The organism is Neisseria subflava (assembly GCF_024205705.1).
GTDB lineage: Bacteria > Pseudomonadota > Gammaproteobacteria > Burkholderiales > Neisseriaceae > Neisseria > Neisseria subflava_D.
Genome location: NZ_CP073115.1, coordinates 172,338 through 230,008, shown reverse-complemented (window position 1 = coordinate 230,008; position 57,671 = coordinate 172,338). Strand labels below are relative to the sequence as shown.

Annotated in this window: 42 protein-coding genes, 2 tRNA genes and 4 pseudogenes (2 of these 48 cut by a window edge); 24 read left to right on the top strand and 24 right to left on the bottom strand. The window is 50.7% G+C overall.

Going from position 1 to position 57,671, the window contains the following annotated elements; translation table 11 throughout:
- The 6 genes from KCG54_RS01090 to KCG54_RS01065 all read right to left on the bottom strand — a co-directional run.
- Window positions 1-9,375, bottom strand: the 5' portion of a protein-coding gene (locus KCG54_RS01090) for a hypothetical protein (protein ID WP_254324390.1). 1,041 nt of this gene lie to the left of the window's left edge; only the first 9,375 of its 10,416 coding nucleotides appear in the window; its start codon is at window positions 9,373-9,375; the stop codon falls past the left edge of the window.
- A gap of 22 nt (window positions 9,376-9,397) precedes the next feature.
- Window positions 9,398-9,880, bottom strand: a complete 483-nt coding sequence (locus KCG54_RS01085; protein ID WP_254324389.1) for a hypothetical protein — start codon at window positions 9,878-9,880, stop codon at window positions 9,398-9,400.
- Window positions 9,881-10,467: 587 nt separating this feature from the next.
- Window positions 10,468-10,543: transfer RNA gene (locus KCG54_RS01080), tRNA-Lys, on the bottom strand.
- A gap of 60 nt (window positions 10,544-10,603) precedes the next feature.
- Window positions 10,604-11,683 carry an iron-sulfur cluster carrier protein ApbC gene (apbC, locus tag KCG54_RS01075; RefSeq protein WP_254324388.1) on the bottom strand — a complete coding sequence of 360 codons (1,080 nt, stop codon included), beginning with the start codon at window positions 11,681-11,683 and terminating at the stop codon, window positions 10,604-10,606.
- Between the two features lie 168 nt (window positions 11,684-11,851).
- Complete coding sequence (gene glyS, locus KCG54_RS01070) at window positions 11,852-13,993, bottom strand: glycine--tRNA ligase subunit beta (protein ID WP_254324387.1); 2,142 nt, start codon at window positions 13,991-13,993, stop codon at window positions 11,852-11,854.
- Window positions 13,994-14,152: 159 nt separating this feature from the next.
- Window positions 14,153-15,247: an FAD-dependent oxidoreductase gene (locus tag KCG54_RS01065; protein ID WP_254324386.1), complete on the bottom strand. Its 1,095-nt coding sequence runs from the start codon at window positions 15,245-15,247 to the stop codon at window positions 14,153-14,155.
- A gap of 322 nt (window positions 15,248-15,569) precedes the next feature.
- Between KCG54_RS01065 and KCG54_RS01060 the strand changes: the two genes are divergently transcribed.
- Window positions 15,570-15,803, top strand: a complete 234-nt coding sequence (locus KCG54_RS01060; RefSeq protein WP_254324385.1) for a cell division protein — start codon at window positions 15,570-15,572, stop codon at window positions 15,801-15,803.
- 159 nt (window positions 15,804-15,962) lie between these two features.
- Here KCG54_RS01060 and glnE read toward each other — a convergent pair whose 3' ends face one another.
- The gene (gene glnE / locus KCG54_RS01055) at window positions 15,963-18,647 is read right to left on the bottom strand and encodes a bifunctional [glutamate--ammonia ligase]-adenylyl-L-tyrosine phosphorylase/[glutamate--ammonia-ligase] adenylyltransferase (protein ID WP_254324384.1); all 2,685 of its coding nucleotides are present in this window, start codon (window positions 18,645-18,647) and stop codon (window positions 15,963-15,965) included.
- A gap of 128 nt (window positions 18,648-18,775) precedes the next feature.
- Between glnE and KCG54_RS01050 the strand changes: the two genes are divergently transcribed.
- The 3 genes from KCG54_RS01050 (at window position 18,776) to coaD (ending at window position 20,522) form a co-directional block, all read left to right on the top strand.
- A complete protein-coding gene (locus KCG54_RS01050) occupies window positions 18,776-19,051 on the top strand; it encodes an oxidative damage protection protein (RefSeq protein WP_003682648.1) in 276 nt (91 codons plus the stop codon).
- A gap of 165 nt (window positions 19,052-19,216) precedes the next feature.
- A complete protein-coding gene (locus tag KCG54_RS01045) occupies window positions 19,217-19,903 on the top strand; it encodes a Bax inhibitor-1 family protein (RefSeq protein ID WP_107723788.1) in 687 nt (228 codons plus the stop codon).
- Window positions 19,904-20,009: 106 nt separating this feature from the next.
- Window positions 20,010-20,522 (top strand): pantetheine-phosphate adenylyltransferase, encoded by a 513-nt coding sequence (gene coaD, locus KCG54_RS01040; protein WP_254324972.1) that lies wholly within the window; start codon window positions 20,010-20,012, stop codon window positions 20,520-20,522.
- Between the two features lie 47 nt (window positions 20,523-20,569).
- On the opposite strand, the gene KCG54_RS01035 is transcribed toward coaD, so the two are convergent.
- Window positions 20,570-21,130, bottom strand: coding sequence for a hypothetical protein (locus tag KCG54_RS01035; protein ID WP_432761021.1), 561 nt, complete (start codon window positions 21,128-21,130; stop codon window positions 20,570-20,572).
- A gap of 204 nt (window positions 21,131-21,334) precedes the next feature.
- Here KCG54_RS01035 and KCG54_RS01030 point away from each other — a divergent pair.
- The 9 genes and pseudogenes from KCG54_RS01030 (at window position 21,335) to KCG54_RS00990 (ending at window position 27,203) form a co-directional block, all read left to right on the top strand.
- Window positions 21,335-21,410 (top strand) — tRNA-Phe (locus tag KCG54_RS01030).
- 308 nt (window positions 21,411-21,718) lie between these two features.
- Window positions 21,719-22,627, top strand: a complete 909-nt coding sequence (locus tag KCG54_RS01025; RefSeq protein WP_254324382.1) for a dialkylrecorsinol condensing enzyme — start codon at window positions 21,719-21,721, stop codon at window positions 22,625-22,627.
- Between the two features lie 34 nt (window positions 22,628-22,661).
- Window positions 22,662-22,907: a GNAT family N-acetyltransferase gene (locus KCG54_RS01020; protein WP_254324381.1), complete on the top strand. Its 246-nt coding sequence runs from the start codon at window positions 22,662-22,664 to the stop codon at window positions 22,905-22,907.
- Window positions 22,908-22,926: 19 nt separating this feature from the next.
- Window positions 22,927-24,093 (top strand): beta-ketoacyl-ACP synthase III, encoded by a 1,167-nt coding sequence (locus KCG54_RS01015; protein WP_254324380.1) that lies wholly within the window; start codon window positions 22,927-22,929, stop codon window positions 24,091-24,093.
- On the top strand, window positions 24,094-24,489 hold the full coding sequence (locus KCG54_RS01010; protein ID WP_049332227.1) for a hypothetical protein: 396 nt from the start codon (window positions 24,094-24,096) through the stop codon (window positions 24,487-24,489). It begins immediately after the preceding gene.
- Window positions 24,490-24,497: 8 nt separating this feature from the next.
- Window positions 24,498-25,172, top strand: a complete 675-nt coding sequence (locus KCG54_RS01005) for a glutathione S-transferase family protein (RefSeq protein WP_070822905.1) — start codon at window positions 24,498-24,500, stop codon at window positions 25,170-25,172.
- A 129-nt stretch (window positions 25,173-25,301) separates the two neighbouring features.
- Window positions 25,302-26,008: pseudogene (gene tsaB / locus KCG54_RS01000) on the top strand (tRNA (adenosine(37)-N6)-threonylcarbamoyltransferase complex dimerization subunit type 1 TsaB).
- The gene (rimI, locus tag KCG54_RS00995) at window positions 26,005-26,448 is read left to right on the top strand and encodes a ribosomal protein S18-alanine N-acetyltransferase (RefSeq protein WP_254324379.1); all 444 of its coding nucleotides are present in this window, start codon (window positions 26,005-26,007) and stop codon (window positions 26,446-26,448) included. Before tsaB ends, rimI begins: the two are co-directional and overlap by 4 nt.
- Window positions 26,442-27,203, top strand: a complete 762-nt coding sequence (locus tag KCG54_RS00990; protein ID WP_254324378.1) for a uracil-DNA glycosylase family protein — start codon at window positions 26,442-26,444, stop codon at window positions 27,201-27,203. The genes rimI and KCG54_RS00990 overlap by 7 nt, the downstream gene beginning before the upstream one ends.
- A 71-nt stretch (window positions 27,204-27,274) precedes the next feature.
- Here the strand turns inward: KCG54_RS00990 and KCG54_RS00985 are convergent, their stop codons facing one another.
- The 4 genes and pseudogenes from KCG54_RS00985 to thiE all read right to left on the bottom strand — a co-directional run bounded on the left by KCG54_RS00985 (window position 27,275) and on the right by thiE (window position 29,323).
- Entirely contained in the window at window positions 27,275-28,063 is a 789-nt protein-coding gene (locus KCG54_RS00985; RefSeq protein WP_254324377.1) for a thiazole synthase, read from the bottom strand.
- A 54-nt stretch (window positions 28,064-28,117) separates the two neighbouring features.
- Window positions 28,118-28,411 carry a YciI family protein gene (locus tag KCG54_RS00980; protein ID WP_039861865.1) on the bottom strand — a complete coding sequence of 98 codons (294 nt, stop codon included), beginning with the start codon at window positions 28,409-28,411 and terminating at the stop codon, window positions 28,118-28,120.
- Window positions 28,412-28,469: 58 nt separating this feature from the next.
- Window positions 28,470-28,664, bottom strand: a complete 195-nt coding sequence (thiS, locus tag KCG54_RS00975; RefSeq protein ID WP_254324376.1) for a sulfur carrier protein ThiS — start codon at window positions 28,662-28,664, stop codon at window positions 28,470-28,472.
- Window positions 28,665-28,706: 42 nt separating this feature from the next.
- Window positions 28,707-29,323, bottom strand: a pseudogene (gene thiE / locus KCG54_RS00970) (thiamine phosphate synthase).
- 192 nt (window positions 29,324-29,515) lie between these two features.
- Between thiE and KCG54_RS00965 the strand changes: the two are divergent.
- The gene (locus tag KCG54_RS00965; protein WP_254324375.1) at window positions 29,516-29,914 is read left to right on the top strand and encodes a hypothetical protein; all 399 of its coding nucleotides are present in this window, start codon (window positions 29,516-29,518) and stop codon (window positions 29,912-29,914) included.
- 20 nt (window positions 29,915-29,934) lie between these two features.
- Here the strand turns inward: KCG54_RS00965 and KCG54_RS00960 are convergent.
- A pseudogene (locus KCG54_RS00960) lies at window positions 29,935-30,464 on the bottom strand (IS1595 family transposase); the annotation flags it as partial.
- Between the two features lie 218 nt (window positions 30,465-30,682).
- On the opposite strand from KCG54_RS00960, the gene KCG54_RS00955 reads away from it, so the two are divergent.
- A complete protein-coding gene (locus KCG54_RS00955; RefSeq protein ID WP_004518970.1) occupies window positions 30,683-30,949 on the top strand; it encodes a SemiSWEET family transporter in 267 nt (88 codons plus the stop codon).
- 148 nt (window positions 30,950-31,097) lie between these two features.
- Here KCG54_RS00955 and mgtE read toward each other — a convergent pair.
- A pseudogene (gene mgtE / locus KCG54_RS00950) lies at window positions 31,098-32,568 on the bottom strand (magnesium transporter).
- A gap of 241 nt (window positions 32,569-32,809) precedes the next feature.
- A complete protein-coding gene (locus tag KCG54_RS00945; protein ID WP_254324374.1) occupies window positions 32,810-33,703 on the bottom strand; it encodes a LysR family transcriptional regulator in 894 nt (297 codons plus the stop codon).
- Between the two features lie 14 nt (window positions 33,704-33,717).
- On the opposite strand from KCG54_RS00945, the gene KCG54_RS00940 reads away from it, so the two are divergent.
- Both KCG54_RS00940 and KCG54_RS00935 read left to right on the top strand, forming a co-directional pair.
- On the top strand, window positions 33,718-34,191 hold the full coding sequence (locus tag KCG54_RS00940) for a CidA/LrgA family protein (protein ID WP_254324373.1): 474 nt from the start codon (window positions 33,718-33,720) through the stop codon (window positions 34,189-34,191).
- Window positions 34,192-34,206: 15 nt separating this feature from the next.
- The gene (locus KCG54_RS00935; protein WP_254324372.1) at window positions 34,207-34,902 is read left to right on the top strand and encodes an LrgB family protein; all 696 of its coding nucleotides are present in this window, start codon (window positions 34,207-34,209) and stop codon (window positions 34,900-34,902) included.
- Window positions 34,903-34,978: 76 nt separating this feature from the next.
- Here the strand turns inward: KCG54_RS00935 and KCG54_RS00930 are convergent, their stop codons facing one another.
- Both KCG54_RS00930 and KCG54_RS00925 read right to left on the bottom strand, forming a co-directional pair.
- Window positions 34,979-35,071, bottom strand: a complete 93-nt coding sequence (locus tag KCG54_RS00930; protein WP_036472778.1) for a methionine/alanine import family NSS transporter small subunit — start codon at window positions 35,069-35,071, stop codon at window positions 34,979-34,981.
- Entirely contained in the window at window positions 35,071-36,606 is a 1,536-nt protein-coding gene (locus KCG54_RS00925) for a sodium-dependent transporter (protein WP_254324371.1), read from the bottom strand. The genes KCG54_RS00930 and KCG54_RS00925 overlap by 1 nt, the downstream gene beginning before the upstream one ends.
- Window positions 36,607-37,385: 779 nt before the next feature.
- Between KCG54_RS00925 and gap the strand changes: the two genes are divergently transcribed.
- The 3 genes from gap (at window position 37,386) to KCG54_RS00910 (ending at window position 41,968) form a co-directional block, all read left to right on the top strand.
- Window positions 37,386-38,414, top strand: coding sequence for a type I glyceraldehyde-3-phosphate dehydrogenase (gap, locus tag KCG54_RS00920; protein ID WP_049335996.1), 1,029 nt, complete (start codon window positions 37,386-37,388; stop codon window positions 38,412-38,414).
- 100 nt (window positions 38,415-38,514) lie between these two features.
- Complete coding sequence (uvrD, locus tag KCG54_RS00915) at window positions 38,515-40,722, top strand: DNA helicase II (protein WP_254324370.1); 2,208 nt, start codon at window positions 38,515-38,517, stop codon at window positions 40,720-40,722.
- Between the two features lie 160 nt (window positions 40,723-40,882).
- Window positions 40,883-41,968, top strand: a complete 1,086-nt coding sequence (locus KCG54_RS00910; RefSeq protein ID WP_254324369.1) for a hypothetical protein — start codon at window positions 40,883-40,885, stop codon at window positions 41,966-41,968.
- 154 nt (window positions 41,969-42,122) lie between these two features.
- Here the strand turns inward: KCG54_RS00910 and KCG54_RS00905 are convergent, their stop codons facing one another.
- From KCG54_RS00905 to polA, 4 genes are all read right to left on the bottom strand, one after another.
- Window positions 42,123-42,503: a putative zinc-binding protein gene (locus KCG54_RS00905; protein ID WP_003748129.1), complete on the bottom strand. Its 381-nt coding sequence runs from the start codon at window positions 42,501-42,503 to the stop codon at window positions 42,123-42,125.
- 273 nt (window positions 42,504-42,776) lie between these two features.
- A complete protein-coding gene (locus tag KCG54_RS00900) occupies window positions 42,777-46,067 on the bottom strand; it encodes a DUF2339 domain-containing protein (protein ID WP_254324368.1) in 3,291 nt (1,096 codons plus the stop codon).
- Between the two features lie 176 nt (window positions 46,068-46,243).
- Entirely contained in the window at window positions 46,244-48,133 is a 1,890-nt protein-coding gene (locus KCG54_RS00895) for a tetratricopeptide repeat protein (RefSeq protein WP_254324367.1), read from the bottom strand.
- 45 nt (window positions 48,134-48,178) lie between these two features.
- Entirely contained in the window at window positions 48,179-50,974 is a 2,796-nt protein-coding gene (polA, locus tag KCG54_RS00890; RefSeq protein WP_254324366.1) for a DNA polymerase I, read from the bottom strand.
- 181 nt (window positions 50,975-51,155) lie between these two features.
- Here polA and KCG54_RS00885 point away from each other — a divergent pair, with 181 nt between their 5' ends.
- From KCG54_RS00885 to KCG54_RS00870, 4 genes are all read left to right on the top strand, one after another.
- On the top strand, window positions 51,156-51,656 hold the full coding sequence (locus KCG54_RS00885; RefSeq protein ID WP_063076785.1) for a hypothetical protein: 501 nt from the start codon (window positions 51,156-51,158) through the stop codon (window positions 51,654-51,656).
- Window positions 51,657-51,709: 53 nt separating this feature from the next.
- Window positions 51,710-52,378: a PspA/IM30 family protein gene (locus KCG54_RS00880; RefSeq protein ID WP_254324365.1), complete on the top strand. Its 669-nt coding sequence runs from the start codon at window positions 51,710-51,712 to the stop codon at window positions 52,376-52,378.
- A 211-nt stretch (window positions 52,379-52,589) separates the two neighbouring features.
- The gene (locus KCG54_RS00875) at window positions 52,590-53,255 is read left to right on the top strand and encodes a YqiJ family protein (protein WP_254324364.1); all 666 of its coding nucleotides are present in this window, start codon (window positions 52,590-52,592) and stop codon (window positions 53,253-53,255) included.
- A gap of 212 nt (window positions 53,256-53,467) precedes the next feature.
- Window positions 53,468-55,180 (top strand): flotillin family protein, encoded by a 1,713-nt coding sequence (locus KCG54_RS00870; protein WP_107867966.1) that lies wholly within the window; start codon window positions 53,468-53,470, stop codon window positions 55,178-55,180.
- 372 nt (window positions 55,181-55,552) lie between these two features.
- Here the strand turns inward: KCG54_RS00870 and KCG54_RS00865 are convergent, their stop codons facing one another.
- The 3 genes in view from KCG54_RS00865 to atpG are tightly spaced (at most 38 nt apart) and all read right to left on the bottom strand, a layout consistent with a single transcriptional unit that may run on beyond the window.
- Window positions 55,553-55,978, bottom strand: coding sequence for a F0F1 ATP synthase subunit epsilon (locus KCG54_RS00865; RefSeq protein WP_049331696.1), 426 nt, complete (start codon window positions 55,976-55,978; stop codon window positions 55,553-55,555).
- A 10-nt stretch (window positions 55,979-55,988) separates the two neighbouring features.
- On the bottom strand, window positions 55,989-57,386 hold the full coding sequence (gene atpD, locus KCG54_RS00860) for a F0F1 ATP synthase subunit beta (RefSeq protein ID WP_063076780.1): 1,398 nt from the start codon (window positions 57,384-57,386) through the stop codon (window positions 55,989-55,991).
- 38 nt (window positions 57,387-57,424) lie between these two features.
- Window positions 57,425-57,671, bottom strand: partial view of a F0F1 ATP synthase subunit gamma gene (gene atpG / locus KCG54_RS00855; protein WP_254324363.1) — the 3' end only. The gene runs 629 nt beyond the window's last position; 247 of the gene's 876 nt are visible here — the last part of the coding sequence; its start codon lies off the right edge, out of view — the gene reads right to left on this strand; the stop codon is at window positions 57,425-57,427.

Sequence of the window (57,671 nt, the reverse complement as noted above, 5' to 3'; positions counted from 1 at the left end):
TGCAATACCACCTACTTTGGTGTTGTTTGGTAAGGTAAACGAGTTACCAGAACCAGAATTCCAAGTTTGACCGCCGTCTGTACTGTATTCCCATTCAGAACCTGATGGAATACCAGACACGTTAACTTTACCATTTTTAGTATAGTTATCGTTACGAGACGCACCAGTATCTTCTGCAAGTGATAGTTCAAGTTTAACAACCTTATTGTTACCTGCCGGTTGAGTCACAACCGCACTTTCGTTGCCTGCAGGGTCTTTCGCTTGAGCCGTCACTGGAGAGCCATCTTTCACTTTGTCTTGTGGAATGGTGGTGCTGCTCTGACCTGCTTCAACATTTGGTAACGTTGTAGGGTTGCTTGAAGTCCAGCTACCATCAGCATTTTTGGTTAAAGTCACTTTTTCAGGGGCGTCCGAACCTTCAGGAGTTACTGTTACTTCTACAGTATCACCTGCTTCTGCATCGCTTGGTACTTTCACAGTGACTGAACCATCTTCTGTAGATGGGGTTACCTCTGGTGCACTCGGTGCAGTCGTATCAGGGTTATTACCCGCATTCGCTGTACCTTCTTCACCTGTGTTACCCGCAGTGTCAGTCGCCTTCGCTTTCACCGGTGAGCCATCTTGTACTTTATCCGCTGGGATAGTTGCTTTGCCGGTTGCTGACTCTACCTTAACATCTGGGTTGTTTGAAGTCCAAGTGCCGTCTGCACCTTTAGTAATGGTTGCAGTTTTCGGTGTGCCTGCTTCATCGGTGTAGCTCACTTCTACAGACTTGGTATCCGCATCTGCAGGAGGAGTCACTTCCACTGAGCCGTTGTCTTTTGCTTCAACAGTCGGTTTAGCCGGTGCAGTCGTATCAGGGTTGTTACCTGCATTAGCTTTGCTTTCTCTACTGCTTACACCCTGACCATCAGCTACATCAGCTCCCACCTCAGAGCCATCTTGTACTTTATCCGCTGGGATAGTTGCTTTACCAGTTGCTGACTCTACCACAACATCTGGGCTGTCCGAAGTCCAAGTACCATCCTCACCTTTCGTTAAGGTTGCAGTTTTCGACTTACCTGCTTCATCGATATAACGTACTTTCATAGACTTAACGTATAGAGCTGCAGGAGGAGTAATTTCTACAGAACCATCTGTTTTTGCAGTTACCTCTGCTGTTTCTAGAGGAAGATAAGCCAGCGGTACTGGGCTTGTATTACCTGCAGGATCTTCCGTATAAATATGTACATTAGCAAATCCTTTAAGCTTATTAGCTGGAATAATAGTAGTATTATTACCTACATCAACACTCGGCACATTCTCTGGTTTATCTGAAATCCAGCTACCGTCCTGTTGTTTAGTCAAAGTAGCTAAAATCTCACCATCATCATAAGCGTTATCCCCAACATTAAAGTTAAAAGTAGCTCGTCTAATTACAACAAAATCTCCAACTTCAGCGTCATTTGGCATTGTTACTCTTACAGAACGATCTTCTAATGCCTCCACTCCCGGTTCTCCTGGCGGAAGATCCGGATTACTAACCGCATGTTCAGTAGCTTCTTCGCCTTTGTTTCCAACATTATCAGTTGCCGAGGCTTTCACTAGGGAGCCATCTTTCACTTTATCTGCTGGAAGTATTATTTTGCCGGTCTCTGAATCTGGCAAGATAACATCTGGATTGGTCAAGAGATCAAATGGTTCAGATGGTATCCAACCCTCATTAGCATCTTTAATAATAGTTACTGTTTGCGGATTACCCTCTTCATCGATGTAGTTCACTTCAACAGATTTAGTATCTTCATCTGCTGGAGGGGTAATTTCAACAGTACCATTAATTTTCGCTTCAATAGTTGGTTTACCAGGTGCAGTTTTATCTGCATTTTCACCCGCTTGAGCTGTTACCGGAACACTGTCGTTACCAGACGGATCTTTCGCCTGTGCAGTTACTTCAGAACCATCTTTCACTTTGTCTTGTGGAATAGTGGTGCTGTCTTTGCCTGCTTCAACGTTTGGCACTGTTTCAGGTTTATCTGATGTCCAGCTGCCGTCTGCCTGTTTGGTCAAGGTCACTTTTTCTGGGGTGTCAGAACCTTCAGGGGTAACTGTCACTTCTACAGTATCACCTGCTTGGGCATCGCCAGGCACTTTCACAGTCACTGAGCCATCGGTAGTTGATGGAGTCACTTCCGGTGCGCTTGGTGCAGTCGTGTCAGGATTATTACCTGCATTCGCTGTACCTTCTTCACCTGCATTACCCGCAGTGTCCGTTGCTTTCGCAGTCACCGGAGAGCCATCTTTCACTTTATCTGCTGGGATGGTTGCTTTGCCAGTCGCTGGGTCTACCGCAACATCCGGATTGTTTGAAGTCCAGTTGCCGTCGTCACCTTTGGTTAAGGTGGCGGTTTTCAGTGTGCCCGCTTCATCGGTGTAGCTCACTTCTACAGACTTGGTATCCGCATCTGCAGGAGGAGTCACTTCCACTGAGCCGTTGTCTTTCGCTTCAACAGTCGGTTTAGCCGGTGCAGTGGTATCTGCTGTTGCTGGGTTGTTGCCCGCATTTACAGTACCTTCTTCACCTGTGTTACCCGCAGTGTCAGTTGCTTTCGCAGTCACCGGAGAGCCATCTTTCACTTTATCCGCTGGAATGGTCGCTTTGCCGGTCGCTGGGTCTACCGCAACATCTGGGTTGTTTGAAGTCCAAGCACCATCTTCACCTTTGGTTAATGTAGCAGTTTTCGGTGTACCCGCTTCATCGGTGTAGCTCACTTCTACAGACTTGGTATCCGCATCTGCCGGAGGTGTCACTTCCACTGAACCGTTGTCTTTTGCTTCAACAGTCGGTTTAGCCGGTGCAGTCGTGTCAGGAGCCGCAGCGTTATTGCCTGCGTTGGCTTTAACTGGGGTGCTTTCGTTACCAGACGGATCTTTTGCCTGTGCAGTTACTTCAGAACCATCTTTCACTTTGTCTTGTGGAATAGTGGTGCTGTCTTTACCTGCTTCAACGTTTGGCACTGTTTCAGGTTTGTCTGAAGTCCAGCTGCCGTCTGCCTGTTTGGTCAAGGTCACTTTTTCTGGGGTATCAGAACCTTCAGGGGTGACTGTTACTTCTACAGTATCACCTGTTTGGGCATCACTTGGCACTTTCACAGTCACTGAGCCATCGGTAGTTGATGGAGTCACTTCCGGTGCGCTTGGTGCAGTCGTGTCAGGATTATTACCTGCATTCGCTGTACCTTCTTCACCTGTGTTACCTGCAGTGTCCGTTGCTTTCGCAGTCACTGGAGAGCCATCTTTCACTTTATCTGCTGGGATGGTTGCTTTGCCGGTCGCTGGGTCTACCGCAACATCTGGGTTGTTTGAAGTCCAGTTGCCGTCTTCACCTTTGGTTAAGGTAGCAGTTTTCGGTGTACCCGCTTCATCTGTGTAGCCCACTTCTACAGACTTGGTATCCGCATCTGCCGGAGGAGTCACTTCCACCGAGCCGTTGTCTTTCGCTTCAACAGTCGGTTTAGCCGGTGCAGTCGTGTCAGGAGCCGCAGCGTTATTGCCTGCGTTGGCTTTAACTGGGGTGCTTTCGTTACCAGACGGATCTTTTGCCTGTGCAGTTACTTCAGAACCATCTTTCACTTTGTCTTGTGGAATAGTGGTGCTGTCTTTACCTGCTTCAACGCTTGGTACTGTTTCAGGTTTATCTGAAGTCCAGCTGCCGTCTGCCTGTTTGGTCAAGGTCACTTTTTCTGGGGTATCAGAACCTTCAGGGGTGACTGTTACTTCTACAGTATCACCTGTTTGGGCATCGCCAGGCACTTTCACAGTCACTGAGCCATCGGTAGTTGATGGAGTCACTTCCGGTGCGCTTGGTGCAGTCGTGTCAGGAGTCGCAGCGTTATTACCTGCGTTGGCTTTAACTGGGGTGCTTTCGTTACCAGATGGATCTTTCGCCTGTGCAGTTACTTCAGAACCATCTTTCACTTTGTCTTGTGGAATAGTGGTGCTGTCTTTGCCTGCTTCAACGCTTGGCACTGTTTCAGGTTTGTCTGATGTCCAGCTGCCGTCTGCCTGTTTGGTCAAGGTCACTTTTTCTGGGGTGTCAGAACCTTCAGGGGTGACGGTCACTTCTACAGTATCACCTGCTTGGGCATCGCCAGGCACTTTCACAGTCACTGAGCCATCAGTGGTAGATGGGGTCACTTCCGGTGCGCTTGGTGCAGTCGTGTCAGGAGCCGCAGCGTTATTGCCTGCGTTGGCTTTAACTGGGGTGCTTTCGTTACCAGACGGATCTTTTGCCTGTGCAGTTACTTCAGAACCATCTTTCACTTTGTCTTGTGGAATAGTGGTGCTGTCTTTACCTGCTTCAACGCTTGGTACTGTTTCAGGTTTATCTGAAGTCCAGCTGCCGTCTGCCTGTTTGGTCAAGGTCACTTTTTCTGGGGTATCAGAACCTTCAGGGGTGACTGTTACTTCTACAGTATCACCTGTTTGGGCATCGCCAGGCACTTTCACAGTCACTGAGCCATCGGTAGTTGATGGAGTCACTTCCGGTGCGCTTGGTGCAGTCGTGTCAGGATTATTACCTGCATTCGCTGTACCTTCTTCACCTGCATTACCCGCAGTGTCCGTTGCTTTCGCAGTCACCGGAGAGCCATCTTTCACTTTATCTGCTGGGATGGTTGCTTTGCCAGTCGCTGGGTCTACCGCAACATCCGGATTGTTTGAAGTCCAGTTGCCGTCGTCACCTTTGGTTAAGGTGGCGGTTTTCAGTGTGCCCGCTTCATCGGTGTAGCTCACTTCTACAGACTTGGTATCCGCATCTGCAGGAGGAGTCACTTCCACTGAGCCGTTGTCTTTCGCTTCAACAGTCGGTTTAGCCGGTGCAGTGGTATCTGCTGTTGCTGGGTTGTTGCCCGCATTTACAGTACCTTCTTCACCTGTGTTACCCGCAGTGTCAGTTGCTTTCGCAGTCACCGGAGAGCCATCTTTCACTTTATCCGCTGGAATGGTCGCTTTGCCGGTCGCTGGGTCTACCGCAACATCTGGGTTGTTTGAAGTCCAAGCACCATCTTCACCTTTGGTTAATGTAGCAGTTTTCGGTGTACCCGCTTCATCGGTGTAGCTCACTTCTACAGACTTGGTATCCGCATCTGCCGGAGGTGTCACTTCCACTGAACCGTTGTCTTTTGCTTCAACAGTCGGTTTAGCCGGTGCAGTCGTGTCAGGAGCCGCAGCGTTATTGCCTGCGTTGGCTTTAACTGGGGTGCTTTCGTTACCAGACGGATCTTTTGCCTGTGCAGTTACTTCAGAACCATCTTTCACTTTGTCTTGTGGAATAGTGGTGCTGTCTTTACCTGCTTCAACGTTTGGCACTGTTTCAGGTTTGTCTGAAGTCCAGCTGCCGTCTGCCTGTTTGGTCAAGGTCACTTTTTCTGGGGTATCAGAACCTTCAGGGGTGACTGTTACTTCTACAGTATCACCTGTTTGGGCATCACTTGGCACTTTCACAGTCACTGAGCCATCGGTAGTTGATGGAGTCACTTCCGGTGCGCTTGGTGCAGTCGTGTCAGGATTATTACCTGCATTCGCTGTACCTTCTTCACCTGTGTTACCTGCAGTGTCCGTTGCTTTCGCAGTCACTGGAGAGCCATCTTTCACTTTATCTGCTGGGATGGTTGCTTTGCCGGTCGCTGGGTCTACCGCAACATCTGGGTTGTTTGAAGTCCAAGCACCATCTTCACCTTTGGTTAATGTAGCAGTTTTCGGTGTACCCGCTTCATCGGTGTAGCTCACTTCTACAGACTTGGTATCCGCATCTGCCGGAGGTGTCACTTCCACTGAACCGTTGTCTTTTGCTTCAACAGTCGGTTTAGCCGGTGCAGTCGTGTCAGGAGCCGCAGCGTTATTGCCTGCGTTGGCTTTAACTGGGGTGCTTTCGTTACCAGACGGATCTTTTGCCTGTGCAGTTACTTCAGAACCATCTTTCACTTTGTCTTGTGGAATAGTGGTGCTGTCTTTACCTGCTTCAACGCTTGGTACTGTTTCAGGTTTATCTGAAGTCCAGCTGCCGTCTGCCTGTTTGGTCAAGGTCACTTTTTCTGGGGTATCAGAACCTTCAGGGGTGACTGTTACTTCTACAGTATCACCTGTTTGGGCATCGCCAGGCACTTTCACAGTCACTGAGCCATCGGTAGTTGATGGAGTCACTTCCGGTGCGCTTGGTGCAGTCGTGTCAGGAGTCGCAGCGTTATTACCTGCGTTGGCTTTAACTGGGGTGCTTTCGTTACCAGATGGATCTTTCGCCTGTGCAGTTACTTCAGAACCATCTTTCACTTTGTCTTGTGGAATAGTGGTGCTGTCTTTACCTGCTTCAACGTTTGGCACTGTTTCAGGTTTGTCTGATGTCCAGCTGCCATCCGGCTGTTTAGTTAAAGTCACTTTTTCTGGGGTATCAGAACCTTCAGGGGTGACTGTTACTTCTACAGTATCACCTGTTTGGGCATCACTTGGCACTTTCACAGTCACTGAGCCATCGGTAGTTGATGGAGTCACTTCCGGTGCGCTTGGTGCAGTCGTGTCAGGATTATTACCTGCATTCGCTGTACCTTCTTCACCTGTGTTACCTGCAGTGTCAGTCGCTTTCGCAGTCACTGGAGAGCCATCTTTCACTTTATCTGCTGGGATGGTTGCTTTGCCAGTCGCTGGGTCTACCGCAACATCCGGATTGTTTGAAGTCCAGTTGTCGTCGTCACCTTTGGTTAAGGTGGCGGTTTTCGGTGTGCCCGCTTCATCGGTGTAGCCCACTTCTACAGACTTGGTATCCGCATCTGCAGGAGGAGTCACTTCCACTGAACCGTTGTCTTTCGCTTCAACTGTCGGTTTAGCCGGTGCAGTCGTATCAGGAGTCGCAGCGTTATTACCTGCGTTGGCTTTAACTGGGGTGCTTTCGTTACCAGATGGATCTTTCGCCTGTGCAGTTACTTCAGAACCATCTTTCACTTTGTCTTGTGGAATAGTGGTGCTGTCTTTACCTGCTTCAACGTTTGGTACTGTTTCAGGTTTGTCTGATGTCCAGCTGCCGTCTGCCTGTTTAGTTAAGGTCACTTTTTCTGGGGTATCAGAACCTTCAGGGGTGACTGTTACTTCTACAGTATCACCTGTTTGGGCATCACTTGGCACTTTCACAGTCACTGAGCCATCGGTAGTTGATGGAGTCACTTCCGGTGCGCTTGGTGCAGTCGTGTCAGGATTATTACCTGCATTCGCTGTACCTTCTTCACCTGTGTTACCTGCAGTGTCAGTCGCTTTCGCAGTCACTGGAGAGCCATCTTTCACTTTATCTGCTGGGATGGTTGCTTTGCCAGTCGCTGGGTCTACCGCAACATCCGGATTGTTTGAAGTCCAGTTGTCGTCGTCACCTTTGGTTAAGGTGGCGGTTTTCGGTGTGCCCGCTTCATCGGTGTAGCCCACTTCTACAGACTTGGTATCCGCATCTGCAGGAGGAGTCACTTCCACTGAACCGTTGTCTTTCGCTTCAACTGTCGGTTTAGCCGGTGCAGTCGTATCAGGAGTCGCAGCGTTATTGCCTGCGTTGGCTTTAACTGGGGTGCTTTCGTTACCAGATGGATCTTTCGCCTGTGCAGTTACTTCAGAACCATCTTTCACTTTGTCTTGTGGAATAGTGGTGCTGTCTTTACCTGCTTCAACGTTTGGTACTGTTTCAGGTTTGTCTGATGTCCAGCTGCCGTCTGCCTGTTTAGTTAAGGTCACTTTTTCTGGGGTGTCAGAACCTTCAGGGGTGACTGTCACTTCTACAGTATCACCTACTTGGGCATCGCCAGGCACTTTCACAGCCACTGAGCCATCGGTAGTAGATGGGGTCACTTCCGGTGCGCTTGGTGCAGTCGTGTCAGGAGTCGCAGCGTTATTACCTGCGTTGGCTTTAACTGGGGTGCTTTCGTTACCAGATGGATCTTTCGCCTGTGCAGTTACTTCAGAACCATCTTTCACTTTGTCTTGTGGAATAGTGGTGCTGTCTTTGCCTGCTTTAACGTTTGGTACGATCGCTGGTTTATCAGAAGTCCAGCTGCCGTCTGCCTGTTTGGTCAAGGTCACTTTTTCTGAGGTGTCAGAACCTTCAGGGGTGACTGTCACTTCTACAGTATCACCTACTTGGGCATCGCCAGGCACTTTCACAGTCACTGAGCCATCAGTGGTAGATGGGGTCACTTCCGGTGCGCTTGGTGCAGTCGTGTCAGGATTATTACCTGCATTCGCTGTACCTTCTTCACCTGTGTTACCTGCAGTGTCAGTTGCTTTCGCAGTCACTGGAGAGCCATCTTTCACTTTATCTGCTGGGATGGTTGCTTTGCCAGTCGCTGGGTCTACCGCAACATCTGGGTTGTTTGAAGTCCAAGTACCATCTTCACCTTTGGTTAAGGTTGCAGTTTTCGGTGTACCTGCTTCATCGGTGTAGCTCACTTCTACAGACTTGGTATCCGCATCTGCAGGAGGTGTCACTTCTACTGAACCGTTGTCTTTCGCTTCAACAGTCGGTTTGGCCGGTGCAGTCGTGTCAGGATTATTACCTGCATTCGCTGTACCTTCTTCACCTGCATTACCCGCAGTGTCCGTTGCTTTCGCAGTCACTGGAGAGCCATCTTTCACTTTATCTGCTGGGATGGTTGCTTTGCCAGTTGCTGGGTCTACCGCAACATCTGGGTTGTTTGAAGTCCAGTTGCCATCTTCACCTTTAGTCAAGGTTGCTGTTTTCGGTGTGCCCGCTTCATCGGTATAGCTCACTTCTACAGACTTGGTATCCGCATCTGCCGGAGGAGTCACTTCTACTGAACCATTGTCTTTCGCTGTCACAGCTGGTTTAGCCGGTGCAGTGGTGTCAGGATTACTAGATCCCTTTCCACCACTTGCAGCTGCAATAATGCCACCTACTGCGGCCACTCCGGCTGCAGCCCACAGCCAATTAGGATTAAATGCCCAAAATGGTGTTGCTACACTGTTACCACCCAATGCCTGAGGGGCAAATACTTGTTCTGCCAACAAGGTAACCGCATCACTTTCAACGCCGCTTTGCGGTACATAGGCATAGTATTGTCCGTTTTCTGCCTTACCCAAAAGCAATTCGGTATTGTTGTTTTCGTAATAGCCTTCCAGTACCAAATCGGATTCTTGATTAATGTCGGTGCCTTCAAACGCAATGTGAAGGTCGTTACCAATACGTTTGGTATCGATAGTTTCAGGAGCGTACTGGGTATTGTCGTCAACCAATTCGTAGTTCACATTCGGTTGCGCTTTGATAATGACTTTTTTATTCGTTGTGTTCAGTTTGACGGTCTCAACGGTTTCGTTGCCACTATTGATTTTTACGCTGATATTCTTTGACATGGATTTTCCCTTTTAAATTTGTTTAGTTGGCCGCACAGGCTGTTTCGTTAATGCGTGAAATTGTGTGGGCTTGATGCTTAAGTTTCTTTAATGCTTCTTGTGCTGTTGCTGCATCAACCTCTTTGATTTGAGGCACTGAAACGTTTGTTGCATCAATTTGATAATAGTGCACTGATTGTTCTGTTAGGCTTCCGTTGAGTCTTGTTGCAGGCTTGGCTGCTACGTAATGCGCTTCGAAAGTTGTAGGTTTGGCGCAAATTTCTGTTTTTGCAAAACCGCCTACTTGGAGAGACGATAGGTATTCGCCATTAACTTTAATATTGACTGCCGTTGGGTTTACGCCCGTATCGACACGATAGAAAACCAATCCGGCTTGATTTACTTGCGGTTTAATTTGAGATGAGTGGTTGTCAAAGTTTGACCATCTGTTGTTACTTAATGTACAGGCAGACAGCACGGATACAGCTAAGGCTGCTGCAACCGTCAGTTTTAAACGTTGCATCATTTACATTCCTCGCAATTAAGCAATTAAATAGAATGGACATAAATCCACCCTCTGTTTTAGATATCATATGCAAATTACTTAACATAAAATTTCAGCTTTACTTTACCATAACCTTCAATCACGCAACTCGCATATACCACTATTATATCTACCATTTGTAATAAAAATAACATGCTTATAAAAACTTTATAAATAGTAACTTGGGTTTTATATTTAATCAGCATTTACAAAAAATTTCATTAGTAAACAAACTTTATTTCACACATTTAACTAATATATTAAAAAAAATATAATTATTTGAAATTTAATGTAATTTAAGAAAATCCAACTAACTGAGAAAAATAATTACCTTATTTATTATTAATATTTTTATAAAGATAATTAAGATTATATTGTAAAGAAACTTTTACAATAGACTTAAAATCTAAATATCCAATTTTCCAATATTTCTCTTAAAACAACAGCATAAAACTATAAACTATGATTTCCTGATAGCCTCATTACTGGCGAAACATCATCTAAAACCATCCCTTGCTTAAACTCCAAACGTAAAAAAACCTGCTTTTTTCAAAGCAGGTTTTCATATTTGGTGGGTCGTGAGCGATTCGAACGCTCGACCAACGGATTAAAAGTCCGCTGCTCTACCGACTGAGCTAACGACCCGATAAGCTGTGTATTATAGAGATGGGTCGCACAGCTGTCAACACCTTTTTTAAACTTTTTTTATTCGACGACGATTTTCGGGAAGCGGCCGCTGAAGTCTTTGCCTTTATCGGCAATGGCCAGCGCGATTTGGAATGCGGCTTCGGTGTAGATGTCGGCGATGGTTTGGTTGTTTTCAAACAAGGCCGAAGATGTGCCGCTGTCCATGGCTTCGCGTACAGGCAGGCTCAAGGGAAGTTGGCCGAGCAACGGTACGTTTAAACGCTCTGCCAGGTTTTTACCGCCTTCTGCGCCAAAGATTGCTTCGGCATGGCCGCAATTGGTGCAAATATGGACAGACATGTTTTCCAAAACACCCAAAATCGGAATATTGACTTTGTTGAACATATCCACGGCTTTGCGTGCATCAATCAGGGCGATGTCTTGCGGCGTGGTGACGACAACGGAGCCGGTCACGGGGATTTTTTGCGACAGGGTCAATTGGATATCGCCGGTACCGGGCGGCAGGTCAATGAAGAGATAATCGACATTGTCCCACTCGCTTTGGAACATAAGCTGTTGCAAGGCTTGGCTGACCATCGGGCCACGCCAAACGATGGCTTGGTCGGTATCGACCAGGAAACCAATGGACATCACTTGAATGCCGCTTTCGGCTTCAACGGGAATGAGTTTTTTGTTTTGTTGATCGGGTTTGCGGTCTTGTACGCCGAGCATGGTGGGCTGGCTTGGGCCGTACAGGTCGGCATCGAGTACGCCGACGCGCGCGCCCATTCTGGCCATTGCGGTGGCAAGGTTGGCTGTGGTCGTTGATTTGCCGACGCCGCCTTTGCCCGATGCAACGGCGATAATGTTTTTCACGCCTTTGATGGTTGCTACGCCGGGTTGAACTTTATGCGTACCGATTTCGGTATCGATACTCAAGTGAATGTGGGTATCGCCGGTATGCGAAATGACGGCTTCTTGGAGGGCGTTAGCAATGTCTACGGCAATATGGGCAACTGGGAACGCGAATTTCAGGCCGATATGCAGGCCGTCTGAATGCTCTTCCAGAAGCGAAACGGCTTTTTCGCTGCCCAAAGTGCGTATTGTGGTGGGAATCAACACGGCATCGAGTGCGGTTCGGATGGCTGGAATATTCATAATCTGCCTCTTGAATGTGGGAAATTGTTTGATGTGCGCGATTTGCCTGCCTGACAAATCTGCTGAATTATACCCTTGAATGAACGCCATGTAAGGGATACGCCCGAAAAACTTCAGGCTGCCTGAATCATCGGGCAGCCTGAAAAGCGGGTCAACTGAAACGCGGCCTTATTCGCTCAAGAGCGCAATGTCGGCAACTGCGTTCATTTGTTCTGCCAAGCGGTTCAGCAGGTTCAGGCGGTTTTGTTTTACGGCGGGATCTTCAGCCATCACCATCACGCCGTCAAAGAAGGCATCGACTTGCGGTTTGACGGAAGCCAGTTCGGATAAGGCGGTCTGGAAATTGCCTTCGGCGACGGCAGCGGAGATTTTTGGCTGCAAACCTTGCGCGGCGGCATACAGGGCTTTTTCTTCGTCCTGTTGCAGCAGGCTTTCATCGACTTCGCCCAGCGCGGCATCGGCTTTTTTCAGCAGGTTTTGCACGCGTTTGTTGGCAGCGGCGAGCGCGGCGGCTTCGGGCAGTTGTTTGAACGCGGCGACGGCTTGCAGCTTGGCATGGAGATTATATAGCTTATGAAACCAACGACTTACTCCCTGTTTACTTTCTTCAGGAGTTTGTTTTGGACCTTTCAAAACTGCTGAGATTACGTCTTGCGAATATTCATTTTGTAAAAGAATTGCTAAACGGGTCTCTATGAAAGAGGCTATGTTGGACAAAAAATGTCGCTGTTCCAAGGAATTTGCCATATCTTTCCAACCACGAGGAAAGGTTTGATATGTTTCATTAATTAACTGACCTAATCCTAATTGATCTCCTTTACACTCAGGTAACATTAGTATCCGTAAAATACCCAATGTGGCACGACGCAAGGCGTAAGGATCTTTATCACCTGTAGGAATTTGTCCGATACCCCAAATACCAACTAAGGTTTCTAGCTTGTCGGCAAGCGCAACAGCGATAGCAATTTTGCTTTCAGGTAGCCTATCTCCTGCAAAACGCGGTTGATAGTGCTGCTCGATGGCTTCGGCGATTTCTTCGGTTTCACCATCCAAACGTGCGTAGTATTTGCCCATCGTGCCTTGCAATTCGGGGAACTCGCCGACCATTTCGGTGACCAAGTCGGCTTTGGCCAAACGTGCGGCGCGCTCGGCTGCGGCGGCATCCGCACCCAGTGCTTTGGCAATGTGGGCGGCGATGCTTTGAAGGCGTTCGATGCGTTCGGCTTGCGAACCGATTTTGTTGTGATAAACCACGTTCGCCAGCTTGGGCAGGCGGCTTTCCAAAGTCGCTTTTTGGTCTTGCTTGTAGAAGAACTCGGCATCAGACAGGCGCGCGCGCAAGACGCGTTCGTTGCCTTGGATGATGTGTGACGGATCTTCGGTTTGCAGGTTGGACACCAGCAGGAAGCGGTTCATCAGCTTGCCGTTTTGGTCGAGCAGTGGGAAGTATTTTTGGTTTTGCTGCATGGTCAGAATCAAGCATTCTTGCGGTACGGCGAGGAAGTGTTCTTCAAAACCGGCTTCCAATACTACAGGCCATTCGACCAATGCGGTCACTTCGTCCAACAAGGCTTCATCGGCGGCAACGGTCGCGTTCAGACGGCCTGCCTGTTTGTTCAAGGCCGTCTGAATGGCGGCTTTGCGTTCGGCAAACGAAGCGACAACTTTGCCTTGCTCACGCATTTGTACGGCGTAGCTGTCGGCATTTTCAATGGCGATTTCGCCGCTGGAGAGGAAGCGGTGACCCAGTGTTTTGTTGCCGCTTTGCAAACCCAAAACGCTGACGTTGACGATGTCGCCACCGTGCAGCACGATCAGGCTGTGTACAGGGCGCACGAAGGTGAATGTGCTGCTGCCCCAACGCATGACTTTCGGAATCGGCAATTTTTTCACTGCGGCATTGATGATGTCTTCCAAAAGCTCGCCCAGCGGTTTGCCGGTTTGGACGTATTCGTAGGCGTACACGTCTTGCTTGCCGTCGTTGATGATGGTCAGGTCTTCGATTTTCGCACCCGCACCGCGCGCAAAACCTTCCAAAGCCTTAGTCGGCACACCGTCTTTCATGGCATTCGCCACGGCCGGGCCTTTTTTCACGATTTTTTGATCGGCTTGAACGGCTTTCACGTTTTTGACTTGAACGGCCAAACGGCGCGGAGAAGCGTAGGCAGTGTATTCGGCTACGCCGTCAATCAGTTGCGCTTTTTCCAAGCCTTCGGCAACGGAAGCGGCAAAATGGTTGCCCAGATTATTGAGGGCTTTTGGCGGGAGTTCTTCAGTGAGAAGCTCGATTAAAAGGGTTTGGGTTGTCATGTGCTTATCGTTAAATAGGTTTGGCATCTGAAACGGCATGATGCGGTTTCAGATGCAAGGTTAATTGAATTGACGGCGATTTTATCATTTTCAGACGGCCTGTGGCTGTCTTTCACAAACAATTTGCCCGATTTTCAAGCCACTTCGTCCGCAACGGCTTCAATTTGCGGCGCGGATATACGGCAAACCGCTGGTTTCGTCGTATTCGGGAATGTCGCTTCCGGCAAACAGCGCACCGGCCAAACGCACGGCCGCGCCGGTAACAGCCGGGGAAATCATAAAGCCGTGGCGGAACAGGCCGTTGACTTCAATCAGGCGGCGTTCGCGGTTGAAACGGATTTCGGGGTTGTGGTGGTTTAAAGTCGGGCGCAGGCCAGTGGCCAGTTCCAAAAGGTTTGCCTCGCCAAATGCCGGATGCACGGCATACAGCGCGGACAAAAGTTCCAAACCGGAACGCACACTTGCCGGCGCTTGGCTTTCGCTTTCAATTTGGGTCGCACCAATCACAAAAATATGGTTTTCCTTCGGCGCGATGTATAAAGGGTAGCGCGGATGCAGCAGGCGCACGGGGCGGGACAGCTCGATTTCGGGTGCATAAACGCGTGCCACTTCGCCGCGAATGCCGCGTAAAACGCTTTCAGACGGCCTGTTCCACGCGCTCTTTGCACCATAACCGCGGCAGTCGATGACCCAATCATATTGAGCCGCCAAATCTTCGACTTCGCGTTCGCACGACCAATGGCACGCCACATTCATTGATTCCAAAGCATCGGCAAGCGCATCCAATACCTGCCGTCCGTCCAACTGCCCTTCCGTCGGCAGATACAGGCCGTCTGAAAACCGCCCTGCCAGTTGCGGCTCGTTTGCTGCGATTTCATCCGCATTCCAACGTATGGTTTCATGTTCCGCCACGCCGCCGCGCTTCAAATGACGGGCAAACTCGGCGGAAAGCGGCTTGTCCTGCGTGTGCCAGACAATCAGGCTGCCGTTTTCCTGCATCATCACCGGCGTGTTCAGACGGCCTAAAATACCGCGCCAAAGCGCGAAACTCTGCCTGCCCAAACGGATGACTTCAGGCGTTGCCTCCACCGCCTCGGAAGAAGGCGCCAGCATGGCGGCGGCAACATAGGCTGCGGCTTGTGCGCCGTTGCATTCGCCTTTTTCAAACAACTCGACCAAAATGCCCTGCTCTGCCAGTTGGAACGCCATCAGACGGCCCGACAGACCGCCACCGAGTACCGCAACCTTAGACATCAGTTTCTCCTTGTTTTTAATATGAAAATGAACTGCATATTTTAGAACTTGTTTTGCTTTATCACAATATCGACACAAAATGAGAACAGTTTTTGCAGATCATGGCTGCCCAAGCCAAGCCGATAACTTATAAACAAACAGACGGAATCCCTCCCTCTGCAAGCAGTTCCCCATCGCCTCAGCCTGCCAATCAGCTTTGATAAAAATATCTTCTTTACATAAAACCGAATATAATGGCATTTCTTGACACATTCATTCACTCAGCATCACTGCATTTATTGAATTGTTTTGATGCATATATTTGATTTTATAAGGAATAACAATGAAAAGCTTGGGCAGTACTTTATTTATCCTCGGCGTATTGGCATTCGGTTTGAATTATATGAACGCGGTACCCAAAGTCTTGGCCTGGATTTACGAATGGGGCGAAGATACCGCCATGTGGATTAAAGCAGGCATTACGGGCGGCGGCGCTTTACTGTGGCTGGCAGGCAATTTCCTTGAAAAACCTGCAGAGGCAGAAGCTGAACCGGAAGAGGAAGAAGAAGAAGAATAAATACCATAAAAGGCCGTCTGAAAAATTTCAGACGGCCTTTTTTATATCTTCGCAAAACAGCGCTTTCTTTATGTTCGAAAGTTTGCCTTTTAAAGCGCGTTTGCTGTGGCGGTAAATTGTGTTGCCGTGCAGGCTTTGACGCTGAATACGTCCGCCTGTTTATCCGAACTTCACTTCTGCCCCGAATACTTCCTGCCACAGTTTTCGCACATTGCCGTAATGGGTCAGCAATTCTTCCGTCACTTCGGTTTTTTTGGCGTCGCGCAGTTTGGTGTTGTGTTGCTGCTGTCGGTAGAAGCGGTAGGCGGTGCGGCTTTGTTCGGCTAGGGTTTTGTCGATGAGGCCGCAGTCGGCAGCGATGTTCAACAGGGCGATGTTTCCGTAATTATCGAGGAGTTGCGGATATTTTCGGGCATGGGCAAGTATCAGATATTGGACGATAAATTCGACATCGACCACGCCGCCGCGCGCGTATTTGATGTTGCTGTCAACCGGCGGATGAGTGGGGAACATTTTTTCGCGCATTTCGATGATTTCGCCTGCTAAAACGGTTTGGTCGCGTTCGGCGGTGAGGATTTCGGTGCGGATGCGGTCGAAGGCCGTCTGAACATCAGGCGTACCGCAGATAAAACGGGCGCGGGTGAGGGACTGGTGTTCCCATGTCCATGCGTTTTCGCGCTGGTATTTTTCGAAGGCGGCGATGCTGTGGGCGAGGAAGCCGGCGTCGCCGTTGGGGCGCAGGCGCAGGTCGGTTTCGTAGAGGCTGCCTGCGCCGGTGGCGGCGGAAAGCCAGTTGGTCAGGCGGCGGGCAAGGCGGCTGTACACGTCGCCTGCGTCGGGATGCGGGTCGTCGTAAAGATAGACCAAGTCGAGGTCGGAGGAATAGCTGAGTTCTTTACCCCCCAGTTTGCCGTAGCCGATGATGGCGAATTGCGGCGTGTCACGGTGTTTTTTGGGCATGTCCGCCCACGCGCACGGCACGGCGGCGGCGAGGATGATGTCGGCAAGGGCGGAGAGCTGGTCAGAAAGTGATTCTACCGTCCACAATCCGGCAAGGTCTTGAACGGCGAGGCGGAAGACTTGGGCGTGTTGGAAATGGCGCAGTGTGTCCATTTGCGCTTCGGTGTCGCCGCCGCAGGCTTTGAGGTCGTTTGAAAGCGAGGCGGCAAGTGCCGGCCAGTCAAACACGGTATCCAAAAGCTGGGCGCTGATGAGTTCGTCCAGCAGAATCGGGTATTTGCTCAGATACGCCGCCACCCATGAGCTTTGGCTCATGATTTGTGCCAGGTGCGCCAAGGTTTGCGGATGTTCGTTGAGGAAGGCGAGATAGGCGGAGCGGCGACTGATGTTTTCGAGGAAGTCAAACAGCCGCATTAATGTATCGGTCGGGTTGGGTTGCTCAGCCGCCGCCTGCACCAACAACGGCACAATCGCGTCAAAACGCGGCTGGGCGTGTGCGGAAAGGTGGCGGTATTTATGGCCGTTGCGGATTTGGTCGAGCCTTGCGGCGATGGTTTCGGCATCGAACCCGTGTTCTTTCAGACGACCTCGCCGCTCTTCTTCGTCGGGTTTGTCCTGCCATGCCCATTGCCATTCGCTGTTGCTTTGCGTTTGTTCTTCGGGTTCACTCAAGATTTCGTTGAACAACTGATTGACCTTGGCGCGGTGGGCGTTGAGGCCGTCTGAAAAGGCGGCGTAGCTGTCGAAGCCCATGCTTTCGGCGAGCAGTTGCTGCTGTTCGGGCGAGGTGGGCAGGGTTTGGGTTTGCTGGTCGTCCCAGTATTGCAGGCGGTGTTCGACGTCGCGCAGGAAGCGGTAGGCGGCAAGCAGGGTTTCGACGTTTTCAGACGGCATGATGCCCAGTTCGGCAAGTTTCTTTAGCGTTTCCTGCGTGCCTTTCAGTTGCAGCGCGCGCATTTGTCCGCCGCGTATCATCTGGAAAATCTGGGCGATAAATTCGACTTCACGGATGCCGCCCGCGCCGAGTTTGATGTTGTCCGCCATGCCTTTTTTGCTGACTTCGCTGCGGATTTGGCGGTGCAGGTTGCGCATCGCCTCATACGCGCTGTAATCCAGATATTTTCGGAACACAAAAGGGCGCACCAGCGATTTGATGTCATTCGGATACGGCGTAACCACGCGGCCTTTGCACCATGCATAGCGTTCCCATTCGCGCCCCTGCGTAATCAAATATTGCTCCAGCGCGGTTTCGCTCAATACCAACGCGCCGGAATCGCCGTCCGGCCGCAGCCGCATATCGACGCGGAACACCTGCCCGTCGGCGGTAATGTCGTTCAACAGCGCAATCAGTTTCTGCCCGACTTTGGTGAAAAACTCCTGATTGCCCCGCTCGCGCCTGCCGTCGGTATCGCCCGATTCGGGATAGACGAAAATCAAATCGATGTCGGAAGACACGTTCAACTCATAGCCGCCCGCCTTGCCCATCGCCACCACGCTCAAATGTTGTGGCGATTTGGTATAACGCCCGATCGGCGTGCCGTACATGTCCCGATAATAAGCGTAGGCGAAATCCAGCGCGGTATTGACGGCAAAATCGGCAAACAGCGTAATCGTGCGGGTTACTTCGTTCAAATCGCTGATGCGGTTGATATCGCGCACGATAATCTGCGACACGACATAACGACGCAACTCGCGCAACTGCCGCGCCAACTCTTCCTCATTTTCTTCCGCGCGGATTTTGTCCCAGTCGGCAAAGGCTTGGAAATCCGCTTCGGTCAACACCTTGTCCAGCATGGGCAGGAAGATTTCGGGCTTGAGTTTGCCTGAATCAAGGTTGCGGGCGAGAAAAAGGGAATAACGGCGGGCAGTATCGAGGCGGTTCATAATCTTTGCCTGAATAAACAGAAAAGACCATCATAGCAAGGTTTCAGGCCGTCTGAAACCCACGCTTTCCCCTATCCGTGCAATCGGCTAAAATACCAACCTTTGCAACCCTACATAAGGAAACCGCCATGACCCGTATGGTTCACTGCGTCAAACTCGGCAAAGAAGCCGAAGGCATGAAATTTCCGCCGCTGCCCAACGAATTGGGCAAACGCATTTTTGAAAACGTTTCCCAAGAAGCATGGATGGCTTGGACCCGTCACCAAACCATGCTCATCAACGAAAACCGCCTAAGCCTTGCCGATCCGCGCGCACGCGAATACCTCGCCCAGCAGATGGAACAATACTTCTTCGGCGACGGCGCAGACGCCGTACAAGGCTATGTTCCGCAAGAGCCTAAATAAGCATTGAAAAAACCAAGGCCGTCTGAAACCCGATTTTCAGACGGCCTTTAAAATTCCCGATTGCCCCGCATATTAGGCAAATAGAACAGATAAATCATACAAACCCATGATTCTCTGTTAAAATCCAAATTTCATTCATTTTCAATCCACATTGGAGCAAACGCCATGCAAAACGACGTTTACGACTATACCTCGCAAGGCTCGGTTGCCAAAAATACCGTCCTGCAAAAAACCTACCGCCTGCTCGGCCTGTCTTTCATTCCTGCCATTGCCGGCGCGTTCTTTTCCGCCAAAACAGGCTTTAACATTTTCGCCATGTTCGGTTCATACTATGTTGCCCTGGCCGCCTTCTTCGGCTTTTTCTACGGCATGACCTTCCTGATTGAGAAAAACCGTTACAGCAACGTCGGCGTAGCCCTGTTGATGATCTTCACTTTCGGCATGGGCCTTGCCATCAGCCCTATGTTGCAATACACCCTGTCTATTAATAACGGCGCGCAAATCGTCGGTACGGCCGCCGCCATGACCGCCGGTGTATTCTTCACCATGTCCGCTATGGCACGCCGCACCACAATGAACATGAACAAACTCGGCAGCTTCCTCGGTGCAGGTGCGATCGTGCTCATGATTGCCGTTGTGGCCAACATCTTCCTCAACATCCCTGCCCTGAGCCTGACCATCGCGGCCGGCTTCGTTGTCTTCAGTTCCCTGATGATTATGTGGCAGGTGCGTGCCGTTATCGACGGCGGTGAAGACAGCCACATCAGCGCGGCGCTGACCATCTTCATCTCCATCTACAACATTTTCAGCAGCCTCTTGAGAATCCTCATCTCTATTAGCGGTGACGACTGATAAAGCCGCAAAGGCCGTCTGAAATTTCAGACGGCCTTTTTGATTTTTGACATCACCGACAAACTCCCCTATCCTGAACGTACACAAATCCTCTTTCCAATCCAAAATGACCACGACCACTCCGCGCCGTGCCGTGTACGCAGGCAGCTTCGACCCTCCCACCCTCGGCCACCTGTGGATGATACAGGAAGCCCAATCCCTCTTTGACGAACTCATCGTCGCCATCGGCACCAACCCCGAAAAGCGCAACACCTACACCATAGAAGAACGCCGCGCCATGCTCGATGCCATTACCCACCCCTTCCCCAACGTCCGCATCAGCGTGTTTGAAAACCGCTTTTTGGTCGATTACGCCCGTGAAGCCAACGCCAATTTCATCGTCCGCGGCATCCGTTCCTCCTCCGACTACGAATACGAACGCTCGATGCGCTACATCAACAGCGACATCGCCCCCGAAATCTCCACCGTCTTCCTGATGCCGCCGCGCGAAATAGCCGAAGTGTCCTCCACCATGGTCAAAGGCTTGGTCGGTCCACAAGGCTGGCGTGATATGATAGGCCGCTACCTCCCCGACCCCGTCTATCAAAAAATCCTGCAAGACCACGAAACAAACACATAAAACAAAGGCCGTCCGAACATTTCAGACGGCCTTTCCATTTTCATTAATTATTGACGGGCAGACATCAACGCCTGCAGGTTTTGATTCAACGTTTCCATGTCCAACCAACTGGCGGCAATAAACAGCATCAGAATCACCGTACCCACACACAGCACGCCGATACCATACAACACATAACCCACCAAAACACGGCCTATCGTCGCATTCCCCATCCACATCAAACCGCGCACCTGCACCACAAACACCCAAGCCTGCCACAGCAGCGCAAACGTAGCCAACGCCGGCACATACATCACCAGCAACAGCGGCAGCAACAACGCCTCAGACACCAAAATAAAGCCCCACAAAGGCAGCCGGGGCGCACCGTAATAATGCAGCACCTTGCGCATCGAGCGGCTCAACACCAACCATTTCACAATCACCAAAATCACCGACAGGCACACCGCCGCCGCGCCACTGCCAAACAAAGGCGACATGCTGGCCGCGTTCACCACACCCAACAGCAGTAACACCGCCGCCATCACCAAAGGCGAATACAAATACGTCTCCGGCGAACGATAGCGCAAACGCAAAACATCCCACATATCACGAACAAACACATACAGCATGGCATAAATCCAAAGCAAAAAAGCCGATTGTATCTTATGCCGTCTGAAAATCAAACCGGCAAACCTAAAAACCGCTAATTAAAACGAAAAATAATTCAATACAAAACAAAATCTTAATTTACCGCCTCAAAAATAAAGCCTACAAATACTTGCACAAGGAAACGAAATTTGGTTTAATTCACATCTCGCAACGAAACACGCGAAGGCCAGATAGCTCAGTTGGTAGAGCAACGGATTGAAAATCCGTGTGTCGGCGGTTCGATTCCGCCTCTGGCCACCACCAACCGCCTTGAAGCGGTTATTTTTTTATCTATACGATTTGCACGCATGTTTTAAGCGCAAATCCCGTTCCAGACCATGCGTCCCGATTTCCACACAAGGCCGTCTGAAAAATTTCAGACGGCCGTTGTTCATGTTGGGTATGGCATAAAAATCCGCTTTACCACCCTTCCGACAGAATACGGCGCTTCCATCCGAATCGGCTGAAACCTACGCGAACATACTGAATATGAATAAAGTTCAAGACAGGTCGGTTTACTATATAATACCGTCCAAACCAACCATAACTTACTCATTGCAGGGAAGATAATGAAAAAAGTGCTGATTGTGCATTACTCGCAAACGGGACAGCTCTCCAGCCTGGCTCGAAATTTTGCCGCGCCGTTGCAAACAGCCGGAATACAGGTCGATTGCATCAATATCGTACCGGAGCAGGCATTTCCGTTTCCATGGCCGTTTTGGCGTTTTTTCGATACCTTTCCGGAAACCGTCCATTTAAAACCTGCCCCGATTCTGCCGCCGCGAATCCCATCCGAAGATTACGATGTGGTGGTCATTGCCTACACCGTTTGGTTCCTCTCTCCTTCGCAACCGATTACCGCCTTTTTGCAACGCGAAGAAACGTGCCGCCTGCTGGACGGCAAACCGGTCATCACGCTTATTGGCTGCCGCAATATGTGGCTGGGCGCGCAGGAAAAAATGAAATCTTTGCTGAAACAAAACGGCGCAAAACTCATCGGCAACATCGTAAAAATCGATGACTGCAACAGCGCGGCAAGTTTCATTACCACGCCAGCATGGATGCTGACCGGCGACAAGCGCTATTTCCGCTCCCTACCCTCCGCCGGCATTGCTGAAGAAGAATTGGCGGATGCGGCGCGGTTTGGTACGAAATTGTGCGATACACTATTGAACCAACAGCCTTTGGACGAAACCCTGTTTCAAAACATGGGCGCGGTGACAGTCAATGAAAAACTGATTTTCAGCGAACATGCCGCCGGCCGTAGCTTCTTCGTCTGGGGCAAGCTTTTGATTGCGGCAGGCCGTATTTCTCCGCTCTTGCGCCGTGCGCTGCTGTGCTTCTACATCGTCTTTTTATTGGCGATGATTTTGGTGGTTTTACCCATCAGTGTAATTTTGAAAAAACTGCTGCATCCGCTGCTCAAAGGCCGTCTGAAAAAGCTGGCGGACTATTATGAACAACCGTCAGGCAGATAATCCATTTCAGACGGCCTCAAACTAGGAATCCATCATGCCCAAAGTTATCCACTACCCCGAACGCCGTCGCTTTCAAATCGACATTGACGGTTTGGAAGCAGGCTATATCAGCTATACCGAACACAACGGCGGCTGGGACGTAAACCATACCGTGGTCTCGCCCAACTTCCGTCATCGCGGCATTGCCAAACTGCTGGTGAGCGCGCTGATGGAATACGCCGAAACACACCACATCCCGTTGACTGCAAGCTGCGACTACGCGGCGCGGTTTATCGGTTGATTATTTTGACAACCACATCATGACATCGAATAACACACTCAAAGACGTTTATCTCAACCGCGTTTCTGCCTTCTTGCCCAATGCCCCTGTCGGCAATGACGAAATGGAAGCCGTCCTCGGCATGGCAGGCGATGTGCCGTCACGCGTGCGCCGTATGATTTTGCGTTCCAACGGCATTTTGTCGCGCCATTACGCCATCGATCCCGAAAGCCGCCGCACGACGCACACCAATGCCGAATTGGCTGCCGAAGCGGTCAACGGCCTGTTTGCCCAAGGCGTTGCAGCAGAAGCCATCGGCAGCCTGGCCTGCGCCACTTCCTATCCCGACCAAACCATACCCGGACACGGTGTGATGGTGCATGGTTTGCTGGATATGCCGCCTTGCGAAGTGTTCAGCATGGCAGGCGTATGCGCGGCAGGTATGGCGGCGATGAAACACGCCTACAACGCCGTGCGTACCGGCGAACACTCACATGCGGTTTCCGTTGCTTCCGAAAACGCCTCGGCGGTCATGCGCGGCGAAGTGTTTCAAAGCGAAACCGACCATAAAAAACTGGAAAACGCGTCCCCCGAAATCGGGTTTGAAAAAGACTTTTTGCGCTGGATGCTGTCTGACGGCGCAGGCGCGGTGTATCTGTCCGACCGCCCCAATTCAGACGGCCTCAGCCTGAAAATCCATTGGGTAGACCTGCTTTCCTACGCCAACGAAATGCCGCCCTGCATGTATGCCGGCGCAGAATTCCGCGACGGCGTATTTGAAGGCTGGAAACACGCCGATGCCGATTACGGCCGCCGCCACAGCCTGATGGCGGTCAAGCAGGATGTCAAACTGCTGAACGAAAACATCGTCCGCTATACGGTGGAAAAACCCCTCTCCCAAATCGCCTCCAAACACGGCATCCGTGCCGAAGAAATCGATTGGTTCCTGCCACACTACTCTTCCGGCTTTTTCCGCGACCGCCTTTCAGACGGCCTGAAAAACATCGGCTTCGACATTCCGCAGGAAAAATGGTTTACCAATCTGAACAGCAAGGGCAACACGGGTTCGGCCTCGATTTACATCATCCTTGAAGAATTTATGCGCACTTTCCCCATCGAACACGGCCAAAAAATCCTGTGTTACGTTCCGGAAAGCGGACGCTTTTCAACATGTTTCATGCTTTTGGAAGCAGTAAAGGCCGTCTGAATGAAGATTGACGACATCCCTCAAGACAACAGCGCCAGCTACCACGGCCACCGCAAAGTCATCTACGGCACCCGCGACGGCCACTACGAAGCGGCCACCAGCAACGGTTGGCAGGACGAAGCCTACGCCACCGAAATGGCAGTGTGCGAACTCGATGCCCAAACTCAGGCCGCGCGCGAAGCCGTCGAAAAAGGCGAATATTCGCCGCTGTACTACCATATGTTCCGCTGCCGTTATGATGAAACCGGCTTGGCCATGGCGGCAGGCGTATGGAAATGGCAGCTGCGTCGGCATTTCCGTCCCGAAGTGTTCGCCAAACTACCGGCCAAAACCCTGCAAAAATACGCCGATGCCTGCCAAATCAGCATAGACGGCCTCAAACAAACCGATATCTAAAGCCCCTCATGATTACCCTGCATTCGCTCGACCAATCCCGCGCCCTGCGCATTGTTTGGCTGCTTGAAATCCTCGGTACGCCCTACCGCCTGCAAACCTACCGCCGCCATCCCGACACTTTGCTCGCCCCTGACGAACTCAAAGCCATTCATCCCTTGGGCAAATCGCCTTTATTGGATGATGACGGCTTTATCTTGGCGGAAAGCGGCGCGATTACCGACTATCTGATTCAAACCTACGGCAACGGCCGTCTGATGCCCGAACGCGGCAGCCGCGAATACTGGCAATATCAACGCTGGCTGCATTACGCCGAAGGTTCGCTGATGCCGTTATTGCTGCTCGGACTGGTGTTCCGCCGGATTGAAAGCGCGCCCATGCCGTTTTTCATCAAACCGATTGCCCGCAAAATCAGCGGCAGCGTCAAAAGCAGCTTTATCCATCCGCAAGCCGCGCTGCATCTTGCCCACATCGACAGCGAGCTGGAAAACCGCGAATGGTTGGTCGGCAACAGCCTCAGCGGTGCCGACATCATGATGAGCTATCCGCTGCAAGCCGCGGCCGACCGCTTCGATTTCGCCGATTACCCCAATATCCGCGCTTATTTGCAACGCATCGAAGCGCATGGAGCCTACCGTCGCGCCGTTGAAAAAGCAGGTTCGCCTTTATTGAAACTCGACAAATAAAACAAGGCCGTCTGAAACGTTTTCAGACGGCCTGAAACCTTGGTTCACTTATCGAATAGCTTTGCCGTAAACGGCGTTTTTACCAACGCGCCGCCCGAATGCTTTGTTCCCCCTCGACGTTCCACTATAATGGCAACCCATATCCTTCTAAAAAATAACACCATGCCAACCGACAATCTCCCGACTCTTGCCATCGACACCAGCACATCCTTTCTGTCCATCGCATTGGAACATCAAGGCGAAATCCGCCTGTTTCACGAAAACGTCGGTACCAAGCAATCCGAACAAATCCTGCCGCAAATCGAACGCCTCTTCAAAGAAGCGGGCATCACAGCCGCCGATTTGGGCTGCATCGTTTATGCACAAGGCCCGGCGCATTTACCGGCCTGCGTATCGGCGCGGCGGTTACACAAGGTTTGGCCACGCCGTTTGACACGCCCATGATCGGTATTCCCTGCCTCGATACCGCCGCTTCATTGCTGCCGCCATCCAGCTGCGTACTGGCAGCCACCGATGCGCGTATGGGCGAAGTATTCTACGCATGGTTTGATACGCAAAACCACATCCGCTTGAGCGATTACACGGTTGGCAAAGCCGCCTCTATTACCGCGCCTGAAGGCAAAACGCCTACCGGCGGTATCGGCAATGCCTTTGCCCTCGCCGACAAACCGCCTTTTGACGGTCAAGCCGATATGCCGACCGCCGCCGACTATCTTAAACTTGCCCGCAGCGGCCGCTATCTTGCTACTGACGCGGCACACGCCGAGCTGCTCTACGTCCGCAACAAAATTGCCCTGACTGCGCAAGAGCAAGCCCAACAAAAGGCCAAACCGTGAACCTGCGCCCTGCCGTACTTGCTGACTGCCCCACCCTTGCCGCCATCGACGCACAAGGCAATCTTTCGCCGTGGACGGCGCAGCAGTTTGAATCGGCGGTTCAACACCATCCCGACAGCGTTTGGCTCAGCCAGGCTGACCACCAAATTACCGGCTTTATCGTGTGGCAAACCGTGTTTGACGAATCCGAGCTGCACCTGATTGCCGTCGCGCCCGAATACCGCCGCCAAGGCATTGCGTCCGTTCTGCTGCAACACTGGCAAAACGCAGCGCAACAGCAAGGCGCAACCCGATTGCTGCTCGAAGTTCGTGCAAGCAATGAAACCGCGCAACAGCTCTACCGCAAACACGGCTTCCAAACCTGCGGCCGCCGCAAAAACTACTACGCCCTGCCCGATGGTGGCAGCGAAGATGCCGTATTGATGGAGAAATCATGTTAAGCAGCCGCTACCTGCACCTGCACGAAGCCTTGGGCTTGGGCCCAATGTGGCTGAACCAAAACGCCAAAATCATCCATGCCGCGCCTCAAGCTGCAACCGCACCCGTCCGCCCCAAAACCATTGCTGCCGATACCGCGCAAGCCGTGCGTACTTTATCCGCAGGCGCCCATCAGGCACGCACTGCCGCCATTGCCACTGCGCAAACGGCCAAACCTGCTGTCCGCGTTCCCAAAGCTGCACCCAAAGCCATTGCCGAAACACCGGCAAAAACAGAAAAAGTCGCACATTCAGACAATCTGCCCCGTCTTGACGTAACCATCAGGCCGTCTGAAATCATGGTGGTCAGCATTTGCCCGTCCACCGAAGACAGCCTGCACGGTACGCTGTTTAGCGGCGACGTCGGCACGCTTCTCGACAACATCCTCGCCGCCATCGGCCTCAAGCCCGAGCAGGCGCATAAAACCGCATGGGTCAAAACCGCACCCGTGTTTACCGCCCTGCCCGATGCCGAACACATCCGCGCCGAGCTTACCGAAATGCAAAACGAGCTGACCACTTCGCAAGCGCGCGCAGTATTGTTCCTCGGCAAAATCTTCGACAGCCCCGACATGATCGGGCTGATGAACGAATTGTGCGCAGAGCGGCCGCATTTCGTCATTCCCCATCCCGCCCGCCTGCTGATGCAGCCGCAACTCAAAGCTCAGGCATGGCAAATCTTAAAGCCATTGAAACAGCTTTTGGCCAAGGCCGTCTGAACATTCTGTTCAATCTGAAATCAGGTTTTTCACCAACAAAAAAGGGCGTGTCCGACACGCCCTAATGTTTTTCAATATTCCGCCGAATGCCAAAAAGGCTGACCCACCGTCGGCGTACTGGCGCGCGCTTTCTCACGCGCCTCCACAGGTTCCGCCTCATAAGCCAGACGGCCCGACTCGACCGCAAGCGCAAAAGCGCGTGCCATATTGACCGGATCGCCGCTACGGGAAACGGCGGTATTCAGCAACACGCCGTCAAAACCCCATTCCATCACTTGTGCCGCCTGCGAAGGCAAACCCAAACCCGCGTCAATAATCAACGGCGTGTCGGGCAGGCGTTCGCGCAGGACTTTCAGCGCATAGGCGTGAACCGCGCCCAAACCCGTGCCAATCGGCGCCGCCCACGGCATCAACGCCTGACAGCCTGCATCGAGCAGTCGGCGACAGGCAATCAGGTCTTCAGTGCAATAAGGCAGCACCTTAAAACCATCTTTAATCAGGATTTTCGCCGCTTCGACGAGCTGGAACACATCCGGCTGCAACGTGTCATCATCGCCGATAAGTTCGAGCTTGATCCAATCGGTCTCAAACACTTCGCGCGCCATTTGCGCAGTGGTTACGGCTTCCTGCACACTTTGGCAGCCTGCGGTATTGGGCAACACAGGCACGCCCATTTCTTCCAACAACGACCAAAAGCCCTGCCCGTGCGCTTCGCCGCCGCTGCCGGCGCGGCGTAACGAAACGGTAATCATAGCCGGTTGCGCGATTTGAACAGACTGCTTGAGGATTTCCGGCGTCGGATATGCAGCCGTACCGAGCAGCAGCCGTGAAGGGAAAGTTTCTCCATATAGGGTAAACATGATGGATTCCTTTGTAATATTATTTTTGAGGCAATAGCCTTCTGAAAAATCGGTTCAGATAGTTTCCAAATAGTTTTCAAGTCCTTCGGCGACCTTAGTCGGAATAAACTCGGTAATCGTGTATTTCGCTACGCCTTCTCGGTGAAATGGGTCTTCTGCAATTAACTTTTCCACCTGTTCCCTGCCTGATGCTTTCATCAGGATAATGCCGCCTGTCCGCGGCTGTTTGCGTCCAGACATCACAAATACACCTGCTTGATAATACCGTTCAAGATACGCAATATGCTCGGACAGGTAGGTTTCAACCGCAGCCAAGTCTTTAATATATTCCAACGATACGATAAACATTTCTTTTCCTTTTCTCAGCATTAAACCAATAGCGCAGCTATACGCGCAGTAAAACCGCTTATCCGCCGACTACGGGGCGCACAATGTCCACTTTGTCGTTTTCATTCAACAGCGTTTCCGCATACGCGCCTTTGGCGACAAAATGGGTATTGACGGCAACGGCAAACGGTTTTTGCGGCGCGGTTTGGGCGATAAGGTCGGCAACAGTTGTGCCGTTTAATGTGATGGCTTCATTGTTCAATATAATCTTCATGATGTTTGCTCCTCTTGTCAGACTTCTTATTTTCAGATGGCCTTATTCATTCCACAAAGCCTGAAACGCTTTAACCACCGCTTCGGGATTTTCCGCTTCGGTCACGGCGCGGACGACGGCGAGGGAGGAAACGCCAGTTGCCAGCACATCTTCAGCGTTGTTCAAATCGATGCCGCCGATGGCGACGACGGGCGTGCCGCCTGCCTGTTTCACGTATTCGCGCAGTTTGTCCAAACCTTGCGGGCGGTGGGCATTTGTTTGGTAGTGGTCGGGAAAATCGCGCCGCTGGCGACGTAGCTAGGGTGCACGGACAAGGCGCGGTCGAGTTCGGCTACGGAGTGCGTACTCAAACCCAAGCGCAAACCGGCGGCTTCAATCGCAGCAAGGTCGGCAGTGTCCATGTCTTCCTGTCCGAGATGTACGCCGTATGCGCCCGCTTCTATCGCCTCGCGCCAGTGGTCGTTGATGAAAAGCTGCGTGCGGCTGCCCTGACAGGCGGCGACACAGCGGGCGATTTCGCATTTCAATTCATCGCCGTGCAGGGTTTTGCAGCGCAGTTGCACCGTGTCGGCACCTGCTTCGACCATGCGCTCCACCCAATCGGCGGTGGGAACGACGGCGTAGAATTTGAGCGGGGATTTTAGGGGCGGGAAGGTCATAACAGCTCCGAAAGGAATAATTCGTTGTTATATTATCAGAAAAGGCCGTCTGAATAATATTTGTTTTCAGACGGCCTGATTAAAAAAATGAATATTGCCCTATTCGGCTTTGACTTTATAAAAATATGAAAATATTGATGATTTTATCCAAATGAGTGCCATATTGGCGTCCCACATTCGGAGACCCAACCCATGAAAAAATTTCTCTTATTAGCCGCCCTTCCCTTCCTGTTTGCCATTTATTCAAATGCCGCCACGCCTAAAGCGGAAGCTCCAAAACCAGCTTCGGCACACAAACAAACCAAGCAGCGTTTTTCCGGCAAAATCACCGGCTATCAAACCGCCGAGCATTTGTTCTCCGTACGCAAGGGCGACCGCCTGCGCATCAGTAAAACCGGCAGCCCTAACGCCTATTTCAACGTATGGGCACCCAAAGACGATGAAGCCGTATTTAACGGTTCGGCACAAGGCGATAAATTTGACGGTATCGCTACCCAATCGGGCAAATATAAAGTGCAGGTCTATATGATGCGCGCCCAAGCCCGCCGTAACACTACTGCCCATTACGCCGTAAACGTCATCAAAAACTAAGGGGCTGACGTAGATTAGCCCTAAATTCCACACCAATCTCGCAGGATTTTAAGCTGTTGAGACGGTGTGCCGAAGTTAAATCGAAATTCGCATTCTTTCAAGAACAGCGGGAAAGATTTGCGATCGATTCCGTTGTATTTTCGCAAGAAACGTTTTGCCTGATTCCAAAAATTCTCAATGCCGTTAATGTGGTTCTGACGGTCGACAAATTCCTTGGAATGGTTGATGCGGTAATGGATAAAACCGCTCACGTCCAACTTATCATAGCTGCTCAGGCTATCCGTGTAAACAATGCTGTCCGGCATGATTTTCTTTTTGATGACAGGGAATAACGTTTCAGACTTGGCATTATCCACCACAACGGTATAGACCCGTCCGTTGCGTTTCAGAATGCCGAAGACAACCACTTTTCCTGCCGCACCTCGACCACGTCTGCCTTTACGCTGTCCGCCGAAATAGCTTTCGTCCAGCTCGACAGAGCCCTCGAAAACCTCATCGGCAGCCAAGGCCAAATGATGGATGATGACATACATATTTTGCGGTAGAATAGAGTTATTTATCCTGCGACTAGGTAGAAGGCGCGGAAAGTCCGGCAGAACTGGTCAGCCTGATTGAAAGCGGCGACTACGAAGCCCTGCTTGCCGAAGATTCGGACGAACATGGCCAAGGCCACGAACATCATTGCGGCTGCGGCTGTTCCCTCGGCTGAGTCAGCCTGCCCATATTATCTACCGCCTCGATTTTCATATTAAAAGGAGACTTACCAGCATGATAAGCAAAGCAAAATTCAATACCGTTGTCGGCAGCATAGGAGCGGCAATAGGTATTTTCGTATTTGTCGCCTATATCCCCCAAATTATCGCCAATATGCAAGGGGCAAAGGCGCAGCCGTGGCAACCCCTGTTTGCAGCAGTATCCTGTCTGATTTGGGTTTTGTACGGTTGGAGCAAAGAACCCCGGAAAGACTGGATTCTGATTATACCCAACGCAGTCGGCGTGATATTGGGATTTCTGACTTTTCTGACTTCGCTTTAAACAAGGGGCTAATCTACGTCAGCCCCAAAACTAAACGCCCTCATGATGTAAAGCTTTAAAAAACAGCAAAGGCCGTCTGAAAATTGAAATTTCAGACGGCCTTTTAAACGGTTTGAAAAGGACGTATCGAACACGTCCTTTTTTCCTATTACAACAGGAATATGGTTGCCAATCCCAAGAAAATCAGGAAGCCGCCGGAGTCGGTGACCGCGGTAATCAGCACCGAGCTGCCCAATGCCGGGTCGCGTCCGGCTTTGTCCATCATGACGGGGATGAGGACACCGACGGTCGCGGCCAGCAAAAGGTTCAAGGTCATTGCGGCCACCATGACCAAACCGATGCCGATGTTGCCATAGAGCAGCCATGAAATCACACCCATCACGGTGCCCCAAATAATGCCGTTGACAAGGGCGACGCCGACTTCTTTTTTCAGCAGGCGGCCTGCCTGCGTGCTGGTCATTTGTCCCATTGCCATGGCGCGGACGATCATGGTGATGGTTTGGTTTCCGGAGTTGCCGCCGATGCCGGCGACGATGGGCATCAGCGCGGCCAGTGCGACAATTTTCTCGATACTGCCTTCAAATGCGCCAATCACGCGGCTGGCGATGAAGGCGGTACACAGGTTGATGGCAAGCCACATCCAGCGGTTTTTCACCGAGTCCCAAATCGGGGCGAACAAGTCCTCTTCTTCTTGCAAACCAGCCATGTTAAACATGTCGGCTTCGGATTCTTCACGGATCACATCCACCATTTCGTCAATGGTGATCCTGCCGATCAGCTTTTTGTTTTCATCGACAACCGGCGCGGTTACCAAGTCATAACGTTCAAACGCCTGCGCCGCTTCTTCCACGTCGTCTTCGGGACGGAAGCGCACGACATCGGTGGCCATCACGTCCGCTACCATGTCTTCGGGTCGGCGACCAAGAGTTTGCGGATGGGCAGCACGCCTTGCAACACGTCGTTTTCATCAACCACGAAAATCTTGTCGGTATGGTCGGGCAGGCTGTCGAAACGGCGCAAGTAGCGCAATACGACCTCACACGTCACATCGGCGCGGATGCTGACCAATTCAAAGTCCATAATCGCGCCGACTTGGTTGTCTTCGTAAGACATCGCCGCTTTGACCTGCTCGCGCTCTTCTTCATCACGCGTTTGCAGCGCTTCGTACACCACTTGGTGCGGCAAGTCGTCTGCCAGTTCTGCCAATTCGTCTGCGTCCAAATCATCGACGGCGGCCAACAGCTCGTCTTTGTCCATGGACTCGATCAACGTTTCGCGTACGGCGTCGGATACTTCCAGCAACACTTCGCCGTCGTCTTCCGGGGCAACCAAAAGCCAGACGATGTTACGCTCGCGCGGCGGCAGGGATTCCAAGACGGCGGCCACGTCGGCAGGGTGCAGCTCGGCCAAGAGGACGGTCAGCTCGGTAAACTTGTCGCGCAGGCTTTCGTCTTCAATCGGCACGCCTGCTTCGATTTGTTCAAAGGACGGCTCAAGGATTTCGCATAAGGCGTGGATGCGGTCGATATCGTCAGAGATGCGATCGTCAGAAATGCGGTCTTCTACCACATCATTGTCGGGGTATTGTCGAGATTCGGAGGGGTTTGTTCGATGCTCATAAATGCTCCGCCCGCCGGACGCGGGAAGGCATTTCGGCGGGATGATTATTGTTGTTGTGTGTCTGATGGGAAGTTCAAAGGCGAACTGGGAAGGTCCATAATTCGAGCCTGCTGAGAGGCGCAGAGTTGTAAACGGTGCATATTCTACTCTTTTTTAGGCCGTTTTACCATTTTTAACGGGAAAGGCCGTCTGAAATCAGGTGATATCGATCCTTTTTTCAGACGGCCTGATGATTTGATTTTATTTGTTTCGCCTGCCGAACGCTTCCCTGACTACGTCCAACCAAGCCCTTAAGGCCGGCGTCGGGCGTTGGTGTTTTTTCCATGCCATGGTGAGCTGCCAGCGGATTTCGGGTTCGACCAAAGGAATGGCGGCAAAGACATCGGGATTGATTTTTCGGGCATAGTATTCGGGCAGCAGGGCAATGCCCATATTGTGCGCCACCATGTCGGCAACCAAATTCCATTGTCCGGTACGGCAGACAACGTTGGGCGTAAAACCTTGATTGCGGCAGGCCGTCTGAATGGTTTCGTTGAGGGAAAAGCCGGCGCCGAACAGAATGAAGGGCTCGTGTTGCAGGCTTTTGAGCGTCAGCGCATCGTGTCTCGCCCGACTTTTCGGCATCAAGACCACCAGCGGATAGTCGCACAACGTGATGCTGTCGAAGTCTTCGTGAACCGGCGCGAGCAGCTGCCCGGCATCAAGTTCGTTGTTGCGCAATGATTGCTCGATGGCGAGCGAGCCTTGTTCCAAAAACGACAATTCGATGTCCGGCCATTTTTGGTGGAAATCAAACAGCGCATGACTGAGCAAATCGCTGCCAAACAAAGCCAAGCCCAAACGCAGTGTCCCGCTTCTGACATGGCGGTAATCGTCAATGCGGGCCAGCAACAAATCGCGTTCATGTAGAAGGTTTAACGCGTGGCGATAGACTTCTTCGCCGATTGCGGTCGGCTGCACCTGCCGCTTTTTGCGTCCGTTTTCTTTGCACAAAAGCGGCACGCCTAATTCTTCTTCCAAAGCCTGAATGATTTTGCTGACCGTCGGCTGCGTCAAATTCAACGCGGAAGCCGTGGCCGAAAAACTTTGCAGGCGGATGAGTTCGGTAAAACAATACAGGCTTTTGAAGTCCATTATTCCTCTAAGGCATGATTATTCGTTTAATAATTCATATTATGCAGAAACCAGGTTTCTATAATCAAGCCTGTCATTCAACACACACCCATATCATGGATTCCCTCACCAGATTTTTTCAGACGGCCTTGCAGCTTGCCATCATCGGCGCAGTATGGGGCGTTTCCGACCTTATCGTCCGCTTCACGCATCTGCCTATTTCTTCAGGCGTATTGGGCTTGTTCCTCATGCTCGCCCTTTTGGGGCTCGGCATCATCCGCCCGGGCATGGTTGACCGCGGCGCAAAATGGGCATTGGGCGAACTCGTCTTTTTCTTCATCCCCATCATGGTTTCCGTCTTGCAATATCAAGACCTGCTGATGTCCGAAGGCTGGCAGCTGATTTTGACCATCGCCGTCGGCACCGCGCTCGTGATGATCAGCACCGCCCTGACCCTCGATTTCTGCTACCGCTGGAAACGCCGCCTCTACAAAAAACTCCACTCCTAAAAATAGAGAATAAAAATGGACTACACCGCCCTCGCCTGCTTCATCTGGACTTGCTTTGCCTATGTCGTTGCCAAAAAAATCCACCGCAAAAAACCCTTAATGATTTTCTCCCCCGTCGTTACCGTCTCCGTCAGCACCATCCTGCTGCTGCTGGCATTCGGCGTCAATTACGACACCTACCACAAATATACCCAAGGCATCGTCTTCCTGCTCACTCCGGTTACCGTTGCCTTTGCCGTCCCCATTTATGAAAACCGCGAAGTCATCCGCCGCCAACTGCCCATCCTCTCCATCGCCATTATGGTGGGCATGTTTGTCGGCGTAGTCAGCGCATTCCTCATGAGCCATATGTTCCATTTCAACAACGAAGTGACCAACAGCCTGATGGCGCGTTCCATCTCCACGCCGTTTGCCGTTGTCCTTGCCAGCGAAATCCACGGCTCCGCCTCGCTCGTTTCCCTGTTCACCATCATCACCGGCTTTGTCGGCATGATATTCGGCGACCTGTTTTTGGCCTTTACCCGCATCCGTTTCCACACCGCCAACGGCGTCGCCTTCGGCAATGCCGCCCACGGCTTCGGCACTTCCCGCGCCGGACAACGTCACGAAACCGAAGGCGTGATGGCCAGCCTGACCATGATTTTGGCCGGACTGTTTATGGTATTGTTTGGCCCGACCATGGTGCATTTGGTAATCTGGATGATGGGTTAGGCTTCGTCCCGATGACCATACACAAAAAGGCCGTCTGAAAAATGACTTTCAGACGGCCCTTTCATTTGCCCAAGCCTTATTCTTTAGGCAGGCGCAGGACGGAGACAATGAATCCGCCCCAAATGACGATCAATGCGACAAGCATCATAATAATGGCTGAAGTACTCATTATTCTTCTCCTTCACGTTCGTGTTCATGTTCGTCTTTGACGTTGAAGTTCTGACCATGTTTCCACGGCAAGAAAGACAGCAGGACGGACAATACCAAGAGAGCACCCACCATGCCCCAACCAAAGATATTGAGGAAACTGTCAGGATAGCCGCTGTAATTCTCTTTTAAGAGGCCGGTGGTATCTTGATAAAGCATATAGCCGAGCATAGCGACGGTAACCACCACGCTGGCGGTCCACACTTTGCCGACACGGATGGAAGACAGCGCGTTCAAGTGGTTACGCAGTTCCGGCAGCTTGTTCAACAAGACAATCGCCAAAACGTAAACAAAACCGGAAGCCACAATGCCATAAGTATTGATGAATTTGTCCAATACGTCCAACACAGGCAGGCCGGTGGTCGTACCGAACAGCAAGGTAGAAATAATCGCCATTGGCACGCCTGCAATCAGCGTTGCGCTGACACGGCCGATGTTCATTTTGTCTTGAATCGCGGCCACAATCACTTCAACGATGGAAATCATGGAAGTCACACCGGCAAACACCAGCGAGCCGAAGAACAACACGCCGATCAACGCGCCCATCGGCGCTTGGTTGATGATGGTCGGGAACGCGATAAACGCCAAACCGATACCGTTGGATGCCACTTCGCTGACTTCTTTGCCTGCGGCTTGAGCCATAAAGCCCAATGCGGCAAATACGCCGATACCGGCGAGCAACTCAAAGCTACTGTTGGCAAAGCCGACAACCAAGCCGGTGCCGCCCAAGTCGGTTTTTTTCTTCAGGTAAGAAGAATAAGTAATCATGATGCCGAAGCAGATAGAGAGCGAGAAGAAGATCTGGCCATATGCGGCTACCCAGACTTTCGGATCCGCCAAGCGGCTCCAGTCAGGCGTAAACAAAGCGTCCAAACCTTTTGCCGCACCCGGCAGAGTCAGCGCAATGCCCACCATGATGACAAACATTACCACCAACAAAGGCATGAAGAATGTGGACGCACCGGCCACACCTTTTTGAACGCCCAAAGCCATAATCGCCAGCGTAAACACCCACACGGCAATCAGAGGACCGGCAACTTTACCGACAAAGTCCAAGCCCAAGTCTTTGGCATCGGCCATTTGCAGGAAGTCTTTGAAGAAGAAGGTCTGAGGATCCGCACCCCATGCCGAAGTCAAAGAATAATAGGCATAGCTTGCCGCCCAGCCGACAATCACGGCGTAGTAGATACAGATGATGACGTTGGTCAGGAAGTTCCACCAACCCATCGGCTCAAACAAACGGCCGAGGCGGCGGAAAGCCAAAGGTGGCGAACCACGGTAACGGTGGCCGATAGCGTAGTCAAGCAGCAACAGCGGAATACCTGCCGTCAACAGCGCAACCAAATAAGGGAGGACGAAAGCACCGCCGCCGTTGTCGAAAGCGATGTAAGGGAATCGCCAAATGTTGCCTAAGCCCACGGCCGAGCCGATGGCAGCAAACATAAAGGCGCGGCGACTGCTAAACGTCGCGCGTTCGCTGGATTGAGAATTTGACACGATGAACCTCTTAAAAGTCGAGTGTCGCCAAGGCCGTTCAGCCTTGCGCGTATATATTTAGGAATCGGGCCGGACAAGCCGGTCGGTTAAAGTAGATATTCGGACAAGGATAATATCCGGTATAGAGGATGCACCGCTTATGGCCATGCAAACATAATCTGACCTTATCGTAAAAAAATTTAACAGTGTTGACAAGTCATAATTAAATTAAAATCACAAGCAAAATCTTCATACACTACGACTAAAACCTTCATACACTTATTTATATAACCCCCAAACACAGCTCAATCCACCGTTTTTCCCTCCCTTGTTCCGACAATTTTCCCCTTTGCTAAAAACCGCCCTCCCCTTAACCGGCAAGGAAAATCGGGAATTCAAGGCGTTTAAATTCCACGTCATCAAAAAAATGTTCAGACGGCCTTTTACTTTTACTCGATTAAACCCAGGCCGTCTGAAAATTTCACTGTTGCATGTTGTAATCAAGAAACCGTCCCAAAATTACGTTTAATATAAACAAAAACAATCCGCCTTTTCCCGTTTCCTTCATTACCATGATTTAAAACGGACATAGAACACCAAAAAATGGAATTAATAAAAATAAAATTTCAAAAAATATAAAATAACATTAAATTTAAACCTGTATTTCTACTCTAATCATCTACAATTAAAAATAATCAAACCAAAAAATTTCAATAAAACATTAATTACACAGAACTACATTTTTGCTATAATTGCCGCCATTCAATCCACAACCCAAACCCAAAAGAAGAGGAAAAGCCATGGGTATCAAAGTTGCCATCAACGGTTACGGCCGCATCGGCCGCCAAGTAGTGCGCGCTATTTTCGACTACAAACTGCAAGACCAACTCGACATCGTTGCCATCAACGCCAGCGGCAGCATCGAGACCAACGCCCACCTGACCAAATTTGACACTGTCCACGGCCGCTTTGACGCCGATGTTTCCCATGATGAAAAACACCTCATCATCAACGGTAAAAAAATCCCTTACTTCTCCACCCGCAATCCTGCCGAATTGCCATGGGGCGAATTGGGCGTTGACCTGGTCATGGAATGTACCGGCGCGTTCACCAGCAAAGAGAAAGCCAAAATCCACTTGGAAAGCGGCGCAAAAAAAGTGCTGATTTCCGCTCCCGGCGGCGATGACGTTGACGCAACCATCGTTTACGGCGTAAACGACGACGTGATTACCGACGACATGACCGTTATCTCCAACGCGTCTTGTACCACCAACTGCCTGGCGCCTGTGGCCAAAGTGTTGAACGAAAACATCGGTATCGTAAACGGCGTGATGACCACCATCCACGCGCTGACCAACGACCAAACCGTAACCGACGTACGCCACAAAGACCTGCGCCGTGCGCGTAGCGGCGTGGAAAACATGATTCCGACCAAAACCGGCGCGGCAAAAGCCGTCGGTTTGGTATTGCCAGACCTGAAAGGCAAACTCGACGGCCTCGCCATCCGCGTACCGACCGTCAACGTTTCCCTGGTTGACCTGAGCTTCCAAGCAGGCCGCGACACTTCCGCCGAAGAAATCAACGCGCTGATGAAAGCCGCTTCCGAAGAAGGCCGTCTGAAAGGCGTATTGGCCTACAATACCCTGCCGCTGGTTTCCATGGACTTCAACCACACTACCCAAGCCAGCACATTTGACTCTACGCTGACCAAAGTCACCGCAGGCAAAATGGTTAAAGTGTTCGCATGGTACGACAACGAATGGGGCTTCAGCTGCCAAATGCTGAACACCGCGCGCCGTATGTTCGGTTTGGAAGTACGTCCGTTCTAATCGGCTTCCAACACAAAGGCCGTCTGAAACATCTTTTCAGACGGCCTTTTGTATTTCCTTTAAAATATCGCATTCCCATTTATTTTCAGACGGCCTCTTCATGTTTCCCAACGAATCCGCCCCCAACCTCCTGCAAGGCTTAAATCCCGAACAACTCTCCGCCGTAACCTGGCCGCCGCAATCCGCCCTCGTTTTGGCAGGCGCAGGCAGCGGCAAAACGCGCGTACTGACCACGCGTATCGCATGGCTTTTGCAAAGCGGACAAGCCAGCGTACACAGCATTATGGCGGTAACGTTTACCAACAAAGCCGCCAAAGAAATGCAAACCCGTTTGGGCGCAATGATTCCAGTCAACGTCCGCGCCATGTGGCTCGGCACGTTCCACGGCCTCTGCCACCGCTTTTTGCGCCTGCACCACCGCGACGCAGGCCTGCCTTCTTCCTTTCAAATCCTCGACAGCGGCGACCAGCTTTCCCTGATCAAACGCCTGCTCAAAAGCCTCAACATCGCCGAAGAAATCATCGCGCCGCGTTCGCTGCAAGGCTTTATCAACGCGCAAAAAGAATCCGGTTTGCGCGCTTCCGTCTTGAGTGCGCCCGATCCGCACACACGCCGCATGATTGAATGTTACGCCGAATACGACAAAATCTGCCAACGCGAAGGCGTGGTCGATTTTGCCGAACTCATGCTCCGCAGCTACGAAATGCTGCAAAACAACGAAATCCTGCGCCAACACTACCAAAACCGCTTCAACCATATTCTGGTCGACGAGTTCCAAGACACCAACAAGCTGCAATACGCGTGGCTGAAACTGATTGCCGGCAACAACGCCGCCGTTTTTGCCGTCGGCGACGACGACCAAAGCATCTACCGATTCCGCGGCGCAAACGTCGGCAATATGACCGCATTGATGGAAGAATTCCACATCGACGCGCCCGTCAAACTCGAACAAAACTACCGCTCCGTCGGTAACATCCTCGCTGCCGCCAACGCCGTCATCGAAAACAACGACGAACGCCTCGGCAAAAACCTGCGCACCGACGCCGAAGCAGGCGACAAAATCCGCTACTACTCCGCCTTTACCGACCTCGAAGAAGCCCAATTCATCGTGGACGAAACCAAAGCCCTCGAGCGCGAAGGCTGGGATTTGGACGAAATCGCCGTCCTCTACCGCAGCAACGCCCAATCGCGCGTCATCGAACAAAGCCTGTTCCGCAGCGGCATCCCCTACAAAATCTACGGCGGCCTGCGCTTTTACGAACGCCAAGAAATCAAACACGCCCTTGCCTACCTGCGCCTTGCCGTCAATCCCGACGACGACAACGCCCTCTTGCGCGTGATTAACTTCCCACCGCGCGGCATCGGCGCACGCACCATCGAAAACCTTCAGACGGCCTCAAACGAACAAGGCATCACCCTTTGGCAGGCAGCCTGCAACGCCGGCGCAAAAGCCACCAAAATCGCCGCCTTCGTCCGCCTGATTGAAGCCCTGCGCAACCAAGTCGGACAAATGCCCCTGCCCGAAATCATCGTCGGCATCCTCAAAGACAGCGGCCTGACCGAACACTACCGAACCCAAAAAGGCGACAACCAAGACCGCCTCGACAACCTCGACGAACTCGTCAACGCCGCCATCGAATTCAAACCCGAAGACAGCAACTTTGAAACCCTGCCTGAAAACATTTCAGACGACCCTGCCTTCCCCATCCTCGCCTTCCTCAGCAACGCCGCCCTCGAATCCGGCGAAAACCAAGCAGGCGCAGGCGAAAAAGCCGTCCAACTGATGACCGTCCACGCCTCCAAAGGCTTGGAATTTAACGCCGTCTTCCTCACCGGCATGGAAGAAGGCCGCTTCCCCAGCGAAATGAGCCTTGCCGAACGCGGCGGCCTCGAAGAAGAACGCCGCCTCATGTACGTCGCCATCACCCGCGCCCGCAAACGCCTCTACATCACCATGGCGCAACAACGCATGCTGCACGGACAAACCCAATTCGGCATCATCTCCCGCTTCGTCGAAGAAATCCCGCCCGAAGTATTGCACTACCTGTCCGTCAAAAAACCCGCCTACGACAGCTACGGCAACACGCGCCAAACCGCCGCCCCAAAAGACAAAATCATCGACGATTACAAACAGCCGCAAACCTACGCAGGCTTCCGTATCGGCCAAAACGTCCGCCACGCCAAATTCGGCACCGGCGTCATCATCGATGCCGTGGACAAAGGCGAATCCGCCCGACTGACCATCAACTTCGGCAAACAGGGCGTAAAAGAGCTGGACACCAAGTTTGCGAAACTGGAAGAGATGTAGAAATTAGAAAGCTTGGAATGATAAAGGCCGTCTGAAAATATCCGTTATTATTCTTACATAAATGCATTAGAACCTTTGTACATCGTAGTCAATTGAATAAATAATTGGATTCTTAATTTAAATTTAGAAAAATGAATCAGCAGAAATAGAAAGGGAAAAAATGGGATTTTTTAGTGAATTGCGTGATGATTTGATGCAGGTTGAGCATAAAATTGCTCTAATAGATAAGTCGAAACTGTCAGAGCAAGAGCACGAACAGTATGAGTTGATTTCGACAGTAGTTTTGTCCATGATTCAGAATCCTGCGTTATGGGAAGACGGTTGTTTATTCAATATACGGTACATAGGTGATAATTTTAAAAGCCAAATTCAAAGTTTACAGAACAATATTTCGAAGAAAGAACTTATAAACATCCATGATTCCATGGTTAGGTTTTTAGTTGAACTTGATTTGAGCTATGGACCAGGAGGGCTCAATTTTTTGAGGATTGATTCATTAGGAAAAGTAATAATACCTTTAAAGGAAAAAATATATTACTCTCGAAGTGAATATGCAAATCAGATTAACTATGCTTTTTACAAAATGCCAATAGATATACTGTGTTCTTATATGGGCAACAAGGGCTTTAAGACATTTTTTGAATTTGATGAAAAAAAGGAAGCTATAGAAAAATCGATTTCAAAATATCAGGATGAAGTCAATAAAAAAATAGTTAAAGTTCAGGAAAAAATAGTAGAAGTAAATGCGCTTGAAGAAAAATTGGAAAAATACAAAACAGCTTTCAACTTTGTCGGCTTGTCCCAAGGCTTTGAAAATCTATTGAAACAAAAAAACAAAGCCAAAACAAAAACTTTTCGGTTGTTGAGTGGTTTAGCAATAGTTACAATTCTACCTTTAGGCTTCAGCTTCTGCAAAAAACTTATGGCAGATGTAGATATTTCTTGGCAATCCATGTTGTCCGTTATTGGCTTGGAATTTGTTTTAATCTATTTCTTTAGAGTGGTTTTAAACCATTACCATTCGTTACAGACCCAAATCATGCAGTTGGAACTACGGCAGTCATTGTGCCAATTTATCCAAAACTATGCCGATTATGCGAAAAAAATCAAAACTGATGATAAAGACGCGTTGGAAAAATTTGAAAATCTGATTTTCAGCAGTATTTTATCTAATCCTGATAAAGTGCCGGGTACATTCGACGGCGTGGAAGGATTAACGTCTTTACTGAAAGAGTTGAAGAAATAAAATTAATTAAAGGCCGTCTGAAAACTAAATGGGTTTTCAGACGGCCTAAAATCTTTATTGTCTCACGTTCCAAATCATGTATATGTAAAACTTACAGTCCCATGGATTAGATTCTCAACCGATATTCTGGGGACAATCAGGCAAATGAAGATCGTTAACTGCTCAATACATCGCCCTTCTTCGTCAAAACATATTGATAAACTTCTTCTACCGTAGCCTCGTCATAGCTTTTGCCAAAGCGTTTTTTGTAGCCCAGTTCGTATAGTTTTACATGATGCCCTTCCGGGATTTCAACGCCCACATTTTCCAAACACGATTTGGCGCAATGCAGATGACAGCCGTCAATAACCAACATCGGCCGTCCGGACTGCGCTTTGCGCACCAACGGCGCGACTTTGCCGCCCACGCCGGAAATGCACGACATTTCAAATTCTCCGGCATGGTCGAGCGCTACGGCAGTGTTGTTGGCCAGCTGCGCCACATCGGAACATCCGGAACAAGAATAAATCAAGGGAAGCTCATTGCGGTTAGGCATTTTCTATTTCCTTCGGTAGCGGTTTTTATCTTTATGTGTCCGCCCATGGTCAGTCTGTCGGGCGCATCATGCGTGGTATGCGGATATTCGGGTTGCACCCGTTTTCTTTTTTCAGACGGCCTACGGCGTATCCATTTATATATTAAAAGGCATCATAACTCAATACGATTAGACATTCCAGAACAAAGCAGATGCTACCTTCTAAAAAATAAAGGCTGTCTGAAAACAGATAACGCTGCTTTTTCAGACGGCCTTTTTATTTGAAGTTAATGATTAGGCTTTGTGTTCGCCATCATTCTCTGCTTTGGGCGGGACGGGGGCAAACCAGCCGACCAGAAGCAGCAGCAGGCCGACGATGATGAAGGAAACGATGCGCGCGATACCGCCGCTGTTGGAAAGCTCGATCAGGAAGAGTTTGACGACTACGATGCCCATCAGCGTCGCGCCTGTCATCCAGTAGGAACGCTGTTTGCGGCGGTTGCCGAGTACCATCAAGATGATGGCGGTTACTGCCCAAACGACGGAGAGGCTGGCTTGCAGGCCGAAGGATTGGAGCATGATGTCGAGACGCCAAGTGATGCCGTCGTAGAAATGCCATACGCGCATCACGCCTGCGCTGATCAGCATAAATGCCAAGGCGGCAACTGTGGTTGCCGTGGTACGGCGAAGGTCGGGCGACAAGGCGTTGGGCAGGGATTTCAGGGCAAACCAAAGCATACCGGCGCAGGCGAGTTCCAATGGGTTAAGCACGGGAATATACGGCAACGGCGAAGGTTGGAACGGCGTGGAGAAGTTGGTCCACAGCATCCAACAGGCGGCGGCAAGGGCGCACAACGGCATAGCAAAATGTTGATAAATGGTTTGATGCCGTCTGAAAAATTCGCGTTGGCGCTGCGTATGGAAAACAATCCACATCGCCAAAGGTACAACCAGCCATGAAAGCTGCGCCCAAACGCCGGAGAGGAGGCCGCCGACATACAGCGCCGTCCAAAGCGTCCAAAGTACGCCGAGTATCGTGATATTGAGTTTGTGTAACCAAATCAGATCATGGCGCGGATAGTTGTTCAGAATGATGAAGTTCAACACGGTGGCTGCGGCAAGCGGCAAGGCTGCGGCGGCTGTCCATGCGTGTTCGGTATGGTAGAAGACGAAATGCATGGCAAACACGGGCAGGAATGCCAAGTTTGCCTGCAACAGCTCTTCCCATTTCAAACGTTTGGCAAACAGCAGCAGGCCGGCAAATATCGGCCACATCCACAACTCAATAAACAGGGTTTCCTCGCCTGTCCATTGCATATAGAGGGCATAGCTGCCTGTCGCCAACGCAGTAAGCAGGATGATCCAGCCTGAAACCTGCGCAAAGTAAACCTCGTTTCCTTCCAGCTTTTCGCTTGCAACCGGCACGCGCGGATATTGCAGCGCGTAGGCAGCCGCAAACAGCAAAGGCGTAGCGGCAATAAGGTACAGATGGGTCAGGAAACCTTTGGATTCATAAATGATGCTGCTTTGCAGCAACAGGGCGAACAATACATTGCCCAAGACAAAAGTGATAAACACATTCGGCTCATGTTTGCGCCGGCAGAATGCCCACGCCGCTGCCAAAGCGGAAAGAGCGACAATGCTGCCTTGGTCGGCCAAGAAAAGCAAAGGCAAAATAGAGATGTACAGCAAGGCGGCAGACAACACGGCCGTCTGAACGGATTTTTCCCATTGCGCCGAACCTTCGCGACGCGAGAAATTCCACAATAAATAAATCGCCGCTCCGCCAAGCAGCACCACAACCGTTGTAAACCACTGCCCTTCCAGAACGGTATCCGTGCCGAAGTTCTGATAATTGCCCAGCTGAATCAGTGCCGCCAAGAGATAAACCATCAGCGCACCCAAACGGATATGCGGACGCTGTTGGCGCAAACCGAAGAAATAAACCAGTGCGGATTCGGCACTCCACAAAATAACCGTATTGCTCGGTTCAAAATAAAGCGGAACGGCAATCGTGAGGAACAACACCGCCAACGCAAAAAACGCCTGACGCAAAATATACAAACCCTGATGACGTTTCAGCAGCAGCGTGGCCAGTCCGTAAACAGCGGCAAAACCCAATGCGGAAAGCGCATCCGCAGACGGCCAATGCTCCACCATGCGGTATTGCAGGCCGAACGCCGCTGCCATCGTACCAAACAATAAAGTATGGTCGAGGACATGCACGCGCAGGCCGTGTGTATAAATACTCTTGCCGATTTCTTCCAAAGTCGCATTGTCGGCAATCGGCGTAACGCTGTCTTCGCTGTTTTCCGTCAACTTACGGCGTGCGAACAGATACGCGATAAAGGTATAAAGCAGCCAGTGGTAAATCAAGAAAGGCTCGGTAGTGGCAAAATGTTGCGGCGTATAACTTCGCATGCCCCACAGCGCAGCAATGGCAAAAGTAGCGACAAAACCCGTCAGGTTCAGCGGACGCCATGCCTTAAACCACGCAATCGCGGCCACACCGCCATTGAGCAGGGCAAGATAAGAAAACAGCACCAAATAATTGCCGCTGCCGTCTGAAGTCAGCAAAGGCGCGGCCATACCGCCGATTAAAGCAACCTGCGCCATAATCTGCGCATTCTGCCTTACCGCCAGCCACGCCATCAGCACAACCATCGCCACCATCAACCCGAACACGACCGACACAGGCAACAGCGGATGCAGTTTCAACGCCGCCAACGCCGTCAAATACATTACCGCCACACCGAAACCCTGCAACACCAAGCCATATTCACGCTTACGGCTTTGTAGTTTCCAGCCGCCGACCACCGCCGCCAAGCCCGCGCCTGCCACAGTCAAATAACGCAACTCTACCGGCACATGAACCCGCTCGGAGGCATAGCGCAGCAAAAACGCCAAGCCGAGGAACAACACCACAATACCGGTTTTCAACAACGGATTACCGCGCAAGAACCAAGCGACAATCGGATTGTCGGAAAACTTGTACTCTCCGCCTTCCGCCTGTTCTTTATGGATAACGAATTGACGCGATGGCGCTTCTTCGCTTTCAGACGGCATCGAAGCAACAACAGCCTCTTCCTTAGGCAGCTCTTCTTTTTCAGCAGCAACCGGAGCAACCGCTTCAATAACTTCCGATTCCACAACAGGCTCAGGCGAAGCAGAAGCCTTGGCAGAAACAGGATCAATAGGTATAGAAAAAGAAGGAGCAAACGACTCTTCAATCTTCTGCTTAACAGGCGCAGCTTCCGCCTCAGGCTCAACCCGAACATAAAGCGGCTCGGAGGCCGTCTGAACATCGGCAACAGGCCGAGCCTCAAACCCCTGCCCTACTTTCGCCTCATCACGGACAGCCTCATGCTCCAACACCGACAAACGCTGTTTCAGCAGTTCGATTTCCTGCTCCAGCTTTTGCATCCTGTCGCCTGCAGTAGCAGATTCAGCCAAACGCTCTTCTTGACGCTGTTTCGCAATCGACCAAGCAACCAGCCAAAACAACGACCCAATAATAACGCCCTTGGCCATCTCATCAAGAAAATAGCCGATCATAATAGGAATAAGCAGGCCGAAAAACTGCATGAAACACCTGTTTGATAACAATAAGAATATGCCGATTGTAACACCGGCAACATTATTCATGAAAAAAAGAGACAAAATGCCGAGAATAGAAGCATACGGCGAATAGAATGTAGAGAATCGGAATAGAAAAAGGCCGTCTGAAAATGTTTAGAGATTTTCAGACGGCCTGAGATTGATTAATCCTTCTTAATCGGCGGATTGGCATTAATCGGCAACGACGAGCGGGAAACTTTAACGTTTGGATAATGCTTGCGCATTAAGTGCTGAAACACTTCAGCCTTGCGATGATTTCCACTCTTTTCGTAATTCGTCCCCAAAATTACCTCGTCCACCATATCACGTACATCGGCATAAGGCAGATAGATAGATTGCGTAATATTGCAATATTCGATTTTGTCCGAACCGATTTGTTCGATTTTCAGCAGGCGAAACTCTTCTTCATCACGGAAAGCAAAATCTTTAAACAGATAGCGGATATATTCCAAAGCTTTTCTGTCTTCATCATCGATTTTAGCTTTGCCCTTGAAAGTTTTAATTAACTGCTTCAATGCTTCTTCAAGCTTACCGATACGACACTCATGCCAACCCTTATTTCCAAAGTATTTTAAACGGATGCCAAATTTTGAGTTATTTTTATTCTGCAACCATATACTGCATTTTTCTTTAGCAATATATTCATCTTGATAAGCGATATAAGCTACCTGATAAAGCGGTAGGTTTTCATCTTCTGAATCCGCTCCATCTGCCTCTACTGATTCTTCAAAATCTTCATTTAGCTTATCTGTAAAACTTCCGAACGAAGCAGAAATATTAGGATCTTTCAACCAATCCTCGCTTTTATTAAATACCAAGCAGCAGCCCGATGCTTCCACGCCATTTTCTTTGCCATACAGACGGAACTGATTCAAGTCGTTTACGCGACTGGAAAAACAGGTAAAGAAAGCATTATAGACAGGGCAATCAGCCTTGTTTTCCAATTCCAAATCCTGCAGATTCAACAACTCCAATAGCCCTTCCCCTTCAGTCGGGTCGTTCATATAAGTGGAACTACCGATTCTCATCGGACTAACCTTGCTACTGTCAACAGGATAGTTATCATCGGTTTTATCATTAGTTTTATCAATGACAATGCCGAATAATCTTTCGCATACTGAAGGTGAAGTGTAATGGGCAAGAGGAGTTGATTCTAATTCCATAGGTATGATATTTAAAACTGCCAGAATAGTAGTGATAGCCTTTACTAAGTCCCCTTCTTGAGTTTGAAATAAATCTCGTTGTATTTTCTGTTCTTTCCATTCGAAATATCTGCCCCATCTTTCTTGAACTGATGATAGTAATTTCTTAGAAAGCTCCAGTCGCTGTTGACAATGTTTATCGTTCTGTTCAAGCTCAGCTGCCACTTCAGTTTCGACCTTTAGGGCCTGCTGAAAATAACAAATGCCTAGTATAGATTCGGCTTCGTTCTGTTTCTGAATGCTGTTTTTTCCCTTCAACTGTTTAGCAAGATACAAATACTGTTGAAAATGCTCAATAGCCTGCCTAAACAACTCATCCGCAGCATTACCTTTGGCTTGTATTGTCTGTATTAAATGGCAAAAACCTAGCCAAGATTGAGCATTGATTTGTTCCTGAATACTGTTTGTGCCTTTCAACTTTTCGGCAAATTCCAACGATTGCTGGAAATGCTCAACTGCCTGTACAAATAACTGTTCCGAATCCTTGCCTCTAACTTTCATCGCTTGCTTTAAATAGCAATGACCTAACCAATGTTGGGCATGGTTTTGTTCTTGAAAGCTGTTTTGTTCATCTACCAGCTGTTTGGCAAGCAATAATTGCTGGTGGAAATGCTCAACTGCCTGTACAAATAACTGTTCCGAATCCTTGCCTTCGGCTTTCATCGCCTGCTCTAAATAGCAACGGCCTAGCCAATGTTGTGCATTGATCAGAATCTTGCTCTTTTTATCTTCAATCCCATCTAAAGCCTGATTCAGCCTCTCAATCGCTTCGTCAAATTTTTTGTTATTGAATAACTCTATGCCTTCATTAATTAAATCTTGAACATTCATTATCTTATCCCTTTCTCCAAACAATCTCTTAAACGCCATACCATCTCAATGTGCCTCTTCCCAATTCATCCCCACGCCCACTTCTGCTACCAGCGGCACGTTCAACATCCCTTCGTCCACTTTCGCCATAATCTGCGGCAGTTTTTCTTTGACTAAATCCAGCTCGGCTTCAGGTACTTCCAACACCAATTCGTCATGTACCTGCATAATCAGTTTGGTTTTCAGGCCATCGGAATCCAACCAGTGGGATACGTCTATCATGGCGCGTTTGATGAGGTCGGACGCGGTGCCCTGCATAGGGGCATTGATGGCGGCGCGTTCGGCTCCGGCGCGGGCGTTGGCGTTTTTGTTATGGATGTCGGGCAGGTAGAGGCGGCGGCCGAACAGGGTTTCGACGAAGCCTTGCGCGGCGGCTTGTTCTTTGGTGCGCTGCATGTATTCGGCGACGCCGGGATAGCGGGCGAAGTAGCGGTCGATAAAGTTTTTGGCGGAGATGTTGTCGATGCCCAATGATTTGGCGAGGCCGTATTGGCCCATGCCGTAAATCAGGCCGAAGTTGATGGTTTTGGCGTAGCGGCGTTGTTCGGACGAGACGTTTTCGGGGGCGATGCCGAATACTTCGGCGGCGGTGCGGCGGTGTACGTCTTCGCCGTTTTGGAATGCGGTAATCAGGGTTTTGTCGCCGGAGAGATGTGCCATGATGCGCAGCTCGATTTGGGAATAGTCGGCGGAAACGATGACGCTGCCTTGCGGTGCGGTGAAGGCGCGGCGCACGCGGCGGCCTTCTGCGGTGCGGATGGGGATGTTTTGCAGGTTGGGGTTGTTGCTGGCGAGGCGGCCGGTAATGGCGACGGCTTGGGCGTAGGTGGTATGCACGCGGCCGTCTTTGGGGGAAATCATTTCGGGTAGTTTGTCGGTGTAGGTGGATTTGAGTTTTGCCAGGCTGCGGTTTTGCAGGATGATTTTGGGCAGGGGGTAGTCGGGCGCAAGCTGTTCGAGCACGGCTTCGTTGGTGGAAATGCCGCCTTTGGCGGTTTTTTTCAGGCCTTTGGTGGGGATGCCCATTTTGTCGAACAGGATTTCTTGAAGCTGTTTGGGCGAGTTGAGGTTAAACGGCTGGCCTGCGGCGGCGTAGGCTTCCTGTTCGAGCTTCATCAGCTCGGCGCCGAGTTCCGCGCTTTGGCGGGCGAGTTCGGCGCGGTCGATTTGCACGCCGTTGCGTTCCATTTCAAACAATACTTGCGCGACGGGCAGCTCCATTTTTTCATACATTTCAAGCTGTTTGGCGTCCATTTGCGCGCGCAGGTGCGCTTCGAGGCGCAGGGCGAAATCGGCGTCTTGGGCGGCGTATTCGGTCGCCTGCTCAATGGCGACGTCGGCAAAACCAATTTGCTTCGCGCCTTTGCCGCACAGCGATTCGTAGGTAATGGTTTCCAAGCCCAGCCAGCGTTCGGACAATTCGTCCAAACCGTGTCCGAGATGGCTCTCGATGATGTAGGAAGCGAGCATGGCGTCGCCGGCAATGCCGTTCAGGGCGATGCTGTAGTTGGCGAAAACGTGTTGGTCGTATTTGAGGTTTTGCCCGATTTTTTTCAGGGCGGGGTTTTCCAAATGCGGTTTCAGACGGCCTAATACGTCTTGTAAATCAATCTGTTCCGGCGCAGCAGTCAGGCTGTGTCCTACGGGGATGTAAACCGCTTCGCCTGCTTGGAACGCGATGCTGATGCCGACCAGCGCGGCGTTCATCGCGTCTAGGGACGTGGTTTCCGTATCAATACCGATTTTGTCCGCTTGCGACAGTTTGTCCAACAAGGCGGCAAACTGCGCTTCGGTGGTAATGGCTTGATAATCCAGTTTCTCAGGAGCTGGGGCGAGTTCGGGCTGTTTTTCAGGCTGTGTTTCTATCGCCAATGCGGCTTGTTCACCAATATGCTCGCTGCCGAACAAATCAGTGTTTTGCGCTTCGTGCATACGGCTTTCCGCCTCTTTCAGCCAAGTGCGGAAGCCCCAGCGTTTGAAATCGACAACCAGCTGCGCCCATTTAGGCGTAGTGCGGCGCAGGCTTTCGAGGCCGTCTGAAAGCTCGGTGTGCAAATCCAAATCGGTTTTAATCGTTACCAAATCATACGACAGCGGCAGTTGTTCCAAAGCGGCTTGCAGGTTTTCGCCCACCTTGCCTTTGACTTCGCCAGCGTGTTCCATCACGCCTGCCAGCGAGCCATAGGCTTCCAACCACTTCACCGCGGTTTTCGGGCCGCACTTTTCCACGCCCGGCACGTTGTCCACCTTGTCGCCCATCAGCGCGAGATAATCGCGAATTTGGTCGGGACGCACGCCGAATTTTTCCTTCACGCCTTCAATGTCCAGCGTTTCACCGCTCATCGTGTTCACCAGCGTCACGCGCTCGTTCACCAACTGCGCCATATCCTTATCGCCGGTGGACACCACCACATTCCAACCTGCTTCGCCGGCCATCGCCGCCAAAGTGCCGATAACGTCATCCGCTTCCACCTGCGGAATCACCAGCACCGGCCAGCCCATCAGCCGCACCAAATCCGGCAAAGCTTCCGCCTGCGGGCGCAAATCGTCCGGCATCGGCGGGCGTGTCGCCTTATAGTCGGGGAACATCTCGTGGCGGAAATTCTTACCCTTCGCATCAAACACCACCGCGCAATAGTCGTGCACATAATCCGCCCGCAGGCGGCGCAGCATGTTCAACACGCCATACATCGCCCCCGTCGGCGCACCGTCGGGCGCAGACAAATTCTGCCCCATAGCATGATAGGCACGGTAAAGATAGGAAGAGCCGTCAACGAGAAGGAGTGTGGGTTTGTTGGACATGGAGAACCTGCTGTGTATATGAAAATAATGTACGGATTATAAAGGAAAAGGCCGTCTGAAAACCGAAAATCAGGTTTCAGACGGCCTGATGTTTACATAAATATACGGTTTCAGGTATTGCGCCTCAGAATCCCATCTTGTATATTTGTATTCAAATGAATACAAACAAAATCAAACGAATATGAATGCAACGAACCGTATCCCAATTAGTGTGCGTATCACTCAGGAAGATGCTGATTTTATTGCCGAACTAAAAATCGAAGGTGCGAATACGCCGTCTGAAAAAATCCGCGAATTGCTCAAGCTGGCTCGCTTGGCGCATACGCAGACACGCGATTACGGCTCCGCACTGACAGCGCAGGAGCAATTTTTCCAAGCGGCAAAACACGAAATCTTGCACGCTGAGAAACAGGCCGGAGTGCATTCGCATATCGTGGCGAGGTTGTTTGAACAACTGCCTGACTTAGGCGCAACACTCGCCGCCGACCTGCCCGAAGAAGCCGACCTCGACGATTTGAAAAAATACGAGCGCGAACTGATGTGGCGCATCGTCCGTCTGACTGACAGCATCCTGCAACTCGCCGTAACCGGCAAAGGCGCGGCATACGACGATACCGTGTTGCAACAGCTTGAAAACACTTTGAAACTGGCAAAGATTGTGCAGCAGGCAAATGAAGTTTAAGGCTGCCGCCATACCAAATGAAACAAACACATTTTAGTGAAAGGAAAATCCAAATGAGCGAAACCCTATCCCGCCGAGTAGGCCGTCTGGTAAGCGGCGGTTTTCATGCCCTGATTGATGCGGCGGAAAACCTTGCGCCTGAAGCGGTCATGAACGAAAGCATCCGCGAAATTGAGCGCGCAGTAGATGAAGTGCGTGCCGAATTGGGCAAAGTGTTGGCGCAGAAACACCTTGCCGCCAAGAAAATGGCCGATGAAAGCAACCGCCACGAGGCCATCGATGCCAATCTGCAAGCTGCCGTAAATGCCGGTCGCGATGATCTTGCCGAAGCGGGTATCGCCGAGCAGATGGACATCGAAGCTCGTCTGCCTGTTTTGGAAAACACCATTGCCGATTGTGCCGCACAAGAAAAAGAGCTCGAAGGCTTTATCGTTGCCCTGCAGGCGAAAAAACGCGAGATGCAGCAGCAGTTGCAAGACTGGCGTGCCGCACAGCAAAGCATGGGCACAGGAAAAACAGTCGGCGGCAACGGCAGCGACCTCAACCGCATTGCCCGTGATGCCGAAAAAAGCGGCAATGCCTTCGACCGTGTGATGGGTCGCCAAAACTCGGTACACAGCAGCACCGATGCGGCGCAGTTGGCCAAGCTGAAAGAACTGGAAGACTTAAGCCGCAACAACCGCATTGCCGAAAGATTGGCGGCATTGAAAGCGAAATCATAAGCCATATTGAGAAAATCGCAGTTTCAGACGGCCTCTATCTTCACGGAGCCGTCTGAAAAAAGAAAACCATACACACCTCAATAACAAAAGATGACGGATTGGGAAAAATCCTGTCAGTTACGACAAATTAATAAAAACCCATATCCAATCTGCTTAACTTTAAAATAAAATATATGCTGTCTGAAAATTAAAAAGAATAAGGAAATGCAATATGTGGAATCTAATCAACGCCCCCGAAACTGAAATCTTCGGCATTGCCATTGCGCTGATGGTTTTGCTCGGTGTGTTGGAAGTCATTTCCATGCTGGCAGGCGGTATCAGCGACTGGTTGGACAACCTGTTGCCAGACAGCCTGACCGAAACTGCACACGCCGAGGTAGGATTGGATGTGGCGGATGCAGGCATATTCGTGCGTTTCCTGAGCTGGCTGTATGTCGGACGTATCCCGGTATTGATGTTGATGGTGGTGTTTCTTGCCGTATACGGACTGACGGGTTATCTGTTTCAGACGGCCTTTGCCACTGTATTCGGCAGTTATCTGAATGGCACGCTGGCAGCAGTCATCGTTTGGTTTCTTTCCCTGCCCTTGGTGCGCGTAACAGCTAGCGGTTTGTACAAAATTATGCCGAAAGATGAAACCACGGCCGTTTCTCAGGAAAGTTTAATCGGGCGCGTCGGCACGGTGGTGTTGGGCGAAGCTCGGCTAGGCAATGCGGCGCAGGCGCGCGTAAAAGATGCTTACGGCCAACAGCATTATGTGATGGTAGAGCCTGACTCTGAAGATGTATTGAAACAAGGCGATGCGGTATTGCTGGTGTCGTTGGATGGAAATACATTTAAAGCGATTTTGAATCCGAGCGGCAGCTTGGTAGATTAAGGCCGTCTGAAACCGCTGATTTATCGATACGGTAAAAATAGATACTTTACCGCCCTATCCTCACCATCTAGAAATCCGAAATAACAATATAGAAAAACAACCACTCTATTATTTCAACCCATATTTTTAACCCTTTCAGACGGCTTCCTTCCTTCAAAGCTTTCTGAATCCACCGCCCCCAAAGGCATATTAACAAGAAGAAAGGAAAAACCATGAATTTGGTCTCCATCGGCACTATCGCCGGCGTCATACTCGTCGCGCTGTTTGTACTCGGCCTCATCCTGACCCGTCTGTATCGCCGTGCCAGCAAAGAAGTTTCATTTGTCCGCACCGGTTTTGGTGGCGAAAAAGTCATTATGAACGGCGGTGCGATGGTGCTGCCCGTATTGCACGAAATTATCCCCGTCAACATGAATACACTGCGCCTTGAAGTGCGCCGCGCTGCCCAACAAGCGCTGATTACCCGCGACCGTATGCGCGTTGACGTGATGGCTGAATTTTACGTCCGCGTTAAACCCAGCGCCGAGAGCATTGCGACCGCCGCACAAACGCTGGGTATGAAAACCATGTCTCCCGATGAGCTGAAAGACCTCGTCGAAGGTAAATTCGTTGACGCCCTGCGTGCTGTTGCCGCCGAAATGGCGATGGAAGAGCTGCATGAAAAACGTGTTGATTTCGTTCAGAAAGTACAACAAGTCGTGAGTGAAGACCTATTCAAAAACGGTCTCGAACTCGAAACCGTTTCCCTGACCGGCCTCGACCAAACCAGCTTTGAGTTCTTTAACCCGCAAAACGCCTTTGACGCGGAAGGTTTGACCAAACTGACCGAAACCATCGAAGGCCGCCGCAAAAAACGTAACGAAATCGAACAAGACACCGACTTGGCAATCAAAACCAAAAACCTCGAAGCCGAGCAGCAACGACTGAAAATCTCGCGCGAAGAAGAATACGCCAAACTCGAACAAGAGCGTGAAATTGCCGTCCGCCGCGCCGAACAAGAGGCCAGCATTGCCGAACAAGAATCTCAGAAAAAACGTGAAGCGGAAGAAGCTAAAATTGCCGCCGAACGCGAAGTAGATCTGAAACGTATTGCCGCCGAACGCGACATTAAAAACGAAGACATTAGAAAAGCCCAAGCCGTTGAACAGGCAGAGGTTGAGCGCCGCAAAGCCATCGAGTTGGCCGAACAAGACCGCGCCATCGCCGTTGCCGAAAAATCACGCGCCGAATCCGAAGCCAAAGCCGAAGCCGACAAAGCCCGCGCAGCCGCCGTTCGCGAAGAAGAGAGCGTGATTACCGTACGCGAAACCGAACGTGCCGAGCGTGCCAAAGCGGTTGAATTGATTGCCGCCGAAGAAGCCGCGCAAAAAGATGCGATTTCGCTCACTGTCGCCGCCGAAGCCGAAAAACAAGCTGCACAAGACCGAGCTGAAGCCGTGCGTATCGCCGCCGAAGCCGAAGCCGAGAAACAACGCCTTCAAGCCAAAGGTGAAGCCGATGCCAAGATTCTGTTGGCGCAAGCGCAAGAGCAACAATATAAAGTTGATGCCGAAGGTACCCGCGCCGTCAACGAAGCCGCCAACGTGCTGAGCGTCGAGCAAGTCGAAATGCAAGTCCGCCTTGCCCTCTTGAAACACCTGCCTGACATCATCCGCGAATCCGTCCGCCCAATGGAAAAAATCGAAGACATCAAGATTTTGCAAGTCAATGGTCTGGGTGGCTTTGCCGGTGGTGCAAACGGCGCGGAAGGTGCTTCAGACGGCCAAACCACACAAGCCAGCCTTGCAGACCAAATGGTCAACAGCGCCCTGCGCTACCGCAGCCAAGCCCCGTTGGTTGACGGTCTCTTGAAGGAGTTGGGACTAAATGGTGGCGACATCAACGGTCTGACCCAAGGACTGGATAAAACCATCGACCAATCATAAACGAATGCCGTAATAATGATTTAAAGGCCGTCTGAAAAGTTTCAGACGGCCTTTTGTTTATACAAGAGCTTCCGCAAATTCTAATATTTTCAATACTGATCAATTCAGATCTGTTGCGGTTGCAATAAATTAGGAATTATCCACCCTGCTTTTTGTGGTTAAAAAAGATTGAGTGGGCCATTCTTAGCCAAATAACAAGACTAACTACTTTGAAAATGATTCGCCAACAATTGAGTCATAAAAACTGATTCTACCGTTTCGATTTCAAGCTTGCCATCTACTCGTCTATCGGTATTTTAATATCAAGCTACTTATCTTCGCGAAAATAAAAAAGCACAACATTTCGTTGTGCTTTTTCTTAATGAACCCACATTACTTGTTTTTTTGCGAACGAAGGTAGTCCAAAGTTTTCAGCTGGGCAATGGCTGCTGCCAATGCTTTGTGCGCTTCGGCCAGAGATTTATCATCTTTGGCTGCAGAAACACCTGCCTCGGCTGCTTTTTTAGCTGCTTCAGCACGCGCCTGATCCATTTCTGTACTGCGAACGGCAACGTCTGCCAATACAGTAATCTTATCAGGCTGTACTTCTAAAACGCCACCGGAAACGGCAACCAGCACTTCTTCAGCTTCACCCGGAACAGTCAAACGCAATGCGCCGGGGCGTACCAAACTCATAATCGGCTCGTGTCGTGGATAAATACCAAGCTCACCTTGAACGGTAGGAACCACCACAAAGCTGGCCTCACCCGAATAGATGTTTTGCTCGCTACTAACCACTTCAACTTGCATGGTGCTCATGCCGGCCTCCTTAGTTTAAGGTTTTCGCTTTCTCAGCCGCTTCTTCGATGCCGCCTACCATGTAGAACGCTTGTTCAGGCAGATGGTCGTACTCGCCGTTCAAGATGGCTTTAAAGCCGGCGATGGTGTCACGCAATGGAACGTATTTGCCTGGAGAACCGGTAAATACTTCGGCAACGTGGAACGGTTGAGACAGGAAGCGTTGGATTTTACGGGCACGCATCACAGTCAGTTTGTCTTCGTCAGACAATTCGTCCATACCCAGAATGGCGATAATGTCGCGCAATTCTTTGTATTTTTGCAGAGTAGACTGTACACCGCGCGCTACGTCGTAGTGCTCTTGACCCAATACCATCGGATCCAATTGGCGTGAAGTAGAGTCAAGCGGGTCAACTGCCGGGTAAATACCCAAAGATGCAATATCACGGCTCAATACGACGGTCGCGTCCAAGTGGGCGAAAGTTGTCGCTGGAGACGGGTCAGTCAAGTCATCCGCAGGTACATATACGGCTTGGATGGAAGTAATAGAACCGGTTTGGGTAGAGGTAATACGCTCTTGCAAACGACCCATTTCTTCAGCCAATGTCGGTTGGTAACCCACTGCAGAAGGCATACGGCCCAACAGTGCAGATACTTCGGTACCGGCCAGAGTGTAACGGTAGATGTTGTCAACGAAGAACAATACGTCGCGACCTTTACCGTTTTCGTCTTTTTCGTCACGGAAGTATTCGGCCATGGTCAAACCGGTCAAAGCAACGCGCAGACGGTTGCCTGGAGGTTCGTTCATTTGGCCATACACCATGGCTACTTTATCCAATACGTTGGAATCTTTCATCTCGTGGTAGAAGTCGTTACCTTCACGGGTACGTTCACCCACACCTGCGAACACGGACAGACCGCTGTGCGCTTTGGCGATGTTGTTGATCAATTCCATCATGTTCACGGTTTTACCTACACCGGCACCACCGAACAGACCTACTTTACCGCCCTTAGCAAACGGACACAGCAAGTCGATCACTTTAATACCGGTTTCCAACAATTCGGTAGTTGAAGACAACTCGTCGAATTTTGGAGCAGTTTGGTGAATGGCACGGCTCTTGTCGGTATCGATCGGACCTGCTTCATCAACAGGTGTACCCAATACGTCGACAATACGGCCCAATGTACCTTTACCTACCGGCACAGTGATTGGCGCACCAGTATTGCTCACAGACATGCCGCGTTTCAGGCCGTCTGAACTACCCATTGCAATAGTACGGACAACGCCGTCACCCAGAAGCTGTTGAACTTCCAGGGTCAGACCGTTCTCGTCCAATTTCAGGGCATCGTAAACATGCGGGATAGCGTCGCGTGGAAATTCCACGTCAACCACCGCACCAATAACTTGTACGATTTTGCCTTGGCTCATTATCGTATCCTAATTTCCTGTTCAGGCTTCAGACGGCATTAAACTGCCGCTGCACCTGCTACAATTTCTGACAATTCTGTAGTAATCGCGGCTTGACGCGATTTGTTGTACACCAAGCGCAATTCTTTGATGGCATTGCCTGCGTTGTCGGTTGCGGCTTTCATCGCTACCATACGCGCGGCTTGTTCAGATGCCATGTTGTCGCTCAATGCCTGATAAACCACAGACTCTAAATAGCGGCGAACCAAATATTTCAATACGGCGATAGGACTCGGCTCGTAGCGG

Excerpts from the sequence above, each read along its gene's own strand:
- KCG54_RS00905 (WP_003748129.1), bottom strand. The coding sequence starts at position 42,503 with ATGCCTAACCGCAATGAGCTTCCCTTGATTTATTCTTGTTCCGGATGT.
- gap (WP_049335996.1), top strand. The coding sequence starts at position 37,386 with ATGGGTATCAAAGTTGCCATCAACGGTTACGGCCGCATCGGCCGCCAA.
- KCG54_RS01085 (WP_254324389.1), bottom strand. The coding sequence starts at position 9,880 with ATGATGCAACGTTTAAAACTGACGGTTGCAGCAGCCTTAGCTGTATCC.
- KCG54_RS00965 (WP_254324375.1), top strand. The coding sequence starts at position 29,516 with ATGAAAAAATTTCTCTTATTAGCCGCCCTTCCCTTCCTGTTTGCCATT.
- KCG54_RS01020 (WP_254324381.1), top strand. The coding sequence starts at position 22,662 with ATGCCCAAAGTTATCCACTACCCCGAACGCCGTCGCTTTCAAATCGAC.
- KCG54_RS01045 (WP_107723788.1), top strand. The coding sequence starts at position 19,217 with ATGCAAAACGACGTTTACGACTATACCTCGCAAGGCTCGGTTGCCAAA.
- apbC (WP_254324388.1), bottom strand. The coding sequence starts at position 11,683 with ATGAATATTCCAGCCATCCGAACCGCACTCGATGCCGTGTTGATTCCC.
- KCG54_RS00990 (WP_254324378.1), top strand. The coding sequence starts at position 26,442 with ATGTTAAGCAGCCGCTACCTGCACCTGCACGAAGCCTTGGGCTTGGGC.
- KCG54_RS00930 (WP_036472778.1), bottom strand. The coding sequence starts at position 35,071 with ATGAGTACTTCAGCCATTATTATGATGCTTGTCGCATTGATCGTCATT.
- KCG54_RS00875 (WP_254324364.1), top strand. The coding sequence starts at position 52,590 with ATGTGGAATCTAATCAACGCCCCCGAAACTGAAATCTTCGGCATTGCC.
- KCG54_RS00940 (WP_254324373.1), top strand. The coding sequence starts at position 33,718 with ATGATTATTCGTTTAATAATTCATATTATGCAGAAACCAGGTTTCTAT.
- KCG54_RS00900 (WP_254324368.1), bottom strand. The coding sequence starts at position 46,067 with ATGCAGTTTTTCGGCCTGCTTATTCCTATTATGATCGGCTATTTTCTT.
- KCG54_RS00895 (WP_254324367.1), bottom strand. The coding sequence starts at position 48,133 with ATGAATGTTCAAGATTTAATTAATGAAGGCATAGAGTTATTCAATAAC.
- uvrD (WP_254324370.1), top strand. The coding sequence starts at position 38,515 with ATGTTTCCCAACGAATCCGCCCCCAACCTCCTGCAAGGCTTAAATCCC.
- KCG54_RS00885 (WP_063076785.1), top strand. The coding sequence starts at position 51,156 with ATGAATGCAACGAACCGTATCCCAATTAGTGTGCGTATCACTCAGGAA.
- KCG54_RS00955 (WP_004518970.1), top strand. The coding sequence starts at position 30,683 with ATGATAAGCAAAGCAAAATTCAATACCGTTGTCGGCAGCATAGGAGCG.
- KCG54_RS01035 (WP_432761021.1), bottom strand. The coding sequence starts at position 21,130 with ATGCTGTATGTGTTTGTTCGTGATATGTGGGATGTTTTGCGTTTGCGC.
- KCG54_RS01015 (WP_254324380.1), top strand. The coding sequence starts at position 22,927 with ATGACATCGAATAACACACTCAAAGACGTTTATCTCAACCGCGTTTCT.
- atpD (WP_063076780.1), bottom strand. The coding sequence starts at position 57,386 with ATGAGCCAAGGCAAAATCGTACAAGTTATTGGTGCGGTGGTTGACGTG.
- coaD (WP_254324972.1), top strand. The coding sequence starts at position 20,010 with ATGACCACGACCACTCCGCGCCGTGCCGTGTACGCAGGCAGCTTCGAC.
- KCG54_RS00865 (WP_049331696.1), bottom strand. The coding sequence starts at position 55,978 with ATGAGCACCATGCAAGTTGAAGTGGTTAGTAGCGAGCAAAACATCTAT.
- KCG54_RS01010 (WP_049332227.1), top strand. The coding sequence starts at position 24,094 with ATGAAGATTGACGACATCCCTCAAGACAACAGCGCCAGCTACCACGGC.
- KCG54_RS00935 (WP_254324372.1), top strand. The coding sequence starts at position 34,207 with ATGGACTACACCGCCCTCGCCTGCTTCATCTGGACTTGCTTTGCCTAT.
- KCG54_RS01050 (WP_003682648.1), top strand. The coding sequence starts at position 18,776 with ATGACCCGTATGGTTCACTGCGTCAAACTCGGCAAAGAAGCCGAAGGC.
- KCG54_RS01065 (WP_254324386.1), bottom strand. The coding sequence starts at position 15,247 with ATGTCTAAGGTTGCGGTACTCGGTGGCGGTCTGTCGGGCCGTCTGATG.
- KCG54_RS00870 (WP_107867966.1), top strand. The coding sequence starts at position 53,468 with ATGAATTTGGTCTCCATCGGCACTATCGCCGGCGTCATACTCGTCGCG.
- KCG54_RS00910 (WP_254324369.1), top strand. The coding sequence starts at position 40,883 with ATGGGATTTTTTAGTGAATTGCGTGATGATTTGATGCAGGTTGAGCAT.
- glnE (WP_254324384.1), bottom strand. The coding sequence starts at position 18,647 with ATGAACCGCCTCGATACTGCCCGCCGTTATTCCCTTTTTCTCGCCCGC.
- thiS (WP_254324376.1), bottom strand. The coding sequence starts at position 28,664 with ATGAAGATTATATTGAACAATGAAGCCATCACATTAAACGGCACAACT.
- KCG54_RS00880 (WP_254324365.1), top strand. The coding sequence starts at position 51,710 with ATGAGCGAAACCCTATCCCGCCGAGTAGGCCGTCTGGTAAGCGGCGGT.
- glyS (WP_254324387.1), bottom strand. The coding sequence starts at position 13,993 with ATGACAACCCAAACCCTTTTAATCGAGCTTCTCACTGAAGAACTCCCG.
- polA (WP_254324366.1), bottom strand. The coding sequence starts at position 50,974 with ATGTCCAACAAACCCACACTCCTTCTCGTTGACGGCTCTTCCTATCTT.
- KCG54_RS01025 (WP_254324382.1), top strand. The coding sequence starts at position 21,719 with ATGAAAAAAGTGCTGATTGTGCATTACTCGCAAACGGGACAGCTCTCC.
- KCG54_RS00985 (WP_254324377.1), bottom strand. The coding sequence starts at position 28,063 with ATGTTTACCCTATATGGAGAAACTTTCCCTTCACGGCTGCTGCTCGGT.
- KCG54_RS00945 (WP_254324374.1), bottom strand. The coding sequence starts at position 33,703 with ATGGACTTCAAAAGCCTGTATTGTTTTACCGAACTCATCCGCCTGCAA.
- KCG54_RS01060 (WP_254324385.1), top strand. The coding sequence starts at position 15,570 with ATGAAAAGCTTGGGCAGTACTTTATTTATCCTCGGCGTATTGGCATTC.
- KCG54_RS00980 (WP_039861865.1), bottom strand. The coding sequence starts at position 28,411 with ATGTTTATCGTATCGTTGGAATATATTAAAGACTTGGCTGCGGTTGAA.
- KCG54_RS01005 (WP_070822905.1), top strand. The coding sequence starts at position 24,498 with ATGATTACCCTGCATTCGCTCGACCAATCCCGCGCCCTGCGCATTGTT.